This is a genomic window from Rhodococcus sp. Leaf233 (genome assembly GCF_001426165.1).
GTDB classification, from domain to species: Bacteria; Actinomycetota; Actinomycetes; order Mycobacteriales; family Mycobacteriaceae; genus Rhodococcoides; species Rhodococcoides fascians.
In genome coordinates this window covers 57,672-113,180 of sequence record NZ_LMRO01000003.1, presented here as the reverse complement: position 1 = coordinate 113,180, position 55,509 = coordinate 57,672, and the positions used below count along the sequence as shown (strand labels likewise).

63 protein-coding genes (2 of these 63 running past the window's edge) are annotated in these 55,509 nt (G+C 65.3%); 23 read left to right on the top strand and 40 right to left on the bottom strand.

Features of this window, described 5'->3' with window-relative positions; all coding sequences use genetic code 11:
• Positions 1-864 carry the 3' portion of a formamidase gene (gene fmdA / locus ASH04_RS06685; RefSeq protein ID WP_032367944.1) on the top strand. Its footprint begins 390 nt before the window's first position, so the window shows 864 of its 1,254 coding nt (coding positions 391-1,254); its start codon lies off the left edge, out of view; it ends in the stop codon at positions 862-864.
• Positions 865-898: 34 nt separating this feature from the next.
• On the opposite strand, the gene ASH04_RS06680 is transcribed toward fmdA, so the two are convergent.
• Both ASH04_RS06680 and ASH04_RS06675 read right to left on the bottom strand, forming a co-directional pair.
• Positions 899-1,423: a hypothetical protein gene (locus tag ASH04_RS06680; protein WP_156394494.1), complete on the bottom strand. Its 525-nt coding sequence runs from the start codon at positions 1,421-1,423 to the stop codon at positions 899-901.
• 62 nt (positions 1,424-1,485) lie between these two features.
• Entirely contained in the window at positions 1,486-2,070 is a 585-nt protein-coding gene (locus ASH04_RS06675) for a hypothetical protein (protein WP_057473121.1), read from the bottom strand.
• Positions 2,071-2,225: 155 nt separating this feature from the next.
• Here ASH04_RS06675 and ASH04_RS06670 point away from each other — a divergent pair, with 155 nt between their 5' ends.
• Entirely contained in the window at positions 2,226-2,786 is a 561-nt protein-coding gene (locus tag ASH04_RS06670) for a DUF222 domain-containing protein (RefSeq protein WP_235579952.1), read from the top strand.
• Positions 2,776-3,018, top strand: coding sequence for a PLDc N-terminal domain-containing protein (locus ASH04_RS27525; RefSeq protein ID WP_032366707.1), 243 nt, complete (start codon positions 2,776-2,778; stop codon positions 3,016-3,018). The genes ASH04_RS06670 and ASH04_RS27525 overlap by 11 nt, the downstream gene beginning before the upstream one ends.
• Here the strand turns inward: ASH04_RS27525 and ASH04_RS06660 are convergent.
• Positions 3,000-3,452: a GNAT family N-acetyltransferase gene (locus ASH04_RS06660; protein ID WP_057473119.1), complete on the bottom strand. Its 453-nt coding sequence runs from the start codon at positions 3,450-3,452 to the stop codon at positions 3,000-3,002. The genes ASH04_RS27525 and ASH04_RS06660 overlap by 19 nt on opposite strands.
• Positions 3,439-4,449 (bottom strand): aldo/keto reductase, encoded by a 1,011-nt coding sequence (locus tag ASH04_RS06655; protein WP_057473140.1) that lies wholly within the window; start codon positions 4,447-4,449, stop codon positions 3,439-3,441. The genes ASH04_RS06660 and ASH04_RS06655 overlap by 14 nt, the downstream gene beginning before the upstream one ends.
• Positions 4,450-4,513: 64 nt before the next feature.
• Between ASH04_RS06655 and ASH04_RS06650 the strand changes: the two genes are divergently transcribed.
• Complete coding sequence (locus ASH04_RS06650; protein WP_057473118.1) at positions 4,514-5,425, top strand: aminotransferase class IV; 912 nt, start codon at positions 4,514-4,516, stop codon at positions 5,423-5,425.
• Here ASH04_RS06650 and ASH04_RS06645 read toward each other — a convergent pair whose 3' ends face one another.
• Positions 5,426-6,574: a serine hydrolase domain-containing protein gene (locus tag ASH04_RS06645; protein ID WP_057473117.1), complete on the bottom strand. Its 1,149-nt coding sequence runs from the start codon at positions 6,572-6,574 to the stop codon at positions 5,426-5,428.
• Positions 6,575-6,639: 65 nt separating this feature from the next.
• Positions 6,640-7,200: a TetR/AcrR family transcriptional regulator gene (locus ASH04_RS06640; RefSeq protein WP_032366709.1), complete on the bottom strand. Its 561-nt coding sequence runs from the start codon at positions 7,198-7,200 to the stop codon at positions 6,640-6,642.
• Between the two features lie 103 nt (positions 7,201-7,303).
• Here ASH04_RS06640 and ASH04_RS06635 point away from each other — a divergent pair, with 103 nt between their 5' ends.
• The gene (locus ASH04_RS06635) at positions 7,304-8,143 is read left to right on the top strand and encodes an alpha/beta fold hydrolase (protein ID WP_032366710.1); all 840 of its coding nucleotides are present in this window, start codon (positions 7,304-7,306) and stop codon (positions 8,141-8,143) included.
• Positions 8,144-8,206: 63 nt separating this feature from the next.
• Here the strand turns inward: ASH04_RS06635 and rraA are convergent, their stop codons facing one another.
• Both rraA and ASH04_RS06625 read right to left on the bottom strand, forming a co-directional pair.
• Positions 8,207-8,686 carry a ribonuclease E activity regulator RraA gene (gene rraA, locus ASH04_RS06630; RefSeq protein ID WP_027494882.1) on the bottom strand — a complete coding sequence of 160 codons (480 nt, stop codon included), beginning with the start codon at positions 8,684-8,686 and terminating at the stop codon, positions 8,207-8,209.
• 24 nt (positions 8,687-8,710) lie between these two features.
• Positions 8,711-9,094, bottom strand: coding sequence for a DUF5313 family protein (locus ASH04_RS06625; protein ID WP_032366711.1), 384 nt, complete (start codon positions 9,092-9,094; stop codon positions 8,711-8,713).
• Between the two features lie 115 nt (positions 9,095-9,209).
• Between ASH04_RS06625 and ASH04_RS06620 the strand changes: the two genes are divergently transcribed.
• Positions 9,210-10,241 (top strand): amidohydrolase family protein, encoded by a 1,032-nt coding sequence (locus ASH04_RS06620; protein WP_235579951.1) that lies wholly within the window; start codon positions 9,210-9,212, stop codon positions 10,239-10,241.
• A gap of 192 nt (positions 10,242-10,433) precedes the next feature.
• Here ASH04_RS06620 and ASH04_RS06615 read toward each other — a convergent pair whose 3' ends face one another.
• Together ASH04_RS06615 and ASH04_RS06610 are read right to left on the bottom strand one after the other, a co-directional pair.
• Positions 10,434-11,186 (bottom strand): MerR family transcriptional regulator, encoded by a 753-nt coding sequence (locus tag ASH04_RS06615; protein WP_057473139.1) that lies wholly within the window; start codon positions 11,184-11,186, stop codon positions 10,434-10,436.
• A 109-nt stretch (positions 11,187-11,295) separates the two neighbouring features.
• On the bottom strand, positions 11,296-12,501 hold the full coding sequence (locus ASH04_RS06610) for a lipase family protein (protein WP_235579950.1): 1,206 nt from the start codon (positions 12,499-12,501) through the stop codon (positions 11,296-11,298).
• A gap of 156 nt (positions 12,502-12,657) precedes the next feature.
• Between ASH04_RS06610 and ASH04_RS06605 the strand changes: the two genes are divergently transcribed.
• Positions 12,658-14,211 carry a succinic semialdehyde dehydrogenase gene (locus ASH04_RS06605; RefSeq protein ID WP_032407178.1) on the top strand — a complete coding sequence of 518 codons (1,554 nt, stop codon included), beginning with the start codon at positions 12,658-12,660 and terminating at the stop codon, positions 14,209-14,211.
• Between the two features lie 75 nt (positions 14,212-14,286).
• Here ASH04_RS06605 and ASH04_RS06600 read toward each other — a convergent pair whose 3' ends face one another.
• Together ASH04_RS06600 and ASH04_RS06595 are read right to left on the bottom strand one after the other, a co-directional pair.
• Positions 14,287-16,332, bottom strand: a complete 2,046-nt coding sequence (locus ASH04_RS06600) for an MDR family MFS transporter (protein WP_057473115.1) — start codon at positions 16,330-16,332, stop codon at positions 14,287-14,289.
• Positions 16,333-16,335: 3 nt separating this feature from the next.
• Positions 16,336-16,821 carry a MarR family winged helix-turn-helix transcriptional regulator gene (locus ASH04_RS06595; RefSeq protein ID WP_032385330.1) on the bottom strand — a complete coding sequence of 162 codons (486 nt, stop codon included), beginning with the start codon at positions 16,819-16,821 and terminating at the stop codon, positions 16,336-16,338.
• A gap of 226 nt (positions 16,822-17,047) precedes the next feature.
• Here ASH04_RS06595 and ASH04_RS06590 point away from each other — a divergent pair, with 226 nt between their 5' ends.
• Positions 17,048-17,398 (top strand): VOC family protein, encoded by a 351-nt coding sequence (locus ASH04_RS06590; RefSeq protein WP_032366716.1) that lies wholly within the window; start codon positions 17,048-17,050, stop codon positions 17,396-17,398.
• A gap of 2 nt (positions 17,399-17,400) precedes the next feature.
• On the opposite strand, the gene ASH04_RS06585 is transcribed toward ASH04_RS06590, so the two are convergent.
• The 9 genes from ASH04_RS06585 to ASH04_RS06545 form a co-directional block, all read right to left on the bottom strand.
• A complete protein-coding gene (locus tag ASH04_RS06585) occupies positions 17,401-18,516 on the bottom strand; it encodes a TDT family transporter (protein WP_052054711.1) in 1,116 nt (371 codons plus the stop codon).
• 68 nt (positions 18,517-18,584) lie between these two features.
• Positions 18,585-19,493: a LysR family transcriptional regulator gene (locus ASH04_RS06580; protein ID WP_032388122.1), complete on the bottom strand. Its 909-nt coding sequence runs from the start codon at positions 19,491-19,493 to the stop codon at positions 18,585-18,587.
• A gap of 24 nt (positions 19,494-19,517) precedes the next feature.
• Positions 19,518-20,393 (bottom strand): GIY-YIG nuclease family protein, encoded by an 876-nt coding sequence (locus ASH04_RS06575; RefSeq protein WP_200937288.1) that lies wholly within the window; start codon positions 20,391-20,393, stop codon positions 19,518-19,520.
• On the bottom strand, positions 20,362-21,552 hold the full coding sequence (locus ASH04_RS06570) for a DNA cytosine methyltransferase (RefSeq protein WP_230595297.1): 1,191 nt from the start codon (positions 21,550-21,552) through the stop codon (positions 20,362-20,364). The genes ASH04_RS06575 and ASH04_RS06570 overlap by 32 nt, the downstream gene beginning before the upstream one ends.
• A 101-nt stretch (positions 21,553-21,653) precedes the next feature.
• Complete coding sequence (locus ASH04_RS06565) at positions 21,654-22,598, bottom strand: copper resistance D family protein (protein ID WP_235579949.1); 945 nt, start codon at positions 22,596-22,598, stop codon at positions 21,654-21,656.
• A gap of 16 nt (positions 22,599-22,614) precedes the next feature.
• On the bottom strand, positions 22,615-23,169 hold the full coding sequence (locus ASH04_RS06560) for a copper resistance CopC family protein (RefSeq protein ID WP_057473138.1): 555 nt from the start codon (positions 23,167-23,169) through the stop codon (positions 22,615-22,617).
• Between the two features lie 5 nt (positions 23,170-23,174).
• On the bottom strand, positions 23,175-23,837 hold the full coding sequence (locus ASH04_RS06555; RefSeq protein ID WP_032366718.1) for a YcnI family copper-binding membrane protein: 663 nt from the start codon (positions 23,835-23,837) through the stop codon (positions 23,175-23,177).
• Between the two features lie 51 nt (positions 23,838-23,888).
• The gene (locus tag ASH04_RS06550) at positions 23,889-24,422 is read right to left on the bottom strand and encodes a hypothetical protein (RefSeq protein WP_057473113.1); all 534 of its coding nucleotides are present in this window, start codon (positions 24,420-24,422) and stop codon (positions 23,889-23,891) included.
• Between the two features lie 16 nt (positions 24,423-24,438).
• Positions 24,439-25,089 (bottom strand): DUF6474 family protein, encoded by a 651-nt coding sequence (locus ASH04_RS06545; protein WP_027494864.1) that lies wholly within the window; start codon positions 25,087-25,089, stop codon positions 24,439-24,441.
• Between the two features lie 97 nt (positions 25,090-25,186).
• Between ASH04_RS06545 and ASH04_RS06540 the strand changes: the two genes are divergently transcribed.
• Positions 25,187-26,809, top strand: a complete 1,623-nt coding sequence (locus ASH04_RS06540; RefSeq protein WP_057473112.1) for a TM0106 family RecB-like putative nuclease — start codon at positions 25,187-25,189, stop codon at positions 26,807-26,809.
• 40 nt (positions 26,810-26,849) lie between these two features.
• Here ASH04_RS06540 and ASH04_RS06535 read toward each other — a convergent pair whose 3' ends face one another.
• The 5 genes from ASH04_RS06535 to ASH04_RS06515 all read right to left on the bottom strand — a co-directional run bounded on the left by ASH04_RS06535 (position 26,850) and on the right by ASH04_RS06515 (position 31,910).
• A complete protein-coding gene (locus ASH04_RS06535) occupies positions 26,850-27,617 on the bottom strand; it encodes an SDR family NAD(P)-dependent oxidoreductase (RefSeq protein WP_057473111.1) in 768 nt (255 codons plus the stop codon).
• A 623-nt stretch (positions 27,618-28,240) separates the two neighbouring features.
• Complete coding sequence (locus ASH04_RS06530) at positions 28,241-29,257, bottom strand: hypothetical protein (protein ID WP_057473110.1); 1,017 nt, start codon at positions 29,255-29,257, stop codon at positions 28,241-28,243.
• The gene (locus ASH04_RS27520; protein ID WP_442971188.1) at positions 29,254-29,622 is read right to left on the bottom strand and encodes an ATP-binding protein; all 369 of its coding nucleotides are present in this window, start codon (positions 29,620-29,622) and stop codon (positions 29,254-29,256) included. The genes ASH04_RS06530 and ASH04_RS27520 overlap by 4 nt, the downstream gene beginning before the upstream one ends.
• Positions 29,623-30,468: 846 nt before the next feature.
• Positions 30,469-31,176 carry a TMEM165/GDT1 family protein gene (locus ASH04_RS06520; protein WP_032388118.1) on the bottom strand — a complete coding sequence of 236 codons (708 nt, stop codon included), beginning with the start codon at positions 31,174-31,176 and terminating at the stop codon, positions 30,469-30,471.
• 206 nt (positions 31,177-31,382) lie between these two features.
• Positions 31,383-31,910 carry a hypothetical protein gene (locus tag ASH04_RS06515; RefSeq protein WP_027494858.1) on the bottom strand — a complete coding sequence of 176 codons (528 nt, stop codon included), beginning with the start codon at positions 31,908-31,910 and terminating at the stop codon, positions 31,383-31,385.
• 157 nt (positions 31,911-32,067) lie between these two features.
• Here ASH04_RS06515 and ASH04_RS06510 point away from each other — a divergent pair, with 157 nt between their 5' ends.
• On the top strand, positions 32,068-33,015 hold the full coding sequence (locus ASH04_RS06510) for an ABC transporter substrate-binding protein (RefSeq protein WP_057473109.1): 948 nt from the start codon (positions 32,068-32,070) through the stop codon (positions 33,013-33,015).
• 1 nt (position 33,016) lies between these two features.
• Entirely contained in the window at positions 33,017-33,937 is a 921-nt protein-coding gene (locus ASH04_RS06505) for a sucrase ferredoxin (RefSeq protein WP_057473108.1), read from the top strand.
• A 79-nt stretch (positions 33,938-34,016) separates the two neighbouring features.
• Here the strand turns inward: ASH04_RS06505 and ASH04_RS06500 are convergent, their stop codons facing one another.
• Positions 34,017-34,640 (bottom strand): superoxide dismutase, encoded by a 624-nt coding sequence (locus ASH04_RS06500; protein WP_019667073.1) that lies wholly within the window; start codon positions 34,638-34,640, stop codon positions 34,017-34,019.
• Positions 34,641-34,899: 259 nt separating this feature from the next.
• Between ASH04_RS06500 and ASH04_RS06495 the strand changes: the two genes are divergently transcribed.
• Positions 34,900-36,039, top strand: coding sequence for an acyltransferase family protein (locus ASH04_RS06495; protein WP_057473107.1), 1,140 nt, complete (start codon positions 34,900-34,902; stop codon positions 36,037-36,039).
• Between the two features lie 284 nt (positions 36,040-36,323).
• Here ASH04_RS06495 and ASH04_RS06490 read toward each other — a convergent pair whose 3' ends face one another.
• Positions 36,324-37,268, bottom strand: coding sequence for an LLM class F420-dependent oxidoreductase (locus ASH04_RS06490; RefSeq protein ID WP_057473106.1), 945 nt, complete (start codon positions 37,266-37,268; stop codon positions 36,324-36,326).
• Between the two features lie 278 nt (positions 37,269-37,546).
• Between ASH04_RS06490 and ASH04_RS06485 the strand changes: the two genes are divergently transcribed.
• From ASH04_RS06485 to ASH04_RS06470, 4 genes are read left to right on the top strand one after another with little or no spacing between them, the layout of a single operon-like run.
• A complete protein-coding gene (locus ASH04_RS06485; RefSeq protein WP_027494854.1) occupies positions 37,547-37,897 on the top strand; it encodes a rhodanese-like domain-containing protein in 351 nt (116 codons plus the stop codon).
• Entirely contained in the window at positions 37,898-39,061 is a 1,164-nt protein-coding gene (locus ASH04_RS06480) for a DUF4328 domain-containing protein (RefSeq protein ID WP_057473105.1), read from the top strand.
• Complete coding sequence (locus tag ASH04_RS06475; RefSeq protein ID WP_027494853.1) at positions 39,058-39,831, top strand: glycerophosphodiester phosphodiesterase; 774 nt, start codon at positions 39,058-39,060, stop codon at positions 39,829-39,831. The genes ASH04_RS06480 and ASH04_RS06475 overlap by 4 nt, the downstream gene beginning before the upstream one ends.
• 10 nt (positions 39,832-39,841) lie before the next feature.
• On the top strand, positions 39,842-40,753 hold the full coding sequence (locus tag ASH04_RS06470; protein ID WP_057473104.1) for a DUF5926 family protein: 912 nt from the start codon (positions 39,842-39,844) through the stop codon (positions 40,751-40,753).
• 157 nt (positions 40,754-40,910) lie between these two features.
• Here ASH04_RS06470 and ASH04_RS06465 read toward each other — a convergent pair whose 3' ends face one another.
• The 5 genes from ASH04_RS06465 to ASH04_RS06445 all read right to left on the bottom strand — a co-directional run bounded on the left by ASH04_RS06465 (position 40,911) and on the right by ASH04_RS06445 (position 45,309).
• The gene (locus ASH04_RS06465; protein WP_057473103.1) at positions 40,911-41,465 is read right to left on the bottom strand and encodes a ferritin; all 555 of its coding nucleotides are present in this window, start codon (positions 41,463-41,465) and stop codon (positions 40,911-40,913) included.
• A 112-nt stretch (positions 41,466-41,577) separates the two neighbouring features.
• Positions 41,578-42,123: a ferritin gene (locus ASH04_RS06460; RefSeq protein ID WP_057473101.1), complete on the bottom strand. Its 546-nt coding sequence runs from the start codon at positions 42,121-42,123 to the stop codon at positions 41,578-41,580.
• A gap of 30 nt (positions 42,124-42,153) precedes the next feature.
• On the bottom strand, positions 42,154-43,404 hold the full coding sequence (locus tag ASH04_RS06455; RefSeq protein ID WP_235579953.1) for an LCP family protein: 1,251 nt from the start codon (positions 43,402-43,404) through the stop codon (positions 42,154-42,156).
• Positions 43,405-43,693: 289 nt separating this feature from the next.
• Positions 43,694-44,503 carry a CPBP family intramembrane glutamic endopeptidase gene (locus ASH04_RS06450; RefSeq protein ID WP_032391166.1) on the bottom strand — a complete coding sequence of 270 codons (810 nt, stop codon included), beginning with the start codon at positions 44,501-44,503 and terminating at the stop codon, positions 43,694-43,696.
• A 35-nt stretch (positions 44,504-44,538) separates the two neighbouring features.
• Positions 44,539-45,309 carry a DUF2470 domain-containing protein gene (locus tag ASH04_RS06445; RefSeq protein WP_032383014.1) on the bottom strand — a complete coding sequence of 257 codons (771 nt, stop codon included), beginning with the start codon at positions 45,307-45,309 and terminating at the stop codon, positions 44,539-44,541.
• 124 nt (positions 45,310-45,433) lie between these two features.
• On the opposite strand from ASH04_RS06445, the gene ASH04_RS06440 reads away from it, so the two are divergent.
• The 3 genes from ASH04_RS06440 to ASH04_RS06430 are packed head-to-tail and all read left to right on the top strand — an operon-like array spanning position 45,434 to position 47,760.
• On the top strand, positions 45,434-46,156 hold the full coding sequence (locus ASH04_RS06440; RefSeq protein WP_057473099.1) for a hypothetical protein: 723 nt from the start codon (positions 45,434-45,436) through the stop codon (positions 46,154-46,156).
• Between the two features lie 9 nt (positions 46,157-46,165).
• Positions 46,166-47,098 carry a prephenate dehydratase gene (pheA, locus tag ASH04_RS06435; RefSeq protein WP_027494845.1) on the top strand — a complete coding sequence of 311 codons (933 nt, stop codon included), beginning with the start codon at positions 46,166-46,168 and terminating at the stop codon, positions 47,096-47,098.
• On the top strand, positions 47,095-47,760 hold the full coding sequence (locus ASH04_RS06430) for a histidine phosphatase family protein (RefSeq protein ID WP_032374193.1): 666 nt from the start codon (positions 47,095-47,097) through the stop codon (positions 47,758-47,760). The genes pheA and ASH04_RS06430 overlap by 4 nt, the downstream gene beginning before the upstream one ends.
• Here ASH04_RS06430 and ASH04_RS06425 read toward each other — a convergent pair.
• The 4 genes from ASH04_RS06425 to ASH04_RS06410 all read right to left on the bottom strand — a co-directional run bounded on the left by ASH04_RS06425 (position 47,753) and on the right by ASH04_RS06410 (position 50,818).
• Positions 47,753-48,616 (bottom strand): ESX secretion-associated protein EspG, encoded by an 864-nt coding sequence (locus ASH04_RS06425; protein WP_057473097.1) that lies wholly within the window; start codon positions 48,614-48,616, stop codon positions 47,753-47,755. The two genes, ASH04_RS06430 and ASH04_RS06425, sit on opposite strands and share 8 nt — an antisense overlap.
• Positions 48,613-49,785 carry a PPE domain-containing protein gene (locus ASH04_RS06420; protein ID WP_057473095.1) on the bottom strand — a complete coding sequence of 391 codons (1,173 nt, stop codon included), beginning with the start codon at positions 49,783-49,785 and terminating at the stop codon, positions 48,613-48,615. The genes ASH04_RS06425 and ASH04_RS06420 overlap by 4 nt, the downstream gene beginning before the upstream one ends.
• A 66-nt stretch (positions 49,786-49,851) precedes the next feature.
• Positions 49,852-50,163 (bottom strand): PE family protein, encoded by a 312-nt coding sequence (locus tag ASH04_RS06415; RefSeq protein ID WP_027494842.1) that lies wholly within the window; start codon positions 50,161-50,163, stop codon positions 49,852-49,854.
• A gap of 88 nt (positions 50,164-50,251) precedes the next feature.
• A complete protein-coding gene (locus tag ASH04_RS06410) occupies positions 50,252-50,818 on the bottom strand; it encodes a histidine phosphatase family protein (RefSeq protein ID WP_235579947.1) in 567 nt (188 codons plus the stop codon).
• Between the two features lie 249 nt (positions 50,819-51,067).
• Between ASH04_RS06410 and ASH04_RS06405 the strand changes: the two genes are divergently transcribed.
• Positions 51,068-51,262 (top strand): CbtB domain-containing protein, encoded by a 195-nt coding sequence (locus ASH04_RS06405; RefSeq protein ID WP_027494840.1) that lies wholly within the window; start codon positions 51,068-51,070, stop codon positions 51,260-51,262.
• Entirely contained in the window at positions 51,253-52,023 is a 771-nt protein-coding gene (locus tag ASH04_RS06400) for a CbtA family protein (protein ID WP_027494839.1), read from the top strand. Before ASH04_RS06405 ends, ASH04_RS06400 begins: the two co-directional genes overlap by 10 nt.
• Before the next feature lie 131 nt (positions 52,024-52,154).
• On the opposite strand, the gene ASH04_RS06395 is transcribed toward ASH04_RS06400, so the two are convergent.
• On the bottom strand, positions 52,155-52,487 hold the full coding sequence (locus ASH04_RS06395; RefSeq protein ID WP_027494838.1) for a metallopeptidase family protein: 333 nt from the start codon (positions 52,485-52,487) through the stop codon (positions 52,155-52,157).
• A gap of 13 nt (positions 52,488-52,500) precedes the next feature.
• The gene (locus tag ASH04_RS06390) at positions 52,501-53,583 is read right to left on the bottom strand and encodes a septum formation family protein (RefSeq protein ID WP_032366734.1); all 1,083 of its coding nucleotides are present in this window, start codon (positions 53,581-53,583) and stop codon (positions 52,501-52,503) included.
• 34 nt (positions 53,584-53,617) lie between these two features.
• Here ASH04_RS06390 and ASH04_RS06385 point away from each other — a divergent pair, with 34 nt between their 5' ends.
• Both ASH04_RS06385 and serS read left to right on the top strand, forming a co-directional pair.
• Positions 53,618-54,010, top strand: coding sequence for an ankyrin repeat domain-containing protein (locus ASH04_RS06385; protein ID WP_032366735.1), 393 nt, complete (start codon positions 53,618-53,620; stop codon positions 54,008-54,010).
• An 11-nt stretch (positions 54,011-54,021) separates the two neighbouring features.
• Positions 54,022-55,275 carry a serine--tRNA ligase gene (gene serS, locus ASH04_RS06380; RefSeq protein WP_057473093.1) on the top strand — a complete coding sequence of 418 codons (1,254 nt, stop codon included), beginning with the start codon at positions 54,022-54,024 and terminating at the stop codon, positions 55,273-55,275.
• A gap of 7 nt (positions 55,276-55,282) precedes the next feature.
• Here serS and ASH04_RS06375 read toward each other — a convergent pair whose 3' ends face one another.
• Positions 55,283-55,509 carry the 3' portion of a hypothetical protein gene (locus ASH04_RS06375; protein ID WP_156394493.1) on the bottom strand. The gene runs 664 nt beyond the window's last position, so the window shows 227 of its 891 coding nt (coding positions 665-891); its start codon lies off the right edge, out of view; it ends in the stop codon at positions 55,283-55,285.

Below are 55,509 nucleotides of genomic sequence, written 5' to 3'. Positions count from 1 at the left end.
CCCGACGCGTACAAGGCGATCTGGGACTTTTCCGGCCAGACCACCACATCTCGCCACGTTCCGCACGTGAAGTACACCGGAATCACCCATCCCGGCCTGATGGGGACCGCGCCGTCGGCTGCACTGCTGGCCAAGTGGAACGCCCGTGAAGGTGCGCTGATTGCCACGGATCCTCAGCGTGTTCCCCCGCTGGCTTTAGCACCCGAACTCGACGGGGCAATTTTGGGATCGTTGAGCGGCGACGAGTTCTCGCGTGTCGCAGGCGAAGCCGCACGTACGGCACCGCCACGAGAGAACGGTGGCAATCAAGACATCAAGAATCTCACCAAGGGCACTCGCGTCTTCTATCCGGTGTTCGTACCAGGGGCGAAGTTGTCGTTCGGAGACTTGCACTTCTCGCAGGGTGACGGCGAGATCACCTTCTGTGGTGCCATCGAAATGGGCGGTTTCATGGACCTGCACGTCGACCTGATCAAGGGCGGCATGGACACGTACGGGGTCAGTGAAAACGCGATCTTCATGCCCGGAAACACCGCACCCCAGTACTCGGAATGGATTGCCTTCTCGGGCATTTCGGTCACCGTCGACGGCGAGCAGAAGTATCTGGACTCCGACCTGTCCTACCAAAACGCCTGCATGCATGCGATCGACTACCTCACCAAATTCGGATACAGCCCCGAGCAGGCGTACCTGCTGCTGGGCTCGGCCCCGATCGAGGGACGCCTGTCCGGAGTGGTCGACATCCCCAACTCCTGTGCCACCGTGTACATCCCCACCGCAATCTTCGATTTCCCGATAGCGCCTTCGGCAAGCGGTCCGTTCCAAATCGACCCGGGAATGGGAGCGCCGAGGGCGCAGTTCTGACGTTGCGTCGGTTGTCGAGATTTGTTGGCGGGGGCTAATCGGTCTCGTCGTAGGCTGCAGTGATGATCTGGTCGACGCGGACCGGCGACGAATCGATATCTGTGAGCGCGAGAAGGTCCGCAACGGCATCCCTGCTGCCCCCGATATAGGCACAGGGGAAGTCGAAGTGCTGCGCTAAACGCCACGCGTGGTCGTTGGGCCAACACAGATTCGGTGACAACCCACCGAGGGTGTCCGTTGCACGTGAGACCGGCCCCCTCAGCAGGAAGTAGTCGTAGCCGGCGATGTTCGTGGTCGGTGCCGAATCGCGAATGTAGTCGAGTGCGGTGTTGCCTTCCCAGACGGCGAACCAGCAGTCATTGGGTGTTGTCGTATTTCGAGTGAGTACTTCGATGGTGGGCATCAGCTGAACATGCCAGGCTGCAACGGGTTTCGCCGGCGTTGTACGGTGTGGCATGCCGTTGCGAGCGGGATACGCGATGCTGGCATAGGCGTCGAACACAGTGGGGACCAGCGAGCCCACCGTGGTTGTGGCGACGCCGTCGAGGTTGTAGTCCACCCACTCTGCTTCCGAGACATCCTGCTGCAGATCAGTATTCGACCATTCTGTGCCACCGGTATTCAATGGCTGTACCAGGGTTGTGGGCTGGCAGGGTCGTCGATGACTGTGTCGACTCGACGGTAGGCGAGAACGTCCTTTATCGCGGACGAGCTCGCACCGATGGTGGCGAAGTGGGGATCGATGTCGTTGGCGATGCACCAGGCTCGGTCGGCGGGCCAGACGAACGAGGGGATCGGCAGACCCTCGCGATCAGGGGGATCGAGCGCCTGCTCCCAGTTCAGCAGGTCGAGCGCAGGTCCTCGGAACAGGAACGCTCCCCGTTCGGGAAGGTTGATTCGCGCGGCACCATGCACCTCGATACCTCCCCATCCCTCCCACACGCAGAAGTAACAGTCCGCAGGTGTCGTCGTGTGCTTCGCCAGCATCTCGACGACCATCGCCAATTGGTCTGTCTCCGAACGCTCGTCGTATGGAACGTCGGCCTCGCCCTCACGCTGATCCGCGTGCGTCGGATCCGGGATGAACCGGAGACACGCGTAGCTCTCGTACCCCAGTGGACCTCTGGTGGCGAGGTCCCACCAATCTCGATCAGCGTGGACGAGCCAGTCGGCGGCAGTGGGATCGCTGGATGGTCGCGCGGTCATGGTGCGCCCTTTCTGGGTCGATACCGGGCTTGCGCTAGTGCGACGTTACCGATCCATGAGGTGGACCGGGACTACCGGAGCTGGCCCTACGAAGTGGTGCCCGTCGTCACCGCGGCCTGAGGCGACATGTCGGTGGGTCGCGGTAGATTCTGTTCATGCTTTCGGGGGACGGCGGATCAGGGGTGGACGGCATCGACACGGTGCCGCCTGCCCCCGTCGTGTCCGACCCCGACTTGGCTGTGTTGGTCGAGGCGGTGGAGTCGGCGGTCGCCGAGTTGGCGGGGCAAGGGTCGGTGGCATGGTCGAATGCCGACCGGCGTGCGGTGGTCCAACGCATGGAAACTGTGTCGCGGTCTGTGACGGCGCATTCGTACACCTGGCTCAACGAGTTGATCACTCAGCACGGCCTCGATGTGTATCCGGGTTCGGTGCCGTGCTCGGTGGCGTGGATGCTGCGGATAACCCCACGAGCGGCCGGGGCGCGGGTGCGTCTGGCCGCGGAGTTGGGTGATCGCACCGCACTGTCCGGCGAAGTGCTGCCTCCGTTGTTGCCGCACACCGCTGCAGCAGTGCGGGCAGGGTTGCTCGATGCCCAGCACGTGCAGATGATCCGCGAATTCTTCAAGCATCTGCCGTCGACTGTGGATCCGCAAACCCGCGATCGCGCCGAACAGCAGTTGGTCGGTCTCGCCTCGACGGAAGACCATGGATGCTGACGGTAACCCGGCTCTGCCGTTATGGTTCGATCTCGCATGGATGGCTGGGATCGTGTTGTGGCTGCTACTCGTCGGTGTCGCATGGGTGTCGATTCTTCGGAGCAATCAGGCTCGTCGGGGATCCGCGTTCTGGTGGTGTCTGCTCGTGTTGCTGATGCCCATCTCAGGCGCACTGATATGGTTCGTCGCTCGCCCGCGTAAGCCCGATACAGATCAACGGTTGAGTTCGTAGCGGGCCAGCCACAGTCCCGGCAACACCTCTTGATTCTGGCTGTGCACGAAGCCGAGGGATTCGTACAGCTTTCGCGCCGGCGCATTGTCGCGTCCCGTTGCGACTCGCAGCCGTTGTCCTGCAATCGAATTCAGCATCGACTCGACCAACGCTCGTCCGATGCCTTGCCGATGTGCGTGTGGAGCCACCACCAGACGGTCGATCTCGGATCCGGACCACGCTGCGGCACCGAGGATTTCGTCCAGATCACGCGCGACGAGCCAGTGGACCTGTGCTGCACACAGATCGTCCACCGACTCGTGCAGTAGTGGGATGCGGTCGTCGCCGATGAGCTCGGCCTCGACAGCGTACGCACTCCTCTGTACGGCCAGGATTTTCTCGGCCGACAACCGATCCGTCGACGGATCGACCTGCGCTATCTCAATACCGGCCACCAGCGGGCTCAGGCAATGCGTCGAGTGCGGCGAGGTGCTCGGAGCTCAACGTGAGCGAGGCGGCACCGGCGTTCTCGTCGAGACGTGAAGTGCGGCGAGTGCCGGGAATCGGCACCACGTGCTCTCCCTGCGCCAGCACCCATGCCAGGGCCACCTGCGCAGGCGTCGCACCGAGCTCGTCGGCGATGGCCGCGATGGCGTCGACGATGACGAGGTTCGCATCGAGGTTGTCGTGACTGAAACGCGGCAGTCGAGAGCGGAAATCATCTGCAGCGGGTACGGTTCCGCGGAAGTTGCCCGTCAGAAACCCTCGGCCCAGCGGTGAGAACGGCACAAAGGCGGCACCGTTGTCCTTCGTCCATGTCAACGAGGTTGCCAGGTGGTCGCGTGTCCACAACGACAACTCCGACTGCACAGCAGATATCGGATGCACCCGCTGAGCCCGATCGAGCTGCTCGACCGTGAACTCCGAAACACCGAGTGCGCGAACCTTTCCGGCCTGCACGGCCTCGGCCATCGCGCCGATGCTGTCCTCGACGTCGACCTCGGGATCGGGACGGTGCAGGTAATACAGATCGATGTGGTCGACGCCCAACCGCCGGAGCGAGTCGTCGATGGCAGACCGCAGATGCTCGGGCTTGCCGTTGGGGCCGGAAATGACCGGCTCTCCGGCGTCGCCGATGTGGGAGGTCAATCCGCCCTTGGTCGCGAGCACCACCTCGTCGCGTCGACTGCCGATGGCTGCGCCGACGACTTCCTCGTTGGTGAACGGTCCGTACACATCGGCCGTGTCGATGAAGTTCACACCCAGGTCCAGGGCGTGCCCGATGACGCGATGGGGGGACTCTGTTTGGTCGTCTGCCTTGTATGCCCAGGTCATTCCCATGCAGCCCAAGCCGATGGCACCCACCTCGGGGCCGTCGTTCCAGAGTGTGCGGGCGGGAGTGGAGCCTGCGGAACGACCAAGGGGTGGCCAGGATACTGTGCGTTCGCTCATGTACTCGACCATAGAGAAGTAAAAGCGTTGTCGCTTGGACTCACCGGGCGACTAGCATCGCCGCATGGCACTCCCGCACTCGAAGGTGTATTTCGGCGATCGCTTGGTGGACGCGCAGGACGCGACACTCGGGGTCGCGACCTCGGCCGTCCTCTACGGCCTGAGTGTTTACACCGTGTTTCCGGTGCAGGTGAACGGAGATCGGCGCACCGCTTTCCGGTTGCTCGATCACTACCAGCGACTCGTCGAGTCCTGCAAGATCATCGGCATCGACACCTTCGCGACGCAGTGGAGTTTCGAACGGTTCGTGCAGGTGACGCAGCAGGTCGTGGCGGCCAACGCCCCGACCGACGAGGTGTACGTGCGGGCAACCGTCCACGTCGACGAGTCCATTCCCGGAACACGGGTCCGTGGCCTGCACACGACAGTGTCGATCTTCCTCTACGACGCCAATCCCATTGTGCCGCAGAACGGTATGCGATTGAAGACCAGTGTGTGGCGTCGCATTCCCGACTACGCCATTCCCTCCCGCGCCAAGGTGAACGGTGCGTACGTCAATTCCGTTCTGGCGAAACAGGATGCGATCGACAGCGGTTTCGACGACTGCATCTTCCTCGACATCAACGGGCACGTCTGCGAGCTCAGTGCCGCCAACATCTTCCTCGTGAGAAACGGAGTGCTCGTCACGCCTGACGTCACCAGCGACATTCTCGATGGCATCAACCGTCGAACACTCCTGACGTTGGCGCGCGAAGAAGGAATGACGGTTCAGGAGCGCACCGTCGACCTCACCGAGCTGTACATCGCCGACGAGGTCTTCGTGTGTGGCACGTCGGCCGGGGTTGCCCCGGTGTACGAAATCGACGGCCGCGCAATAGGAACTAAGGAGTCGGGCCCGGTGGCGCTCACTCTGCGGAAGCGTCACCAGGCTGCACTCACGAGCGACGAAGTACACGGCTGGGTGACGACCCTCTAACTACGCCGGGCAGGTCGATGCCAGTCCGGCGATCAGTGCTTCGGATGCGGGTTCTAGCAGTGGATCGGTGCCCGGGGTCGCCGCGGCTGTGGTCCAGGCCAGTGACACCTGACGGTTGCCGTCGGGACTCGAGAACTGAAAAGTGCGATATCCGAAGCCGTTGCCGCGCTGGCCGAACACCAGCTCACCGGACTCTGGATCGCAGGCATCGACTCCCAGCAGCAATCCGAGGCCGTAGCCGGAGGGGCTGACCACCTGCATGTCGTCGACCATGTTGCGAGGTAGCAGTGTGCCTTCGAACAGCGCTCTGAAGAAGGTGTTCAGATCGCCGACCGTGGACACCACAGCAGCACCCGAGGACCAGATACTCGCGTCGTAGTCGGTGACGTCGGTGTAGATCCCGTTCTCCAGCACGTAGCCGTGCAGTGCATCGCCGGCGATATCAGCGTCGGTGGGGTAAGTGGTGTCGGTCATCTGCAGAGGTTCGATGATCCTGTCCTGCAACGACTGTCCGACGGGCTTCCCATCGAGATCGGCCACGATCCGCCCGAGTAGAACGTAGTTGGTGTTCGAGTAGCTGAACTCCTGGCCCGGTTCACTTGTCCACGGCATGGCCGACGCCTTCGAGATCAGCTCATCATCGGTGACGGAATCATCGGCGCGAGAAGCGATCTGCTGCGCCGTATCGAGTCCGGTGAGGTAGTCGGGTATTCCGCTCGTATGGTCGAGCAGTTGTCGGACGGTGACGGACTTGGACAGCAGGCCCGGAAGGAGTTCGTCGACCCGCTGATCGAGCTGCAGTTTTCCCTCGTCGACGAGCTGCAGCACCACCGCCGCGACCATCGACTTGGTGACGCTTGCAATGCGCACCGGATCATCGGCAGCCGCCGGCTCGGTGCCATCACGCTCGACGAGTCCTGCCGCTCCCGACCAGGAATCCTCGCCGTCGCGCACCTGCGCGACGGCGGCGACGGACCCTGCATCGACCAGGGCGTCCAGAGCCGCCTGGACGTCGTCGGTCCTGCTGCTCCCACTCGACGTCGTCGTAGAGGTCGCTTGCACGGCTGAGGGCTCGTCGGACGACGTGCATCCACTGACCAGCAGGGCCGTCGAGACGGTGAGGGCGGCGAGGACTCGTAGCTTGCTCATGGATTCGACACTAACGTCCCGAATCGGACAATTTCAGTGTCAAATGTCAGTGATCGCGATGCCGGTCACTTCGCGCTCGAATTCAACAGAACCTCGGCCGCAGTCTTTGCTGCAGAGGCGGATTCGGCCAGTTCGGTGATGGCGGCGGTGGTTTGAGCGCCCTCGGCGAGCAGTGCGATTTGCAGACCGACGGTCGGCTCGCATCCGTCTTCGACGGCCAAGGCGGTGACGTACTCGATGAAACGTTTCTTGTGCTGATGCGCGGCGTCGGCGACCTCGGGCATGGTTGCGCCCAGTTCGCCGAAGGAGTTGATGAACGCGCACCCGCGAAAGTCGTCCTCTCGGAACCATCGATCCAGGAAGTCGAAGATGGACAACAGCTTTCCGCGCGGCGTGTCGTGTCGGTCCGCCTCGGCGCGGATCCCGTCGTTCCACTGGGCAGTGCGGCCACGGAGGACCTCGGCCACGATGGCCGTCTTGGACGGAAACAGTGTGTACATGCGTTTGAGGGAGATTCCCGCTGCGGTGCGCAGCTCATCCATGCCGACGGCCTGGATGCCGCGCGCATAGAACAGTTCGTCCGCGGCGTTCACCACCTGTGCCCGTCCGATTTCCGTACTGGTCATCGCTTACCCCTTGCCGAGAGAACCAACGTTCTCTACAGTAGTCCACACACGGAGAGAACGACCGTTCTCCCGCTCGATGCTCAGGACACAGGAAGGCAGGATCATGGCGTACATCAACGTCGGAACCGAGAACTCCACCCCCGTCGAGGTCTACTACGAGGATCACGGCTCAGGCCAGCCGGTCGTGCTCATCCACGGCTACCCGCTCGACGGCAACTCCTGGGAGCGCCAGTCGCGTGCGCTGCTCGATGCCGGCTACCGCGTCATCACGTACGACCGCCGTGGATTCGGGCAGTCGAGCAAGCCCACCGTCGGCTACGACTACGACACCTTCGCTGCAGACCTGGACAAGGTGCTCACCGAGCTCGACCTGAACGACGTCATCCTCGTCGGATTCTCCATGGGCACAGGAGAACTGGCTCGGTATGCCGCGAAGTACGGCACCGATCGCGTCGCCAAGTTCGCGTTTCTCGCCTCGCTCGAGCCGTTCCTGCTACAGACCGACGACAACCCCACCGGCGTTCCGCAGTCGGTGTTCGACGGCATCGAGACCGCAGCGCGCGAGGATCGTTTCACCTGGTTCGAGAACTTCTACAAGGACTTCTACAACCTCGACGAGAACCTCGGCAGCCGCATCAGCGAGGCCACCGTGCGCGCCAGCTGGAACACCGCCACCACCAGCGCGCCCGTCGCGGCCTATGCCGTCGTGCCCACTTGGCTCGAAGACTTCCGCGGAGACGTCGCAAAGGTCCGCGAATCGGGCAAGCCGACGCTGATCCTGCACGGCACGGCCGACAACATCCTGCCGATCGACTCCACCGGCCGCCCGTTCCACGAGGCGTTCCCGGAGGCAACGTACGTCGAGGTCGACGGCGCACCCCACGGGCTGCTGTGGACACACTTCCAGGAAGTGAACGACGCGCTTCTCGCGTTCGTGAAGTAGCACCGACGTCGTACAAGACGCAACAGAAAGGGACGGCACCGCGGCCGTCCCTTTCGCGTCGGATCAGACTGCGACCACTCCGTCGTGATCGCTGTAGACGATCTCGCCGGGGGTGAAGGTGACGCCGCCGAAGGTCACCGGCACGTTCTTCTCGCCCGATCCCGTCTGCGTGCTCTTGCGTGGGTTCGTCCCCAGTGCCTTGACGCCGATGTCAAGGGTGCGCAGAATCGCCGAGTCCCGCACAGCGCCGTTGACGATGACGCCTGCCCAGCCGTTGTCGACACCCCGCCCGGCGATGATGTCGCCGACGAGCGCGGTGTGGATGCTGGCGTCGCCGTCGACCACGAGAACGCCGCCGTTGCCGGGCTCGCTCAACGTCTGCTTGACCAGCAAGTTGTCCTGGAAGCAGCGGATGGTGGTGATGGGTCCGGCGAACTCGGTGTGCTTGCCGAACTGGATGAACTGGGTGTCGCAGCTGCGGATGTCGGGACCGATCTCGTCGGCCAGATCAGCGGTTGCTTTGAATTCCACAGGTGAAGTCATGCGCAGAAGACTAACGTCCGATCGTCAGCCGCGGCCGTGACGTCGCTCGTAGTCGTCCCGGGTGCGGTCGACACGGCTCTGCGCCTTGGCGTTGATCAACTGGGGATCGAGGCCGTGAATGAGTAATCGGTGCCGCCGATAGACGTTCATCAGCGCTATCGCGAAGTACACCAGCGGAATGAACAGCAACGCCATCATCGCCAGCGACATCCACAGTGGGCCGGGAATCAGCAGGAACAGCAGCAGCAACGGGATGACGGGAACCGTGAATCGAGCCAGGTAGCGCACCTGGGCCCCGTTGCCGACGAGGTCGTTTCGGACCCAATCCTGCATCGACGGGGGCAGGACCCGACCGAACGAGTACCCCAAAAATTGCGCAGGACTGGGCTTCGTACGTTCGGTCGTCATCGCGCCATGTTAGTCCTACATCAGTTGGTACAAGTCACCGTTGACTGCAGATAATCTCATATGTGACGATAGCGTCAGTTCGGACCGGGTGGTGTCGACGACAAGGACGTAGACCGTGATCGATCGCAGAACCTTGCTCGGCGCGCTCGGTGCAGCCACGCTCTCTGGAGTCGCTCTGTCCGCAGCGACCGCGTCGGCGTCACCGAAGCCTGCCGCCGGGGGAGTAGTGGACGTGCACTCGCACATGGTCCCCGACTTCTATCTGCGCGAAGCACTCGCGTCCGGCATCGTCTTTCCCGACGGCATGCCGAAGTGGCCGTCCTGGTCGGTGACCGAGCATCTGCAGATGATGGACCGGTGTGGGATCGACAGGGCGATCCTGTCCGTGTCGAGCCCTGGGGTGCACTTCGGCAACGACGGCCAGGCTTCCGATCTGGCCCGACGGGTCAATGACTTCGGAGTCGGAGTTGTCCAGGGTCAGCCACGCCTCGGATTCTTTGCGTCGCTGCCCCTTCCGAACGTCGTCGACTCGACGGTCGAGGCCATTCGGGCTCTCGATCAGCTCGGTGCCGACGGGGTCACCGTGATGTCGAACGCCGGCGGCATGTATCTGGGCAACGCGGTGCTGACGCCACTGCTCACCGCGCTCGATGCGCGTTCGGCGGTGGTCTTCGTGCATCCCACCTCGCCGCCGAACGCAGCTGCGGTAGCGCTCGGTAGGCCCGCTCCGATGGTCGAATTCCTCTTCGACACAGCGCGAACCGTCATCGACTTGATTCTGCTGGGCGTGGTCGATCGGTTCCCTCAGATCCGTTGGGTGTTCACTCATGGCGGTGGAGTGCTGCCGCTGTTGGCAGATCGGGTCGACTTCTTCCGGACGCAGGTCGGTCTCGGTACCCCGTCGACGCCGAATGTACTGCAGCGCTTGTGGTTCGACCTCGCCGGTACGCCGGTTCCGCGGCAGCTGCCGGCGTTGCTCTCGACGGTCGGACCCGATCGTCTGGTCTACGGCAGCGACTACTGCTTCACGCCGATCGCCGCTGTGCAAGAACAACTGCGATCACTCGACGCCGGTGCCGCGGACGGTGGACTGGAGAACTGGCGCGCCGTCACAGTAGACAATGCCCGCAGTCTCCTCGGTGTCTGATCCGTACGAGAGTTCGATGAAAAGACAAGCCATGCAACCTATCTCTGGCCACTGGGACTGGCAGATGAATGCCGCCTGCCGCTCGCGTCAACTCTGAAGAGCAGCGTTCGCCCGGACATCTACGCCCCGGGTCGGAATCCGCACCCCCTGCAGGAAGTGCGGATTCCGAAAAGGGGTGCGGATCGAGACGAGTCAGCCCTGACGAGCGGCGTTCGCGACGATGACGTCACGGAGATACTGCGCCAAACCGTCGGCGATATCGTTGTAGTGCTTGGCAAATCGCTCGTCGGCGATGTACATCTCCGCCAGGTTCACCTGCATCTCGTAACCGCAGTCGTAGTACCGCTCGATCGACGCGCGATGACGTTCGGCCAGTACCCCGGCTTCGGCGGAATCCGGCGACACACCCCGCTGCATCGCGTCAGCGAGATCGGCTTCCAGGAGGTCCGTCTCTTCCTTGACGGCCTTCCAATCGTCCTTGGTGAACGACGCCGTCCGCTGCTGAGACTGCTTCCACTCGTCGGTTTCGCCCCAGCGCTGCTCGGCCTCCTCGGCGTATTCCTCGCCGGGCCAGTTGTCGCCGAAGATCTCTCGCTGCTCCTCGGGAGTCAATTGCATACCCATCTTCTTCGCCTCCATCATCTTGTCCACGGCCGCAGCCATTGCGTGCAAATGATCGATCCGCTCGTTCAACAACTCTCGCTGCCGCCGCAGATGCGCCATGGCATCGACCGCCGGGTCGTCGAGCAACGCTGCAATGACGTCGAGTGGGAACCCGAGCTCGCGGTAGGTCAATACCTGATGCAGCCGTTCGACATCGGCCGACGAGTACGTCCGATAGCCCTTGGGTGTTCTGCCCGACGGCACCACCAACGCGATCTCGTCGTAGTGATGCAGCGTTCTGACGCTGACACCCACCAACTTCGAGACCGCGCCGACCTGCATGCCGACCTGGACGTCAACCGAACTGTTCGCGGACGAATCACTCACGAAGGACACTGTGCTGCCTCCCGTGGCGTGAGGGTCAAGACGAAAAACGATTCGTTATGGACCTTTAGCGAATCACACGTTCGCAGCCGGAGGTGGGTACTCCGGCCAGTCGTTGCGCCAGCCAGTCGTAGGCACCGGGACGGCCGTTGGTCTGGGCCAGTGAATGGTCGCCGGGCACCTCTTCCAGATGTACCGACGCTCCTGCTGCACACCACTGATCCTGCACGGCCTCGGCACCTTCTTTGGGAATGAGGAAGTCCTGCAGGCCCTGGTAGATGTACACCGGCGCGTCCGGCTTCGTCTGGCCCATGCGGTTTTCCTCGACGACGGCCGTGGTGATCGGATGCGCGAAGACGTCCGGGACGTTGGAGAGATTTCGCTGGTCCAACAGCAGTAGTCCGCTGTAGGACAACACATCTACGCATTGATCCTTCTGCGCCAGCGCCAGTCGCTTGCCGTTGTCGTTGGCGAGCTGCCGCATCTCCGGGTACTCCCGGGACAGTCCGATCGTCGCCGCAGTGAACAAGCCCGATCCGATCTGGCCGTTGAGCGACGTCTGCAGAATCTTGTAATCGGTCGGCGGGCCGCCGAACGCGACTCCGGCGATGTTCAGCTCGGGTGCGTACTCGGGGGCCAACTGGGCCGCCCAGCCCGAGGCGATCGCACCGCCGGAATATCCGGTGATGCCGATGGGTGCATCCACGCTCACGCCTGCAGTCCGGGAGGCACGCAGACCGTCGAGCACGGTGTGCCCCGACACGAGACCGGCCGAATACGCCTGACGCGGCCCCTGATAATCCGTCATCACCACGGTGTAACCGCGGCCGAGCAGGATCCGGACCTGATCGATCTCTTTGTTGTTGCCCCGCGGGAGGGTGTACGACGGCGCGCATTTGTTGCCGAGTGAATCCGTCGCCTCGTTGTATGCGATGACGGGGCGATCTCCACCCCCGGTCCACGGCGCAGTGGGAGTCAGCACCGTCGTCGCCGCTGCGATGGGACGATTCTTCGAATCGGTGGAGCGGAAGAGCAATTGGACGGACGAGGCCTCGGGCGTCACCGCGACATCGCGTCGAGCGAGGACAGTGCCGGGCACGAGATTCTCGTATCCCGCCGGCGGATCGAACCACGGATCGCCGAGTGACGTGGGGAGATACGCAGCCGGATCGCTCGGTGGAGCAATGAAATCTTGTACCGGATCTGCCTGCGCAGACCCCGCGAATGCCACCATCAGTGCTGCTGCTCCGGCCAGAACTAGTGCCTTGCGCATGGATTCCCCACCCTGTTGCTTCCGAACGCCCCGACGTCGGAGTAGACCACCGCCCATCGTGCCACAGGGCCAGGGAACATCGGCCCTGTGAACTGAGCCGAAGACCAGGTAGGTTGTCTGTTACTCCGAACACTACTCATCAGTAGGGATGCAAAAATGCCTGCTCCGTCCACTGCGACCTTTTCCCGGCTCGCTGATCTCATCGCCATTCCCGACGCGGACTCGCGTCCCACCAAGACGATCACCGAGGTGTTCACCGGTAAGGAGCTGGCGACCATTCCGGTCGGTACGGCTGTAGATGCTCTGGCTGCGATCGCGCGCGTCCGTACCGCTCAGGCGGCCTGGGCCAAGCGCCCGGTCTCCGAGCGCGCAGAGATCTTCCACCGCTACCGCGACCTGGTGCTCGCGCACCGCGACGAGCTCATGGACATGGCGCAGGCCGAGACGGGCAAGTCCCGCGCCGCCGCCCTCGAGGAAGTCCTCGACATCTCGATGACCTCGCGGCACTACGCACGCACGGCGGCCAAGCTGCTGGCCCCGAAGAAGGTCACCGGCATGCTTCCCGTGCTGACCAAGACTCGCGTTCGGTACCAGCCGAAGGGAGTCGTCGGAATCATCTCGCCGTGGAACTACCCGATGACTCTCGCGGTGTCCGACGCCATTCCGGCGCTGCTGGCCGGCAACGGCGTCGTGCTCAAGCCCGACAGCCAGACGCCGTACTGCGCATTGGCCTGCGTCGAGCTGCTCTACAAGGCCGGTCTGCCCCGCGACCTGTTCGCCGTGGTCCCCGGCCCCGGCTCGGTGGTGGGCACCGCGATCGTCGAGAACACCGAATACGTCATGTTCACCGGCTCCACGGCCACCGGTCAGCTCCTGGCCGAGCAGGCGGGGCGTCGACTCATCGGTTTCTCCGCCGAGCTCGGCGGCAAGAACGCCATGATCGTCGCGAAGGGCGCGAACCTGCGGGAAGTATCCGACGCGGCAGTGCGCGCCTGCTTCTCCAACTCCGGTCAGCTCTGCATCTCCATCGAGCGCATCTACGTCGAGAAGTCGATCGCCGCCGAGTTCACCGAGAAGTTCGGCCAGCGGGTACGCAACATGACCGTGGGTGCCGATTACGAGTTCGGCATCGAAATGGGCAGCCTCATCTCCGAGGACCAGATCAAGACGGTCTCGGCGCACGTCGACGACGCCAAGGTCAAGGGCGCGACGGTCGTCGCGGGCGGCAAGGCGCGTCCCGACATCGGCCCGCTGTTCTACGAGCCGACGTTGCTGACGAACGTCACCGAGGACATGGAGTGTGCGGCGACCGAGACCTTCGGGCCGCTGGTGTCGATCTACCCCGTCGCCGACGTCGACGAGGCCATTGCGAAGGCCAACGACACCGACTACGGATTGAACGCAAGTGTCTGGGCCAAGACGAAGGCTCAGGGCGAGGCCATTGCCGCACGTCTGCATGCGGGCACGGTGAACGTCGACGAGGGTTACGCGCCGACGTGGGGCACCACCGGTGCGCCGATGGGCGGAATGGGCGTCTCCGGAATGGGCCGTAGGCACGGAAACGAGGGACTGCTCAAGTACACCGAGCCGCAGACCATCGCGACGACCCGCCTGCTCAATCTCGGTGGACCGCGCGGACTTCCGCCGAAGCTGTGGGCAAAGATCATGCCTCCCTTCGTCAAAGCGCTGAAGTACATACCCGGCCGGTAGTAGTCGGTAGACGGACGAGAAAAGGCCCCGCACTCCCTTTCGGGTGTGCGGGGCCTTTCGCTGTTCTGTGGCAGATCAGTTGACGCTGTGGCCGTTCAGTCCGGCGTTGGCGTAGTGATTGTGGCTGTCGGGAATGTGGTTGTCTCCCAACACCCGAGCCACCTGCTGCTCGCTGAGTCCGAGTCGGCGGAGTCGCTCGCACACTGCATCGAAGTCGAGCATCTTGGCGTCGAGCTCCTGTTGCAGCTCGATCACCTCGGCGCGAATGGCCTCGGCCTCGTCGAGAGCGGTCAACGTGTCCTCGGGCTGGGGCAGCAGCAGCGTGAGCAGTCGATCACGGGCATCGGTGCTCAGTCCATCGAAGGGACGCTGACCCGGCTGAGCCTCGTGGCGACCTTCGTTGCGACGCTCGAAGCGCCGTTCGTTGCCGTACTGCGCTCCGACGTAATCCTGAGTCGCCCCGAAGGACGGGATCTCGGCGAGCTGTTCCCGACGCTCGGGCTGTGCCTGAGCATCAGCGCCGAGATCGGTCTTGTCCAGATCGGTAACGGGTCCCTGCGCCGGTGCCGACGCGATGTCGATCGTCTTGCGCAGCGGGCGATTCGGGATGAAGACCACTGCGATGAGCGTGACGATCGCAACGAAGCCGGCGATCATGAAGATGCGTCCGGTCGCGTCGCCGTATGCGGTGCGGATGACGCTGACGATCGGAGCAGGCAGTGCCGTGAGGTCGAGCGATCCGCCGCCTCCGGCCGAACCGTCCACACCGAGCTGCGCCAGACCGGCTGCCGACTTCTCGGCGACACGGGTTGCCAGCAGCGAACCGAGAACCGAGACGCCGATCGCTCCGCCGAAGGTTCGGAAGAAGGCAACCGTCGACGATGCTGCACCGACGTTCTGCACACTGACCGTGTTCTGCACTGCGAGAACGAGATTCTGCATCAGCATGCCGGTACCGAGACCGACGATGGTGATGAAGATGCCGACCGTCACCAGGCTGGTGGCGTGGTCGATGGTGCCCAGCAGCAGGAATCCGATGACCAGCAAGATGGAGCCGGTGACGATGAACGGCTTCCACTGACCGAACTTGGTGATCAGCTGACCGGAGCCCACGGAGGCGACGAGCATGCCGAATACCAGTGGGATGGACAGCAATCCAGCTTCGGTGGGGGTGTAGCCGCGAGCAGTCTGGAAGTACTGGCCGAGGAACGTGGTGGCTCCGAAGAGGCCGACGCCGACCGCGATGGACGCGATGATGGCCAGGCCGGTGGTGCGCTCGGTGACGATCTTGAGCGGGATGATCGGCGACTTGTGCCGAGCCTCGACGATGATCGTCAGGACGAGCAGCGCAACTCCGCCGCCGACGAGGTACGCGGTCTCACGAGAGATCCAGGCGTAGTAGTCGGCCTTGCCTGCGAACGAAACCCACACGAGGAGAACGGACACGCCTGCGGTCAGCAGAAGTGCGCCGAGCCAGTCGATGGAGACGTTGTCCTTGCGGACGGTCTTGATGTGCAGCGTCTTCTGCAGCAAGCCGAGGGCGATGACAGCCAACGGGACGCAGACGAAGAAGCACCAGCGCCACCCGAGGGGGCTATCGACGATGACGCCGCCGAGGATGGGGCCACCGGACATCGATACGGCCATGACGGCACCGGTGTAACCGGAGTAGCGGCCACGATCACGCGGGGAGACGATGGTTCCGATGATGGCGATGACGAGTGCCGTCAGGCCACCCATGCCGATGCCCTGCACCACACGTGCGGCGAGCAGCACCGGCACGTTGTGCGCGAAGCCGGCGATGAGCGAGCCCGCGACGAAGATCAGAATCGAACTCTGGACCAGGACCTTCTTGTTGAACAGGTCGGCGAGCTTGCCCCAGATGGGCGTCGACGCGGCGTTGGCCAACAGTGCGGTGGTGATGACCCAGGCGTACGCGGTCTGCGAACCCTTCAGGTCACCGATGATGGTCGGCAGTGCGGTCGAGACGATGGTGGTGCTCAGCAGCGCGGTGAACAGCGCGGCCAGCAGACCGGTGAGGGCTTCGAGGATCTGGCGATGCGTCATCGCATCGGGATCGGCGACTGCCTGATTCGGCGGATTCTCCGCGGATGTTGTCATTGGTTATCTCGCAATCAATTCAATGCGGGCCACGTCCTGGTGCTGGGCGTGGGCGTCTTCGGTGAACGTGTCGTTGAGCTTGCGGATGGAATCGAGGGCATCGAGCGCCTCGGTTTCGCTCCACTCGCTCAACATCTCTGCCAGGCGACGAGCTCGCCTGTCCCAAATCTGTTTCAGTCGAGCCTGGCCGTCGTCCGACACGCAGACCCGGGACGCTCGTCTGTCGTCCGGATCGGGATGCCGATCGATGTAGCCGAGTTCGACGAGGTCCGCGATCTGCCGGCTGAGGGCGGACTGGCTGACGCAGAGCCTGCTGGCGAGGTCGGTCTGTCTGCATTCACCCTCTGTCGCGAGGATGGCCAGAACTCCGGTCAGCGCCTGCGGCAACGGTGAATCCTCGACTCCGGTGGTCACGGCCCGCTTCAGCGTGCGCCCGAAGAGGAAAACCTCTTCGACGAGCGATTCCGCTGTCGTGGATTGAACTGCCATGAGTACTCCAACGCTGAGTTCGATTTACTTGCTGTCTGCAACCATATATATACATACATGCGCTAAGCAAACAATATTCCTGTCTGGTGGGTCACAGCGTCGTGGCGAGGTGGGGCCGAGGTGGGGGATCGGCTCCCCCGATCTGGATTCCAGCCTGCGATCGGCGGCACAAATCCGAAACTGGGGAGCCGATCCCGGGCCCAGGGGAGGGCGATACAGTCCGAACATGGACGTTGTGCGCGCGATGCCCCTGCTCACGGTCACCGATCTCGATGCGGCGCTGGACGCGTATGTCCAGGTCACCGGCATGGAGGTGGTGATGAACCACGGTTGGATCGCCACACTTGCGTCACCGGGGGACAGCAACGCGCAACTGAGTCTGATCACCGTCGACCCCACCGGCCCGGTGAATCCGTCGGCGTCTCTCGAAGTGGACGACGTCGACGCGGCTTACCGCGCCGCGGTAGATGCGAATTTCGAGATCGTGTACGAGATCACCAACGAGGAGTGGGGCGTGCGCCGATTCTTCTTCCGAGACGCAGGCGGCAATGTGGTGAACGTGCTCGCGCACATGTGAGATCAGCTGGGCTGCAGCAGGTTTCCTCGCCACACGCCTCGGAGGGTTCGAGTAGCGACGGTGATCCAGGCCGTCACGAGCACGACGTACAGCAGTACGGCAAGGGCACGGACCGCGCCGAAATCGAGGGCATTGCCCATCGCGGTCGCTCCGGTGACGCAGGTGCCGATCGGGAACGTGAACGACCACCACGTCAGTGAAAAGCTCATCTTCCTCCGTGCCGCATGGACGGTCAGCGCAGTGGCCAGTGCGAACATCAGCGCGCCGAACCCGCCCATGATCAGTCCGTAGCCGATCCCGACGACGTGCAGCCCGACGGCGATCGACGACTGCGCACCGGTGAACACCATCGCTGCATCGTTGCCCAGCAGATTGGCCGCCGTGACCGACTGGCCGATCAAACCCAGCGTGATCCAGACCGTCGGAGCCGCGTCGACGGACGGCAGACCGCCGTGCAGCAGGCGTCCGTAGATCAACGTCATGGTGAGCATTCCGACGATCAGCGACAGCCCGAACATCGCGTAGCACGCGCACAGCAGCGCCAACCGCCACTGGCCGTCGGGCAGGTGAGGGAGCAGCAACGCTCCGGTCGACGCGGACACCATCGGCGGGACGACGGGCATGAGCCACGCGGGTAGTGCCGTGACCTGCTCCCGGTGAGCGGATGTGATCATTCGGAAGGGGACGGCGACGCTGGTGAGCAGGCCGGTGACCGTGCCGGCGACCCACAGGACTGCGAACAGTGCGGTCGCCGCCGTGGGACCGATGAGGTCTCCGCCGAGCAGGCCGGCCCCGGCACCGACGGTGAGCAGGGCCATGGGCGGTGCGCCGTAGAACTGCATCATCACCGGGTGCTGCGCGTAGTCGACTGCGCGTGCGCGGTAACCGATCCAATGCCGCACGAACGCCGCGCCGATCACTGCGAGTGCTGCGGCAGCGAGTACCCATACGACGACGGCGACGACGTGCAACGCAGGAAGGTCGACGGGCAGTGTGGCGGCCGCGGTGGCGACGATGCCGGTTCCCATGACGGCGGCGAACCAGTTGGGGGTGATGTGCTCGACGGTCCGCCTGCGCGACAGCCGGGGTGCATACGAGACGGACTCGAGGACGGTCATGACTTCACTGTGCGCGACGCGGCCCATGTCCGGTAGGCAGCAATTCGCCATCCAGTCATAACCGGAGATTATGGCTGGATGGACCCTGCGACCGTCAGAAGTTCTGCGGCCGGGCCACTGGGCTCACGGCCCGATCGCCAGATGGCGCGCAAGTCTCTGTGCAGGGACAGATCGGGGAGCGGCACTCCGATCAGACTGCCCGCCGCCAGCTCCGTCGCGACGGCCAGTGAACTGAGGACGGCACCGCCGATCCCCGCCGCCACAGCGGACTTGATAGCCGTCGTCGACGACACTTCCAGTAGAGGAGTCGTGGGCGGGCCGAAACCTGCTGCAGCAACCGCACTCTCGTACACCGACCTGGTTCCCGACCCGGCCTCGCGGGTGACCAGCGCCGTCTCGACTACCTGCGCGGTCGACGGTGCAGTCCGTGCCCACGGATGTCCGGGTGCCACGACGAGAACCAGTTCGTCGGTTGCGACGGTGCGGTACGTGAGTTCGGCCTGGACACTGGGGTTTTCGATGAACCCCAGGTCTGCGTCTCCGGCCAGCACCGTCGCGGCGACCACCGCCGAATTGCCCGAGCTCAGCGTGGGCACGATCTGGGGCAGTTTTGTATGCAGCGTGACCAGCCAGCGTGGCAGAAGATACTCTGCGACAGTCTGACTGGCCGCGATCTGCAGGTGACCGATGCGCTCGGCGTGCAGCGTGGCGATCGCCGTCGCCAAGTCCTCTGCCGACCGGACGACCGGCGCTGCCCAGCTCGCGACGAGCTCGCCGAACTCCGTCAGCACCGTTCCGCGTGCGCCTCGCTTCAACAACGGCGCTCCGACGCGACGCTCCAGCGCGCGAATGCGAGAACTTGCCGCGGGCTGCGACATGCCGTGGGCGTGTCCGGCACGGCCGATGCTGCCGAGCTCTGCCACCGACAGCAACAGATCGATGCTGGTGAGATCGGCAACGTGAGGGGGAAGCGGCACAGGTCGAGCCTACGGCGACGGGAGTCAGTAGTCGCTGAACAGGTCCAGTTCGGCGTCGGGCTCGGGTAGGTCCTCTGGGTCTCCGGGGTCGTCCGGATCCTCGGGATCGCTACGTTCGTGCAGCACCGAACCCACCAGGGCGGTGACGTCGATGGCCGCGGGATCGGGAATGGGGTGACCCTCGACGAAGGCGAGTCGCTCCGCAGACAAATACGCCAGACGCACCGCCTGCACCACCAGGACGCGTCGCAGACCCTCGGACACCTCACCGCGCTCGCGAGTGACCGCAGCCAATCGGGAGATGGTCTCCGCGCGTCGCGCGATCCGAATGTCGGGGTGCCCGCGCTCTATTCGGGTCTGCTCGGAGATCAGTGACCGCCGCAGTGACGCGGGCAGAGTGATGGGCTCGGAGACCGGCGGGATCTTCTCGTTCAGGATCGCCTTGTGCCGCGACTTGTCGATGGCCTCGAGGTACGCCGTGTACTCGTGGGCGTTCAAATCTCGTTCGGCTGCGCGGAATCGTTCTGCGCCGTCTGACTTCTTGAGGTCCTCGTACTGCCAGAGCGGCCAGATCTCGATCTCCGCGACCTCGAACACGTCCAGCACGCGCATCGCGACGGCGTCGGTCCGCTGATTGGTCAGATGCCGCTGTACCCGAACGCTGAGCTTCTCCTTGGTCTGCCCCACGTAGATCGGCTCGCCGTCGTAGTCGTAGAACGCATACACGCCCCACTTGGCCGCCGACCAGACGCGTCCTCGATCGTCCTTCTCGCTCAGCACTTCTCGCAGTGCAGCTCGAAATGACTGCACATCGTCCGCAGGCAGACTGCTCTTGCGCGGCGCGACCGCCGACGCCCGCAGCGAGGACTTACCGTGACTGGACATGCGCAGCAGTCGCATTCGGCGCGATGGAACCGAGTGTCCCGTTCACCAGGGGCATCAGGTAGTGCTCCGCCAGCCACGCGACCACCGGAACGCACACCGCATCACCGAAACCGAAAAGTGCCTGGTTGTTCCGCAGACCGCCGAGCGTGTAGTCGCCGGCGCCCATCAAGCGGGCGTACTCGAGAGGCGTCATCCAGCGCACCTGCAACCGGCCGTGGCCGATCTTGACCACCGCCTGCTTCGACGACCCGCCGCGCGCAGTACGCAGGCAGCCGGAGATGTCGTCGGGGCGAGCCTCCCACACCGCGACGCCGTTGCGGGTACGACGGTAGGCGGTACGGTAACTGACCTTGCGCGCCTTCTTCAGAATCTCGATGCGCTGCAACTGAATCGGAGACAACGAGCGTACGAACGCCTCGGTGCGGTCTGCATCCCACCAGCGCTCGTCGCGGTAATCCATCCGCTCGACCAGATCGCCGAGACCACTGGTCAACGGGATCGGCGGGCTGGGCAGCGGAGCCCGATGCGTCGACAGCGTCGAATCGCCGTAGACCGCCTGCAACCAATCCGGACGCAGTTCACTGTTGGGATCGCGGGCATCCTCCGGCGGATGTTGCGCACCGATCAGGAACAAACGAGGACGGGACTGCGGGACGAACCGTCGAGCATCGATGGTGAGGACGTCCACCGAATAGCCGAGTTCGTTGAGCTCACGGACCGCGGCCGCCAGATCGTCGCCCCCATGACTGGTGGCCAGACCGACGACGTTCTCCAGCGCGACCACCTCGGGACGACCGTCACCCATTTCGTCCAACACCCGAGTGAAGTGCCGAAATGTCGAGGAGTTCTTGCCCGCGAGACCGGCCCGGCCCCCGGCCAACGACAGATCCGTGCACGGAAACGACGCCCATGCCAACGACAGACCGTCCGGCAGATCGTCGCCGCGCGTGCCGGCAACATCCCCGAGCTGAAAATGGGCCGCGTCGTCACCGAAGTGTTGGCGATACATGTGGTGCTTGTCGCGCTCGATGTCGTTGGCCCAGCACACCTCGAAACCGGCCTGCTCCAAGCCCATTCGCACCAAACCGATACCGGCGAAGAACTCGGCGACCGTGGGAATCCGATCGCGCGCGGACACCGAGGAACCACCCGGCACCACAGTCAACTTCGGCATGCACTCAGGCTAGTACAGAGCCCCGACAGACTCGCTTTCCTGGTCATTCCGCTGGCTGCACTCCGGCTTTTCCTGGTCATTCCGCTGGCTGCACTCCGGCCTTACGCCGTGGTCGCCAACGCCGCCGCCAGTCCGAACGCCACCGTCAGCAGACAGACATGAGCGGCAGCTCGCCGCACCGAGTAGTCCGCCGTGGAGCGGTGCGCAGTGGCGGTCGGCAACCACGTGCGGCGGATCCGAGATGCCAGGGCCACCAGGATCACGGTCATCACGACTTTGGCGAGAACGATTCGGCCGTAACCAGTCTCGATCGCAGCCGCCGGGCTCTCCAACTTCAGTACCGCGTCGAATACGCCCGTCAGGGTCACCCCGACGACGCACCACAGTGCGATCCGGGAATAGGCCGGCAAAAGCGTCGCCCACGCTGTCTTGGTCCGCAGACTCAGCGCCATCGCGCCGAGCACACCGAGCCACACCGAGGCGCACACCACATGCACGGCAACGGCAATGGACCCGAATGCGAATTGCGACATGTGTCCGGTGATCGGTCGCGCGACCAGGGCCAGCGCCGCCAGTGTGACCACGGGAACCGGGGACCAGGATGCGTCTCGTCGATATCCGAGAACGCCCATGGCGCACAGAACGAGCGCGAGGAGCACCGTCGTCGCGCCGAGTCGACCGACGGAGATCGACGCGACGAAGGCCGCAAATGCACTCGGCGACAGCGCCGTCACTGCTCGGCCCTCGGCCTCGGCTGCGGCCGCTGCCAACAGGACGAACTCGGCCACCGCCCACAGACCCGACAGGAACCCGATCGACCGCCACATCACCAGCGAGTCGAGGGCGGGGCGTCGAGATGCGGAATTACCGTCCAGGACAGCGAGAATTCCGAACCCCAACACCACCGAACCCGACGCGACAGCGATGACGCGGAGCCACGACGACCCGCTGGGAAAGGTGGGGTACGCCAGTGCGAACGCTGCCGCGACCCCCACCACCGCCGAGGCTGCGGCGGCGAGCACGAGCCGAACGCTCCTCTCGCTCACCGCAGCCACGTCGGATCTACTTCTCGCTCTTCGGCTTACGCTGGTCTTTCGGCTTACGCAGTGCGAATGCCAATGCTCCGCCGAAGGCGAGGACCGCAACCACGACCAGCGCGATGGGACCGTAACCGCCGAGGAACCCGTCCTCGGATTCTTCCGAGGTGCCCGACGCATCGGCCGGTGCCCCGGGTGTTCCGGACCCTTCCTGCGTCAGCGTGAACGTGGCCGTGCCACTCACCGGATGACCGTCTGCCGAGGTGATCCGGTAGGCGAGGGTGTACTCGCCGGCAGGGCCCAGATCGCCGACATCGACGACCACGCTCTGGCCCTCGATGCGAGCATCGCCTTTCGACCAGATGTTGCCGTCGGGGCCGACGACGTTCAGCGTTGCGAATTGCGACTGCGGCACCTCGTTGAAAGTCACCGATGCCGTCGCCGGAGATGCGTCGAGCGAGGAGCCGTCGGCCGGGCTGTACCCGGTGACCTGCGAATGAGCCGAGGCCATCGGAGCCGCGATCAGCAGTGCCAGCAAGGCCACCGCCGATACGACCACGGCTTTGGCGGACACGGTCAGCGCCCTCACGAGCGTCGGCTCCGTACGGTTGCACCGATTCCGAGGCCGGCGCCGACGGCACCGAGAACGAGCCCGGCACCGGCAATCCACCGGGCGGTGGTGTCCGAGGAGGACGTGGACGTCTGCTCGGCTGCGTCCGTCGTCTCGGCGTGGGCTCCGCCGTGTGCGTCACCGCTCGACGCTGCGAGGGTCAGTGTGGGAGCGGGCAATTCGGGCTCGCTGCCGTCCTCGGTCATCGGCTCGTTCCACTGCACGACCTCACCGTCGGTGTAGGTCTGGGTGGCCGGGAACGACACGGTTTCCTGCTCGGGCAGCGGCCCCGCGGAGAGCAGGAACTGCTGGAACTGGCCCGGACCGACCTCGGCACCGGGATTCGCCGTCCAGGTCACCGACACGGCGAGATCGGCGGAGTCCTTCTCGACGGTGGACGTCCACCCCGGAATGGGCTGGGTGCGAGCAGAATTGAGGCCGGGCAAGGTGACCTTGACCGAGTTGGTCGATGCGGTGTCGGACTCGGTGGGGACGCGGAACGTCAGGACCGAGTAGCCGCCCTGCGCGGCGTCGGGCGCGGAGACGACCACATGGGCGGAGGCTGCGCCTGCGCCGATCAGCAGTGCGCCGACGGTGGCACCGGATACGAACAAGGCACGCGGAATGGAACTCTTCATGAGTGTTGGGTCATTTCTGTACGGAGGTGGAAAGAGGATGTCGGATCAGAGTTACGAGCTGATCGACATCGGAGGCCCACGACGAGAAATGGCCCAGTCCAGGGCAATACCGTGCACCGACGGCATCGCGACGGAGAACCGGACGCGACCGACAGCAGAACCGTCGGGCAGGGGAGCGAGGAGCGCGAGAACGGCACGAACAATCGATGTGATCGGGCCGTAGAGACGTTCGGCTGCGGCGATCAACAGCGCGGCGACCAGCGACGCGGCCGCGTGAAAGCCGATCATCGCGGCGCTGGGCAGCAGCGAATGGCTGTGTGACGAGCCCGACATGCCGGCCATGTCGCTCAGGCTCAGTGCGGTATGAGCGAGGAGTTGGCCACCCATCAGGGCGGGCAACAGAACAGTCGAGCGACGCGGAACGGCAGTCATGGCACCGACGCCGAGGCTGACCACGATCAGCAGAGCCAGGCCCGATCTGCTGAGATAGCCGCCGCCCGCCATTCCGTGCGCAGCAACCGCCAGCGCGGCGGTGACCGTACCGACAGCTCCGCCGCGAAGCGGTGCAGCAGAGCCGTCGGTCATCGGATGGTCGGTGAGATCAGCGCACGCCGAGGCGAGCGAGCACGTCCGCTTCGATGCCGTCGAGCTCAGCGGAAATGGCGGCGTGGGCAGTCTTGCGGCGTGCCGGCGGCATCTGCTCGGCGGCGCGGACAGCGGTGGTCAGATCGTCGAGACGCTCGCTGATCGCGGCACCGAAACTCTTGGTCTCCGGATCCGAATGACGCGATCCGATGGTGCTCAGCGACTTCTCGGCACCGGCGATCCGGGCACTGAGCTTGCCGCCGTGGCCCGAGTACTCGCTCAGCTGATCGGGTGCGACACCCAGCTGCTGCGCCTTGCGGTTGTCGAGCTGCCCGCGAACGACGGTGGCAGCGCGGTAGGCGATCGGAGCCAGCACCGGCAGCAGAAGCCGAGCAATACCGAGATACTTACGAATCTGAGCCACGTTCAGCGTGCCGGCCGCAGCCGCCTTCTGCTGAGCCCGCAACGCCGAGACCTGCGCCTTCTCGACATTCTTCTGCGACTTCGCCTCCACCGCGCTGAGCTTGCGCTGCGCCTTGGCGATCGACTTCAGCTGCTTGCGCTCGTTCTTCGCGCCGAGCTTCGCCTCCAGAGTGGCCTTGTGCTTGAGGGCCTTCGCCTCCGCCTTGCGAGTGGCACGACCTTTGCGCTTACGGAACAGACCCATCGACAAGGCTCCTGACATGTGCTGCTAGGCGGTAACGGTGCGTTCCACACAGCCTAATAGGCAGCTGTTCTTCTTCGGCTGTCGGAGGGCTCACCTAATGTCTAGCGGTGTGAACGGTCAACGAGATGCGGCAGCGTCGCACGCACCTGTGCTGCTCGACGCCGGATCGTTGACGCGATGTCGGCACCGGCTCTATCTCGACACCGCCTACGGGGCGCTCCTGCGCGGTGAACCCGAGAATCCCGGGGTGCGGCAACGCCGAGAGGCGGCCCAGGCGCATCGCCAGAACATTCGCGCGCAGTTGGCAGCGGCCGACCCCATGCAGTGGACCGAGATCGACGAGCCCACGGCCCGTGCTGCGGCCGATGCGACCGTCGCGGCCTGCAGCGCAGGCGTCGAACGTATCTGGAACGCAGTTCTGCCACTCGAACGCGATACCGGCCGCCGCGGACGGAGCGAGCTTCTCGTGCGTGACGCGTCGGGCGGCTACATTCCGGTGATCGTCGTCAATCACAAGGTCACCGACCCCGGGCGCGGTGCGCGCACCACACCGCTCACGCATTGGGCTCCCGCCGTCGACGAGACCCGCAAGGTGCGCAGCCAGTTGCGCGATCAGCTCCGCCTCGCGCACCTGTACCGCATGCTCGCCCACGAGGGCTTGGCCACGGCCACCCCGGTCGGAGGCGCAGTGGGTTATCGCGGAGAGTGCGTGTTGGTACACGACCTGACTGCCGCGCTCGACGAATACGATATTCGCTTCGCGGACCGGCTTGCTGTCGCGAGCGGTGACGCGGTGACCGTTCCCTCGCAGATCAGCGAATGCCGTTCGTGTGCTTGGTGGTTCGACTGCAAGCCACAGTTGGTGGCGGCCCGCGACGTCTCACTCGTCGCATCGGGATCCCGAGCGGACGTACTGCGCAGCGTGGGAGTGCGGACGATCGACGAGCTGGCGCAATGGACCGGTCCGGCTCCCGAGGAGTGGCCCTTCGGCAACTTCGAAGACGCGGTGTCCGCGGCGTTGGCTTGGCGTGCCGACGTGCCGCTGCTGCGTCGATCGGAGACCGTGACGGTCCACCGCGCCGACGTGGAGGTGGACGTCGACATGGAGAGCTATCAGGAGCACGGTGCGTACCTGTGGGGCACGCTCCTCACCGAGGCAGGCGGACCGCCGCCGGAGTATCGCGGCTTTGTCACGTGGGATCCGCTGCCCACCGTCGACGAAGGACGCTCGTTCGCGGTGTTCTGGAATTGGTTGATGGACACGCGAGCCGATGCCGCGGCTCGCGGGAAAACCTTTGCAGCGTATTGCTATTCGCGACAAGCCGAGGACAAATGGCTACTCGACTCGGCCCGACGCTTCGCCGACGTCCCCGGAGTGCCCACCGAGGCGCAGATACGCGAATTCATCGACAGCGAGCAGTGGGTGGATATCTATCAGGCCGTCAGCGACCAGTTCATCTGCCCGAACGGCAAGGGGCTGAAGAAGATTGCCCCGGTGGCCGGATTCTCCTGGCGCGACGAGGAAGCCGGCGGCGAGGCGTCGATGGGCTGGTACCGCGAGGCTGTCGGATACGACGCCGATCCCGATCACACCCAGCGAGAACGGCTACTCGTCTACAACGAGGACGATGTGCTCGCCACCAAAGTGTTGCGCGAGTGGATGTCCGACCGCGCCGAGCACGAGATCCCGACCGTGGCGGACCTGCGCGCTCGCGTGTGACCCCGCGCCCGAGAAGTCGGGGCCACACGCGAAAGGACTTCTAGCGCGGTGCCATCCGGATCGCGCCGTCCATGCGGATCGTTTCGCCGTTGAGGTAGTCGTGCTCGGCGATCATCTGCACCAGCTGGGCGTACTCGCTGGGCTGCGCGAGACGCGACGGGAAGGGCACGGACGCCTCGAGGCCCTGACGGTATTCCTCGGTGACACCGGCGAGCATCGGGGTGTCGACGATGCCGGGGGCGATGGTGTTCACGCGAATGCCGACCTGGGCCAGGTCGCGGGCCGCAGTGATGGTCATCGCGTGCACGCCGCCCTTGGAGGCGGTGTAGGCGATCTGGCCGATCTGACCCTCGAATGCGGCGACCGATGCGGTGTTGATGACAACGCCGCGCTGGCCGGCGTCGTCGACGGTGGACTGCGACTGAATGCGGTTGGCGGCCAGCCGCATCACGTTGAACGTGCCGAGCAGGTTGATGGTGATGACCGTGCGGAACAGCTCGAGATCGTGCGGTCCCTTCTTGGACAGGATGCGACCCGCCCAGCCCACGCCTGCACAGTTGACGACGATGCGCAGCGGCACACCGGACTCGACGATGGTGTCCAGTGCGGCCTCGACCTCGGCCTCACTGGTGACGTCGGCGGGAATCAAGGTCACCCCGTCCGGGACGCCGTCTCCGGCGCGCTCGATGGACTGCGGCAGATCGAGACCGAACACCGTGACGCCCGCGCCTGCCAGACGTGCTGCGGTTGCTGCTCCGAGGCCCGACGCGCCACCGGTGACGAGTGCTGCTGTTCCTGAAATCTCCACGTCGTACGATCCCCTTCGTTAGCGGTGTCGGGTCGCGGCACAGGCAGCGACCACGCTGTGTTCTGCACCATAACCGGCGGGGGACCTCACCCCACTCCCAGGCACCCCGCTCTCCCGCACCCGACTCTCCCGCACCGAGGGGTCGGTCGGCCTACCGCCCTTCGAGTGACGGTGATACTCCCTACGGATTCGTGAGTCCATGCTCGTTGTCACTTCTGCGCTCGTCATCACTTCTGCGGCGAAATGTACGAAGCCCGGTCAGGATTGCGGCCGCAGCAAACAAACAAGTAGCCACCCAGGACCAGATCGAAAACTCACCGTCCTGAGTTCGACTCACGGAAACATCGGTCCACAGCAGCGTCAGTGCCGACCAGAAGAAGACCCACCTTGTTCCGATCGGAAAATTCATCGCCAACTCCTTGCATCCCGACGGGAGCCCGTGCCCCGGTGACACTGAATCGTGGTCGTTCCATCACATGCAGCCAACGTTATCGCCTCGGCCGGCTGCGACGGGCCGGCCTCGACGAAACCGCATCCGGCCAGGAGTAGTAGGACGGCGGCCGATGAGGGTCGGCTCCGGCCCCACACCAGGCAGGACGGAACCTCACTCCCGTGCCCGCCGATCAGGGCAGAATGCGGCCGGAGTCGTCGTACTCGACTCGCTGGGCACCGTCACCGAAGTCGTCGAGCAGAATCGTCGCCGCGGCCGGTCGGCCCGGAGGCAGCAAGCGAACCGTCACCGATCCCGTCACGGCACCGTCCAGACTGCTCGACGCCCCCGCCGCGATGTCGTTGCGGACCTTCTCGCTCAATGCTGTGGGGCTTCGGTCGTCGAGCATCGTGACCTCGACGCCACGGGCGCGAGCCGAGCGTGCCGCTCTGGCCAACTCGGGCAGTACGAGCCCGCGGGCCCGCAGGGTGTCGCGGAGCTCGGCTTCGAGGAGTCGGCACGCCAGGACTTCCTCGTCGGTGAGGTCGGGGCCGTCCGCGATGCGCTGCAGGAGCGGGCGCGCGAGCGTATCGAGGCTGGCCAGGCGCGCGTCGCGTTCTTCGAGTACCGCCGCAGCGGCGGCCTGGGCGGCGATGCGGATGGTGGATTGTTCACGGAGCTCGAAGATCGCTGCACCGAGGGGTCGGATGGTGAAGGCGAAGAACGTCGCCATCAACAACGGAGCAATATTGATGGCGCTGAACGACAACCCGAACAGTGCGCCTTGACCCGTCCAGGCTGCCCAACCGACGACGACAGACATCGTGAGCGCGAGTCCGAACCACGCGGCCGGCGTGCGGCCACGGACACACATGAACGTGTAGATCACGACGGACATACCCAGAGGCCAGGACTGCAGACTGCCGGTCAGCGGCACCGGCACCACGGCGAAGACGAACGACGCGGCCACCGGCCCGGACACTGTGAGCAACGCCGTGGACCGTGGGCTCAGCGGATCCCCCGGCGCTCTGAGCAGCAGGATGACCGCGGCCGAGAACACCAGCACCGAGACGAACGGCGGCCACACCGCGGACATACCCTTCAGCGTCGCCGACGCACACACGGCGCACGCGAGGATGTAGAAGCCGGCGACGGCGTACGCGGCCCCCGACTTCATCGACAGCAGGTCGCGAACATCCTCGCCGTTCATCGCGCCCAGCTCAATCGCACAGTGGTTCCGCGGCGGGAGGTGTCGATCTCGGCCGAACCACCGTCGAGCTGACGCATCCGCCCCTCGATGCTGACGGCGACGCCGAGTCGGTGCGGAGGCACCGAGCGTCGATCGAAGCCGATACCGTTGTCTCGCACGATGACTCGCAGTGCCGACGGGGCCAGCTCGACCGTCACCGATCTGGTCGACGCCTGAGCGTGAACGACGCTGTTGCGCAGTGCTTCTGCTAGTGCGCCCGCGATCGACCGGACCGCATCGGCAGGGTAGTTCGCCGAGGAATCGGCGGGGTCCTCGCGGGCCCTGAAATCGATCGACTCGTCGACCGTCGATGCGGAGGCCCGCATCAGAGCGATCGTGTCGTCGACGGTGAAATCGTGTGTCGCAGTGTCGGTGTGCAGTCCGTCCAGATGGGCCAATGCCGAACGTGCTTGACGGGCCAGGCTGGCAGTGCGGCCCTGGCGAGCGACCGCCAGCAGTGACGACATGACCTCGTCGTGGATGAGGGCGTCGAACCGTTCCCGTTCGACTTCGCGTGCATTCGCCGCAGCCGCCCGTGCGGCATCGCCGTGGGTGGCGCTGATGGTGGCGTCGAGAATGCGACCGGTACGCAGTGCGGCCAGAGTCGCGGCGACGAACACCGTGCAGAACATCAGACCGAAGAATATTTCGGCGATGATGTTGCTGCGAGGAAACGGCTCTCGCACAGCTTGATTGATCAGTTGCACGATCACCACCGAGACGGCCGTGTGCACGAATGCCGGGATGGGTCGCCACACGGTCGCGGCCGCGAGTGAGGCCAGGCCGGGGAATGCGGACAGGAACATTCCGCTCCGATCGAAGGTGGTCCCGTCCCAGGCCACCCACCACAGCAGGGCCATGACCGGGAATGCCAACGCTGCGATCGAACCCGCAACCTGGCTGACCCTGATGCTCGGGTGAAAGGTGAAGGCTCCGAACGCGAGACCGGTACCGAACACGACGATCACGGCGGCCGGGGTCCACCACCCGGGGACCGTGACGCTGCTGCGCGCGATGTCAGGAACGAGCAGCAGTAGATACGCCGCGTAGCCGGTACCGACGAACCGGCCGAAGATCCTGATGAGCCGATCGGTCGAACGGTGTGCCGCGTCGCTACCCGTCGCCTGCAGGTTGTCGTTCATTCACTCCTCCGCGAGGAGTGTAAACCAAGGTCAGACGTCTTCGGTGGTGCTGCGCTTCTCCACTTCCTGCGGAGCGTCGCTGCGGGAGCGTCGGACGAACGCAGCGGCAACGACGAGGGCCGAGATCGCCACCACGACTGCGGCCGCCACGTACGGAGCCGACGTACCCGGCATCAGTCCCTCGAAGAACAGGACCGCGCCGAAGACGAAGAACAGAATGGCCGCACCGTACTGAATCATCCGTTCCGGCAAATGCTTTCCGAGAACGGCACCCAGCACGATAGCGAGGGCGTCGGCGGCGACCATGCCTACTGTCGAGCCGATCCACACTCCGACCCAGTCGTTGTCGGCGGCCAGAGTGACGGTGGCCAGCATCGTCTTGTCGCCCAGTTCGGCGAGGAAGAACGCGGACGCGATGGCCAGGAAGGCCGACTTGGTGACTCGCGACGCCTTGGCACCCTCGTCGTCGGACAGCGAATCTCCGCGCAGGGTCCACAGACCGAACACGACGAACGCGAGCCCGCCGACGATCGAGATGGCTTCGGTGGGGATGGACACACCGAGGAAATGGCCGACGGCGACCGAGACCAGATGCACGACGGTCGTGGCCACCGTGATGCCGCCGATGACGACGTACCACTTGTAGCGCAAGGCGAACGTCATGGCCATCAGCTGGGATTTGTCACCCAGCTCGGCCACGAAAATGACAGCGAAACTCAACAGTAGAGCGGACAGCACAGCAGACTCCTCGGTCGTCGAACGGACCGAAGGTCTCGCCCACCGGAAGTACCGGTTCAGGTGCCGGGTCGTGGAAAACGACCAGTATGTCGACACGTTGATTGGGGGCTACTCCCCTTCGCTGCAGACGACTTTAAGTGCCGTTTCTCCAATTGTCCAATGCGCCAATAAGTTTGGGGACCCGAAAAATCGTGTACGGGGAGCGGTCAGGATGCGAGGAGCATCGCCAAAACTGCGGTGTCGGGATCGCTGATCGGATCGAGGCCGACCCGACTGATCATCGACGTCACGGTGCCGTCGGATTCTGCCTCCACCCACGCGGCCCGGTGATCGAGGCCCAGATGCGGAAGACCGGGCAGCAGAACGCAACCCGAGGCCGCGCCCGCACATTCCGGCAGAGAAGGCGTCGTCTCCGACGGTGGATGCAGCATCAGCAACGCGGCCGGCTGATGGTCCGAGAACCGCCCGGGAGCCAACGCGAAATCGCCGATCACCGGTCCCTCGGCCAACACCAGGCCGACCGTCCCCGGCTCCGGATCCTCGGGCAGCTCCTCCCGCACCCCGAACACCGTCGACGTCGCCAACAGACCCGGCATCGACGCGACCCGGACGGCCAGCGCCAGGAATTGAGCCCACTCCTTGGTGGTGTCCGGCCAACGACCGGAGATCACGAACCCGCGCAGTAGACCGGCGGCGTGAAAAGGCGAGACACCGATGAGATCTCGATCGTCCATTGCGCATCCCTCCCAGACAGGTACGAGGCAGAAGCCGGGTACACGACGTTGGGTAAGGAGAAGAATGACCCGAAAACGGCTGGCACACAAGATGGGGAGAGTGCCAGCCGAAAACGTAGCCGGCCCACGGCGGCTCGCCAGCCGATACGCTGCTGCGGTGAAAAACAGAGGATCCGCCCGGCGAACCGTCGTCTCGTTGCTGTCCATGGCGCTACTGCTGACTGTCGCCGCATGCAGTCGGGAAGAATCGACCCCGGGCGAGACCGGCGGCGAGGTTCGCACCGTGCAGCATGCGTTCGATGAGACGAGTGTTCCCGTCGATCCACAGCGCGTGGCCGTGCTCGACGGCGACCGCACGTTGGAAGCCGTCGTCGCGTTGGGCATCCAACCCGTCGCGGCAGTGAAGCCGCCGCTCACCGGTGACTACGCACCCGTCGTCCGGGATCGGCTCACCACCGAACCGATCGACATCGGATCCGTCGACGCCGACGTCGACATCGAGGCTCTGACGGCTGCCGCACCGGACCTGATCGTCATGCGAACGACGGGTGAGGACAACCGAGCGCTGTACGACCGGGTCGCCCCGATCGCGCCGACCGTCGTCGTGGAATACACCCCGGCCTCGTGGCAGAACACCTTGCAGCAGCTGGCGGGAATCTTCGATCGGCAGGAGATCGCCGACGGTTTGCTGGCGGACTATCGACAGGCGGTCGACGAATCCGAGTCACGCTCACCTCGGGAAAACAGCACGTTGACCGTCGCGCGAGTGCGCACCGACTCGTTGCGGTACATGACGCAGGACGGATCGTTTCCTTACGCCGTCCTGGCCGATCTCGGCTACCGCGCGCCCGCACAGCAGGATCGCGGATCAGACGCGGTGCAGACCGTCGACGTCAGCCCGGAACTGATCGACGTGCTGGCGGCCGACGACATCCTTCTGCTCACCGATGCCGGGACGGAGGACGCCGTGGCGCAACTGCGACAGAACCCGCTGTTCACCGGTCTCGGAGCTCGGGTGACCGAGCTGCCGTCCAAGAATTTTCTCTTCGGCAACGTGCTGACTGCCCAGGCCCTGGTCGAGACCGCGACCGAAATCGGGGGCTGACGTGCCGGCATCCGAACGCTGGGTCGGCTGCGCTGCAGTGGCGCGCGAGAACGACGAACCGCTTCGCGGGACAGCTGCACGCGCACACGGCTGGGTGTTGATCGAGCACCGAGGCCCGTGGGGGCGTGAACCGTGGGGGCCGGACGGGCCGCTGGGTCGAATCGGCACCGAACTCTCGCGTCGCTGCAAGGCCGTCGGGATACGCCCGCAACTGGTGCGAGAAACGCACGGCAGGCGTGAACCCACCGAGACGCGACAGGTGTTTCTCGCGCACTCGGGTCGCCGCGGCCCGTGGCTGGAGAAATACACGGTCGATACCGTCGAGCAGATTCTCGAACTACCGCTCGAAGCCGCCGCGGCGGGCACCCCACCTGGGATCGGGACTCGCGTCGACCAGCGGCTCTACCTCGTCTGCACGCACGGAAAAAAGGATCCGTGCTGCGCGGTGCTCGGTCGGCCGGTGGCGGCGGCCCTCGCCGGACCCAGCGGGCGGGTATGGGAATCGACGCACCTGGGCGGCGATCGATACGCAGCGGGCATGGTGGCCCTGCCCGACGGCAGCTACTACGGCAACCTCGAACCGACCAACGCGCAGGCCGTCGTGGACGACCACGACCGCGGGCACCTCACGCTGCGCCACTACCGAGGCCGCTGCACCGACGACACCGTCGCCCAGATCGCCGAACACGCAGTACGAACCGAATACGGGCTCACCGGCATCGACGACGTCCACCCGTCCGATGTCACGTCGTCCGATGTCGCGTCGGATGTTGTGGTGGTGACGACGTCGGGAAGCGTGCAGGTACACGTGACACCCGATCCCGAGCCCCCGCGCCGAACGACCTGCCGTTCCGAGGACGTCGCGAGACCGGACCACGGCGTCGCAACCATCGGGTCGGTGCCCGCCGCCGGGAGGGCGTGACCTTCGAAATGCGACAGGGCCACCGCGTCGAACGCGGTGGCCCTGTATGCGATTGCGCGTCGTGCGGCAATCTCGAAACCTACGGGAAGATCAGGCCCGGGGTCTTCGACGTGGCGGCCTCGAAACGAGCCTGGACGTCGGCCCAGTTGACGACGTTCCAGAACGCCTTCACGTAATCGGCCTTGACGTTCTTGTACTGCAGGTAGAAGGCGTGCTCCCACATGTCGACCTGCAGCAGCGGAATGATGCCCAGCGGCACGTTGGCCTGCTGATCGTAGAGCTGGAAGGTGAGGAGCTTCTTGCCCAGCGAGTCGTAGCCGAGCACTGCCCAGCCGGAGCCCTGCAGGCCGTTGGCAGCAGCGGTGAACTGTGCGCGGAACTTGTCGAACGAACCGAACTGGTCGTCGATCGCGGCACCGAGTTCGCCTTCGGGCTTGTCGCCACCGTTGGGCGACAGGTTCTTCCACCAGATGGAGTGGTTGACGTGGCCACCGAGGTGGAACGCGAGGTTCTTCTCCAGCAGGAAGATGCTGCCGTGATCCTCGGCCTCGCGGGCTGCAGCCAGCTTCTCGAGCGCGGTGTTGGCACCGGCGACGTAGGTGGCGTGGTGCTTGGAGTGGTGGAGCTCGTTGATCTCGCCCGAGATGTGCGGCTCGAGGGCGGAGTAATCGAAATCAAGGTCGGGCAAGGTGTACTCGGACACGTGGTTCCCTTCTCTAACGACGCCGTGCCCATCGCGTGATGCGGGCACGTTCGTCCTACTGCGGATCTTTCGTAGGGTTCAACCCAATCTCATTCCTACCCCTTGTGCAACCGTTGTAACCGAGATGCTCTTCTCGGAATAAATCCACGTGAACAAGACAGTCGAATTCCTGGGCTGCGAAAACCTGCGATTGTCACGAAATAGTTGCGTAACAGCGCCGAATTGGTCCACACCATGAACGGAACCTAAACTCGAGGGTGTGAAAGGGGACCGTCCGAACCGAAATTCGGTCGACGAGTCCGCCGCCGCACCGCCCGTGACCGCGCCCCGCGTCCAGATGAACGGTGCCGATCTCCTGCGCGTCATCGCCGTCTGCGCCGTCCTCTACTCGCACATCTCGTTCTACCTACTCGACGACGTCGGCGGCGACTGGTGGATGCTCGACATCGTCAACCTCGTCCTCATCGACGACATCGGCCTCAACCTCCACCTCTCCTTCGTGGGCGTGAGCATGTTCATGCTGCTCACCGGACTGCTCATCACCCGATCCGCTATGCGGCAATCGCGTCGGGACTTCATGGTCGCGCGCCTCGCCCGACTCGTGCCCGCCCTCTGGTTCGCCATCGCCCTGGCCGTCGTACTCGTCAAACTCGGCGTCAACGGCATGTTCAGCGGACAACCCGGAATCAGCAACGGAGAGGCCGTACTCAGCTTCTTCCTCGGCGGCTTCTTCCTCCGACCCGAGGTCGCCGTACTGGGCGTCACCTGGACACTCGTCGTGCAAATCGTGTTCTACCTCTACTGCGTCGCAATGCGCTCGGCGCTCCGAGCAAGCCCGATCACCGTGCCCCTCATCGGAGCTGCACTCTGCACACTGGTGATCCTCTGGAACCTTTACCTGCCGCAGCCGTACACCATCCCGTTCCTCACCAAAGTCGCCGGAGTACTGCCCACCCTGTTCCTCGGCCAGATCTTCTACCTCGGCTGGGCGAAACTCGTCACCTGGCGCTGGATCGTCATCGGCGTCGTCGCACAGATCGAAGTGATCCGCCTCGCCATCGACGTCCACACCTTCTGGATGGGCGAGACCTACCTGTGGTCACTGCTCGTCGTCACCGGCACCGTGCTGCTCCTGGCTCGATACGACGGACCCATCACCCGCTGGCCCATCATCGGCTGGATCGGCACCCGCAGCTACGCCATCTACCTGATCCACACACTTGTGCTCTACCGCATCTACGCAGCCGTGGAACCGCACTTCGGACCCACCGCCGCCGTCCTGGCCTTCCTGACCGGCACCGCCGCACTCGCCGAAATCATCTACCGCTGGATCGAACTGCCCGCAGCACGACACATCAGCACGCGATACCGACAACTACGCACCCGATCTGCCGCTTGACCCAGCCCGCTGGGTAGCCACCCCCGCTGGGTAGTTCACCCCCGCTGGGTAGTCAATGTGACATTTGGTGGCCTTTTCGGGGGTGAATGTCACGTTGAGTGGACTGGAGTGGCACGACTGGGCTCGATCTCCCGCCGACCCGACTTCTCCGGTCGACCGACATCACCCGGGTGTCGGCCTCGCCGGCTACTCGCCCCTGCTGGGTAGTCAATGTGACATTTGGTGGCCTTTTCGGGGGTCAATGTCACGTTGAGTGGACTGGGGCGGATGGGAGGCGGGGGAGATCAGAGCTGCGGGATGACCTCGGAGGCGACCAGTTCGAGGTGATCGAGATCGGTGAGGTCGAGGGTCTGCAGGTACACGCGAGTCGCGCCGATGGCCCCGAAGCGGCCGATTTTGTCGACCAGTTCGGCGGGGCTTCCCGCGGCCCCGTTCTCGCGGAGTTCGGATACGTCGCGGCCGATGGCGGCCGCGCGTCGGGCGATGTCCTCTTCGGTGCGGCCGCAGCACAGGACGAGTGCGTTGGAGTAGACGATGGAGTCGGGGTCACGGTCGGCGGCGGTGCAGGCGGCGCGGACGCGTCCGAACTGCGTTTCGGTGTCGGCCAGTGAGGCGAAGGGGATGTTGAATTCATCCGCGTATTTCGCGGCCAGGGCCGGGGTGCGCTTCTTGCCTCCGCCGCCGATGAGGATGGGTGGACGCGGCGATTGGACGGGCTTGGGGAGGGCGGGTGAATCGGTGACGGGGTAGTGGGTTCCTGCGTGCGAGAACGTCTCGCCGGTCGGTGTTTCCCACAACCCGGTGATGACGGCGAGGGACTCTTCCAGTCGGTCGAAGCGCTCGCCGAGCGCCGGGAACGGCAGGCCGTATGCCTTGTGCTCGTCCTCGAACCAGCCGGCACCCAACCCCAGGTCGACGCGGCCACCGCTCATGGCGTCGACCTGCGCGACGCTGATGGCGAGTGGGCCGGGGTAGCGGAAGGTGGCGGAGGTGACCAGCGTGCCGAGCCGGATGGTCGACGTCTCACGGGCCAGGCCGGCCAGGGTGATCCACGCGTCGGTGGGGCCGGGCAACCCGTCGCCGCTCATTGCGAGGTAATGGTCGGATCGGAAGAAGGCACCGTAGCCGAATTCCTCCGCGGCTGTGGCGACCCGGAGGAGGTCGTCGTAGGTGGCGCCCTGTTGCGGTTCGGTGAAGACGCGTAGCTCGACCGAGGAGTGAGAAGTCATGTTTGCCAGGGTAATCAGCTTGGATAAACGACCGCAGACAACAGCTGTGTCAAATCACGATCGATCCACAGCCTTCGTTGGTACTCGATACACCGGCAATCAGTTGTGAGGCCGTGACCTGTGGATAGAAACCGGCACGGGCCCCGATTCTGTGCATCAACCTGTGGATATTGTGGATAACTTTCGTGAGGCAAAGTGACGTAGGTCATAGCTGGGGCCGTCCATCGTCAGGCGGGCACGAGTGGCAGTCGCGATCGCACCCGTGACAAGATCGAGAGGTGTCTCACCCCGAGCAGTCGCCCGCCGTCACCGTAGACCGCCTTCCGGTGCCGTTCCCGGAAGCGGCAGTGCTGCTCGACGTCCGGGAAGACGACGAGTGGCAGGCCGGACATGCACCCGGTGCCGTGCACATCCCGATGGGCGACATTCCGTCCAGAGCAGGCGAAATCGACAACCAATCCGAGATCTACGTCGTCTGCAAAGCCGGCGGGCGCTCGGCTCGGGTCGTCGAATACCTCAATCGCGTGGGCTACGAGGCCATCAACGTCGAGGGCGGGATGCTCGACTGGCATGCCGCCGGTAGGCCGATCCAGCGCGACGACGATTCGGACGAAGCGAGAATCATCTAGATGTCGGCACCGCAGGGGCGCGCACAGGCGTTCCAGGTCTGCGCCCGCTGCAGCACTCGCTGGGCGGTCGGCGCACGGCCGGGTACGTGGTGCCCCCGCTGCCACGGCGTGCTGCTCTCGCCGGTGTCCGCTCGGGCACCGGCACAGGGCCGCCGCAATTTTCGTTGGGTTGCGCGGCCTGCGTCGTCGAAGAGCAAAGCCGTCGGTCCCGCCCGGGTCGCGGCACCGACCCCCACTCCGCGGTACGACTCGACGCCCACGTGGGGGCTGCGTGACACCCCACGCGACCCCGCAGCACACACGCCCGTCGGCCGCGTCGAGCAATACGCAGCCAACGCGCAGACGTTCGTCTGGATCACGGCGCTGCTGCTCGGGCTGGCGGCGTTCGCCGAGCTGTTTCGCTACGGAATTCTGCTGTACAACCGCACCCGACTGCTGTCGCCGATCACGCTGGCAATTTCCGATGCGCTGGTCTATTTCGCACAGGTCGGCGCGCTCATCGTCGGTCTGCTCGCGCTGATCACGACGTCCTGCTGGCTGATACGGCAACGCCGGCTGGCCTACGCATCAGTCGGTGCGACCGAGCCGCGGTCGGTGCGATGGATGCTGCTGCTCTCGATGCTGCCTCTGGTTCGGATCGTCATGCCCGGGGTGTACCTGACGGAGATCGTGCGCCTCCGAGCCGAATCCGACGGCGACGTGTACCGCGAGCTCACCTTGATCCGGATCTGGTGGGCCGTCTGGGCGACGAGCAACGCGCTGGTCGTCGTGCAGGTGCTGTGGAGTCTGCGCAACACACTGCAAGCCCGCGCCGACGGCGTTCTGCTCGCCGCCGTCGTGGCGCTCGTGGCCGCAGTTTCCGCGGTGCTGACCCTGGCCGTCATGCGCCGACTCGAGGGCCGCACCCTGCGCGGTTCGGCGCTGTCTCGTCCTACCCGATGGGTCATCGCACCCAGCATCGAGCGAAAGACCACGCAGTCCGAGGCCACGCAGACCGAGGCCACGCAGTCCGAGACCAAGCAGGCCGAGGCCGAGACCGAGCAGAACGAGACCGATACTGAGCAGACCGAGACCGATACTGAGCAGACCGAGACCGAGCAGACCGACGCAGCTCGTGCGGACTCCGGGGCCGAGAAGGACGACCGGGCGGTGACGGTCTCGTGAGCCCGGACCGACGCGGCCCTTTGGTCGTCGCGCACCGAGGAGCATCTGCGGCGAAGAAGGAACACACGCTCGCCGCCTACGATCTCGCGTTGCGGGAGGGAGCGGACGGCGTCGAATGCGACGTCCGGCTCACGAAGGACGGCCGCATCGTGTGTGTGCACGACCGCCGCGTCGACCGAACCTCGAACGGCACCGGAATCGTCAGCGAGATGACCTTCGACGAGCTCGCCCGGTTGAACTACGGCGATGCTGACGAACCCGCCGAACTTCTGACGCTGCACGACCTGATCGCGCTGATTCTGGATTGGACCAGCAAGCCGGTCAAGCTCTTCATCGAAACCAAGCATCCGGTGCGCTACGGCTCGCTGATCGAGGCCTCGGTGCTGGCCGAGCTGCACCACTTCGGCATCGGCGCGCCAGCCTCGGCGGATCATTCGCGGGCGGTAATCATGTCTTTCGCGCCCTCGGCCGTGTGGCGAGTGCGCCGCTCGGCACCGATGCTTCCGACGGTCCTTCTCGGTGACAGCTCGCACTATTTGGGCGGCGGAGCAGCGACGACCGTCGGTGCCACCGCGGTCGGTCCGTCGATCCGGGCGTTGCGTGAGCACCCGACCCTCGTCGATCGAGCAGCCGCGTCGGGCCGTGCCAGTTACGTGTGGACGGTCGACGAGAAAGAGGACGTGGACCTGTGCCGCGAACTCGGTGTCGGGTGGATCGCGACCAACCATCCCGGACGAACGCGCGCCTGGCTGGAATCGAAGAACGTGTAGGTTTTCTGGCGTGGGTAAGAGCAAAAGAAACAGCGGACCGAAGCAGGACAGCAACCGGGCGGCCAAGCTCGCACAGCGTGAGGCCGAGCGGGCCAGCCTCGAGTCGGGGACGACGCGGCCGTTCGAGGGCCTGGCCGCAGAATGCGACCTGGTAGCGCTGCGCGAATTCGTGCCGTCGGCCACCGCCACCGCGCCGATCATCTCCGGCGGCCGCACCGTCACTCTGGCAACGGTATTGCCGGGAGCCGTCGCCGCTCTGGTACGTGAAGAGGCAGGCACTGTAGAAGGATTCGTCGGCCTGCAGGTGCAGTTGCAATCGAAAGACGTTGCCGCAGATATCAGTAGCGCGTTGGGCTGGGTCGCCGCCGCCCCCGCAGGTGAGTCGCTCGAAGCCTCGAAGGTGGACGAGAACACCCCCGCATTGACCGATGTCCTCGACCCGTCCGCACTCCTCGAGATCACCGTGCATCAGGATTTCAATTGGTGGATCCCGGAAAGCGCCACTCCCGCAGCCGATGTGGCCGCAACCGTGGAGCGCGCGAATCAGGCGATCATGCCCTCGGCGCGGATCGAGGCGGACGGTGTCGTTGCAGCATGGTGGGTCGATGCCGGCGACAAGGCGCACATCCGGTGGGTTCGCCCGGAGAGCGAGGACGACGTCATGCTCGCCCTCGCACGGTTGCACGCTGCCGGAGACCTGAATCTCGGTGAGGGCTCGCGGTATGCAGGCTCGTTCCGTACGCACGGGTTGCTGGTGCCGGTGTTCGATCTCGATCCGGAGATGCATCCCACCGAATGGGCTGCTCCGACAAAGGAATTCGGGGAGAAGCTGAACGAGGCTCTTGCCGTCGACGCCCCGCTCACGGGAGCGCAGCTGCGTTCGCGGGACGGCCTTCGTGGCCGTCAGGTCACCCTGCGCTGAGCAGTCGAGCCCAACCGAGAGGTGCGGCGGCCCGAAAGTCGGTGCACCGAAACGCACGTCGGGTGGCCGTCGGACAAGGGGCTGCTTGTCCGACGACCACCCGTATGAGCGCGAGATCTCTCGCGTTACTCGTCGATGCGTGTCGCGTGGAGCGAAATTACAGCGATCCGCCGGCGACGGTGGGTGCGCCTGCATCGGCGACGACGCTGTTGTTCATCTCGCGGGCAACGAACTGCTCGAGGTCGAACAGGTTGTGGCCGGCGCGGTCTGCGATGTTGAGCAAGGTCTTCATGCTGGCAACTTCCTCGACCTGCTCCTTGAGGAACCACTGCATGAACTGCTCGCCGAGGTAGTCGCCCTCTTCGCGGGCGGTGCTCGCCAGAGCGATGATCTGCTCGGTGACCGTCTCTTCCTGTGCCAGTGCGAGGGCGATGGCCTCACGCGGGTCCGTGAACACGGACTTCGACGCGTCGACACCGGTCAGTTCGACGGTGATGTCGCGATCGAGGAAGTACTGGACGATCATCATCGCGTGGTTACGCTCTTCGACGGACTGCGCGTAGAAGTGCTTGGCCAGCTGCGGCAGGTCGACATTCGCGAAGTAGACGGCGGTGGCGATGTACTGCTGCGAGGCATTGAACTCGTTGCGGATCTGGTCGCGAAGAAGTGCGTGGAACTTGGTGTGGTTCGTTTCTTTGATGTCTGCGCTCATGGTGAGGACAATATGCCTGGTCAGAGGGCATTGTCATCCAAGTCGAGCCTTATTGAGGCGAACGTAGCCTAATACAGTGAATCCTAAATGTCCCCTCTGAGCAGGGCGTTAGTTACGCGCTTCCGGCCTCTTTGGGTGCATTGGTGGCGCGGGTCACCGAGCCGAGCTCGCGAGCCACGTACTGCTCGATGTCGAACAGATCCGAATCTGCTCGCCGCACGATGTTGAGCAGGCTCTGCATCGCAGCTACTTCCTCGACCTGTTCGGTGAGGAACCAGTGCATGAATTGCTCCCCGATGTAATCGCCCTCGGCTCTGGCCGCCTGTGCGAGCGCGGTGACCCGATCGGTGACCGCCACCTCCTGCGCCAACGCCAACTCCACCGGTTCGGCGACCGAATCGAACGCGGTCACCACGTCGTCGATGCCCGACGCGTCCACCTCGAGTCGGTTGTCGATGAGGAACCGAATCATCATCATGGCGTGCCGACGCTCTTCGGCCGACTGGGCGTAGAAGCGGTGCGCCAACTGCGGAAGATCGTTGCGGTCGAACCAGATCGCGATGGCGACGTACTGCTGCGAGGCGGTGAACTCGTACCGAACCTGGGCGCGCAGTAAATCGTGAAACGAGGTGGTGGGCTCATGCGACGGCAATGTCATGATCCACAACGTACCGGCCGCACGCCCCCGTCAGGGGCCGCCGGTCAGCAGATCTGCCGGAATTTCCCGATCCTGAGCGATGGCGTCGAAGAATGCCGGTGCCCTGGTGTCGTCCCACACGAGGACGTTGCCGACATCGGAGTCCTGGAAGCCGCCGACCGGCACGGTCGTCGTCACCGGCCCACCGCGCATCGTCCAGGCCAACCCGGCCAGGTTCCAGATGTGGTCTCCGTCGTCGACACTCAACGACGACGCGGTATCGGACACCAACGGCCACAGTTTCAAAGGATTGAGGAAAGTGGAAGCGCTGGTTGCCTTGTCGAGCAGAGCGGACATGAAGGCCCGCTGGTTGTTCATCCGGTCGAGGTCGGCCAATGCGGTCGCGCGGGATCGCACGAAGCCGAGTGCCTCGGAACCGTCGAGATCCTGACAGCCCGCGGGAATGTTGATGCCCGCCAACGGATCGTCGATCGCGTTCTGCACACACACGTTGACCCCGCCGACGGCGTCGACGATTCCGGCGAAACCACCGAAGCCGATCTCGGCGTAGTGATCGATGTGTACTCCCGTCGCACCCTCGACCGTCTGCACCAGCAGGGACGGCCCGCCGAATGCGAACGCCGCGTTGAGCTTGTCCTCGCCGTTGCCGGGAATCGGCACGTACGAATCGCGGGGCAGGCTGACCATCGTCGTCGCCCCGCCGCCCTCGGGGATGTGGATCATGATGATGGTGTCGGTGCGGCTGGGGCCTACTTCTCCGCCGGTCGCGAGAGATGCTTCCTGCTCCGGCGTCAGGCCGGCTCGTGAATCCGATCCGACGAGAAGCCAATTGGTGCCCGGGGTGTCGCCGATCCTGCCGGGGTACGAGGTCAGGGCGTCGACTCGCGTGAGCGAACTGTCGACGTAGTAGACGATGCCGCCGATGCCCAGAACGAGGACGAGCAGGACGATCAGGAAGCGACGGCCCCAGCGCCGACGCTTGCGCGGCTTCGCAACCTTGGGAGGACGTGAATCACGTTGTGGCCGAGCTGGTTCCGGTCGGCGTAAGGCGCGCTGCGGAGAAGCCGGTGGCTGCCTGCGCTCGTCGACGTACGGTTCCGGCTGTTGGCGCGGTGCGTACCCGGTGCGCCCGGCCTCGTCCTCGGCAGCGCGGGAGTACTGGCGCGTCGAGTTCGGTGGAACGGAACCGGCAGGGCCGGGTTCGGGTGCCTGCGACCACGCCTGTTGCGGTGGCACCGGGGCGCCGTGGCGGGGAGCGGCCGGGCGGCCGTCGCGTCTGATGAATTCGGTGCCCTCGGGTGCGGGCCCCGGACGGCGAGGGGTCCCTCGCTCCGCGGGAGGTTCCGGGTTGTACCGACGGGGGTTCGGAACCGGCGGCGGACCGGGTCGGTACTGACGTGGTGGCGGCGGTGGCTGTCCAGGGGCCCCACCGGCGCGCCGAGGCGGGGGAGGGGGCTGCTGGCCGGGTGGTCGACGCGGTGGCGGCGGCTGGCTCGGCGGCGGGGTACGCCGATTCGGCGCGCCGTGCCGTCCGTAGCGATCGTCGTCGTTCACGAATCGACTGTACCCATCAGGGCAACCACGCCAGGTGTTCGCGCAGCAGGGCGTAACCGACGAACGCGACGATGTCGATGAGTGCGTGCGCGATCAGCAGTGGCCACAGTCTCCCGGTGCGCTGCCAGTATCGGCCGAACACCAGGCCCATCAGGAAGTTGCCGACGCCGCCGCCCACCCCCTGATAGAAGTGATAGCTCCCGCGCAGCAGCGAGGAGCACAGCAAGGACTTGTTCTCGCTCAAGCCGAGTCGGCGCAGTCGAGAGATCAGGTAGGCGACGACGATGATCTCCTCGGCACCGGAGTTGGCCAGCGCATACAGAATCAGGGCGGGCACTCGCCACCAGTGGTCGTCGAGCGCGCTGGGTACGACGTTCAGATTGAATCCCAGGGCGTTGCCGACCAGGTAGAGCGCGAGACCCGGCAGCCCGATGAGTGCCGCCAGCCCGACGCCGTGGCCGAGATCGATCTTCAGGCGCGGTTTCGCCAGTCCGATCGCACGCGGTGCCAGATCTGCTCGCCACAGCAGGTACAGCCCCAATGCTCCCCATGCGCACAGGCGCAGGATGCTCAGCAGCTGGAACAGCAGGTCGATGACGCTGAAGCTCGATCGCGAGGAGTTCAGGGCGACCGTCTGATCGGACAGCGCTGCGGTCTGCAGGGCATCCTCGACCAGCGAGAGAATGCTGCTCATGCCACTGAGGCCGAACGTCGCCAGCAGCACGATCGCGATCTCGACCTTGATGGTCGTGCGTTCGCGAGCATCGGGCGGTGGAGCGGCGCTCTCCGGCGGCGGTGGCGTCAACCAGTTCCTGAAGTCGATCACGGCACGAGTGTGCCCTGTTGTGCCTCGCGGCGGCGTCAGCCCCGGGCGCGCAGACCGTTGAGGAACGGGCAACCGGCGAGGACCCGGAGGGCCCGGCTCAGGGAGATCGTGTCGTCGACGGGCGCGGCGAAGCCCAACCGGACGTCGTTGTCGCCGCACTCGCCCTCGATACGCAGACGAATGCCGTAGCGGTCGATGCCCAGCGGACGCACGCGTCCCTGCCGCAGCGACGGTGGGAGGCGTCGGGACAGTTGTGCGAGGAGGTCGGGATGATCGGAGTCGAGGTGCTCGAGCCAGCTCGTTTCCATCTCCCAGAACGGATCGGGCTCGGCTGCCAGCAGCGAGTCGACGTCGACCGGCTCGGCTCCGGTGCTGTCCGCCACCACTGCGGAGCCGACGATCAGACGTACCAGGGAGGTGGTGTGGCCGACGTCGAGCAGGGCCGCGTGGGGATGCTCGGCGGCCACCGCGCCGGCCATCGGGCGCATCAGCGATTCCGGCACCGGGCGCAATTCTCCGCGCAGCCACACCAGTGACCGCACCGGTTCGCGCAGTGCGAGAGGTGCGTGATCGGTGAGTTCGACGACGGCAGGAACGCCGGCGCGGGAGGACTGCCACCTGATCGCGTCGTCGATGGAATCGGTGGGGACGGCCAGAATCATCTCGCCGTTGGGTCGCAGGTGGTGCAGGGACGTCACGACGGGGTCGCTGCCGTCGATCACGAGAGCTGCGCCCTCGGCGCGCATGCAGGCGCTGCGTACGCGCTCGGCGGTGGACGGTCCGGTGGTGGTTGTTGCGCCGAGCATGGGCTCCTCCGATGCGATCGGTACAGTTGAATGGCCAGTAGGTGAGGCATACCTAAGTAACGTGCCCCTAAGTTAGCCGGATGTGGCGGGTATCGCAAGGGCAAGCTGGGACTACCGTGAAGACGTGCCGATTCCGTTGACCCTCGGTGTGCCGCACCGACCAGATCCGAACGCGCTCGTCGCCGGACTGCTGCAGCCGTTCTGCGCCGATGCCCCTGCCGTGCAGGCCGCTCCACGCGCCGCCGAGTACGGCCCGCCCGTCGTGCTGGCCTCGACCCTGCTGACGCTGCCGCCCACCGAGAACCTCGGGCGCATCGTCGTGCGACTCGACATCGACCCGGACGAGCTCCGGGCCTCGAGCGCAGGCAACTACGAGGCCGTCAGATTCGAGGTCGACGCAGTCTCCGAGCATCTTGCCGACGCGCTCGGGTTGCGACTGCCCTCGCCCCTCGTCGTCTTCCCGGTGTTCGACGCGATCGACGTGGCCGAGACCGCGGAAACCATCGTTGCCGCTCATCGGACCCCCGGCATCGGTGTCGGCGACACAGCGAGGCGTATCGCCGACGTGCTCGCCGTCGTCTCGCATGCCGATGTCGGTCTCGTTGCCCGCGCCGACACCGGAGACGACGTGATCGCGATCCTCGCCGCGACGGTGGCGTCGCTGCGTGGAGACGACATCGCGTCGGCTCTGGCCGCGCCGAATGTCGACGCTCTGCGCAAGCTCATACCCGAGGCCGCCGAGGCCGTGCGGGAGGTACTGCTGGGGGTCGAGATCGCCGACGCCGTCGCCGCCCACGCCCGTCTGGTCGACGTCGGTTTGATCGCTTCGGGGACGTCGACAACGTAACCTCGAGACGTGCCTCGCATCGCTTACTTCGGCCCATCGGGAACGTTCACGGAGATGGCGCTGGCGCAGTTCGAAACGCTCGGCGCATTCGACGGGGTCGGCCTGAGCGGGGACGTCCAGAGGGTGTCGGCCGCGAGCCCGCCCGCGGCGCTCGAGGCCGTTCGATCCGGTGCCGCCGACGCCGCAGTGGTTCCCATCGAAAGTTCCATCGAGGGGGCCGTGCCGCCGACGCTCGACGCATTGTCCGAAGGACGGCGACTGCAGATCGTCGCCGAGACGGAGATCGAGGTCGCCTTCACCATCGTCGGCGGACCCGGTGTCACTCTCGACTCGGCCCGCACGATCAGCGCGTACCCGATCGCCCTCAGCCAGGTCCGGCAGTGGTTGCAGGCCACGATGCCCGACGCCGTCGTGCAGTCTGCGACCTCGAATGCCGGTGCAGCAGAAGATGTTGCCGCCGGCGTGGTCGACGCCGCCGTCTCGACACGGTTGGCCGGGGAGCGATTGTCTCTGCCGACGCTGGCCGACGGCATCATCGACGTCGAGGGTGCGCGCACCCGCTTCGTGCTGGTGACTCCGCCGCAGCCGGTGCCCGCCCGCACCGGTGCCGACCGCACCTCGGTGGTGCTGAAGCCGCCGAACGACCCGGGTACGCTGCCGGCAGCGTTGGCGGAGTTCGGAATTCGCAACATCGATCTGACGTTCATCGAATCACGGCCTACCCGTTCGCAATTGGGCACTTACATGTTCTTCGTCGATTGCGCCGGGCATGTGGACGATCCCCTCGTCGCCGAGGCGCTGACCGCGTTCCACCGGAAGATGCCGCTACGTTTCCTCGGATCATGGCCCACGGCAACGACATCGGGAGGTTCGGTGCCGCAACCGATCGACGAGCACGTGCAGTGGTTGTCCGAAATCCGTTCCGGTCGGGGTGATCTGTGATGGGCAAGCTCATTCTCGTCCGGCACGGGCAGACCGTCTCCAACGTCGCGAAGAAGCTGGACACAGCGCCGCCGGGAGCCGAACTCACCGAGCTCGGGCACCGGCAAGCCGAGGCGTACGCGCAGACACGGCTGGGTAATCCTCCCGCCGTGTTGGTCTCGTCGATTGCTCTGCGCGCCAAGCAGACTGCGGGCTACGTCGAGCGCGGCACCGGAGTGCCCCTCGTCGTGACCGACGGTATCCAGGAGACGTCCGCCGGAGAGCTGGAAGATCGAGACGATCCCGAGGCGCACCGACTGTTCACCGAAATCTTCTACCGGTGGCATACCGGAGATCTGGATGCAGCCGCGCCGGGCGGCGAGAGCGGGCGCGCAGTGTTGGCGCGCTACGTCCCGGTGCTCGACGAGCTGCGTGGACAGTACCTGGGTGACGACACCGCCGGAGACGTCGTCGTCGTGAGCCACGGGGCCGCAATTCGACTGGTCGCGGCGGCCCTCACCGGTGTCGACGGCACCTTCGCCGCCGACAACCATCTCGACAACACCCAGACAATCGAGCTGTTGCCGCTACCCGACGGTGGCTGGGCATGCGCCAAGTGGGGCACGTTCCTGCCGCCGTTCGAGGGCAAGGGCAGCGACAAGGCAGACAACCCGATCAGCTGATCGCGGGATTGCCGATCGCTGGGTTCGTGGTCGCTGGGTTGGTGGTCGCTGGGTCCTTGGCCGACGAGATCAGCTCTGTCAGAGCCGCTGTCACCCGGTGATCCGACGCGCCGGTCAACGAGCTCCACGAACGACCGTCCGCGGCGACAGCGGAGGTGGCGACGATCCGTCCGGCGCGGGTGTCGAACAGGGCCACCGGACGCCCGGCCCCGCGTCGAGTCCCGTGCCTGCGGGTCACGGCCGTGATCTCGGTCCTGCCCGCGCACGTGGCCATCGCCGCGGCCAGAGTGAGGGCCCGGTCGTCGGCGATTCCGATGCTGCGCAGACGGGAAGCGGTGCCCCCCACGTCGGACGGTGCCGCGTCCAGTGCCTCGGCCAGCAGGTCGGTGGGCGCGTTGATGCTGCCGGGATCGAACGGCGGTGCCGATCCCAGCGACGAGACGAGATCGCGAGCCGGATCCCCGGCGATGACGCGCAGGGTGACGATGTTCTCTCGCCGTTCCGCCGACACCGCGATGGTGTCGTCGGATGCGATGCAGATCCGAGTCACGGGAACGGTGTCGCCCTCGAACTGTCGAGCCGAGACGTACCAGCGGGGTTGTTCCAGGACCCGCAGCCAGTGGCGAACGTCCTCGTGGACCGCGGTGCCGTCCCACAGTCCTGCCGCCGCAAGGGCCTGACGGCCGCGGTCGACAGCACGGTCGCGGGCTTTCGCGTCGTCGAAGCGCGGGAAGACGTCGAGCACGACGGGTAGTTCGGCAATCGAGAGTTCGTCGACCAGGAAATCCATCTCGTCGACACCGAGTGCGGCACTCGGCAGTGTGTGGCCCACCGGCACGGTTCCCAAGTCGATCACCGGCCGTTCTCACTGATGTTGTCGAGGGCTGGGTCTGCTCCGATGACCGACGGTGCCACCGTGCGGCCGTCGGCGAAATGCTCGAACTGTTTGAGGTATTCCGGGGTGTCGTGTTCGTCGTCGTCCTGCGCCCGTGTGCCCGATGCGGGCGCAGCACCGGCACCGGTTCCGCGCTGAGCGAGACCACCCTCGGCTGCGGTCGGTGCGCCGACCGTAGTGGCAGGACTGCTCTGGACTGCACCCGTGAGTGCCGATCCCCCGAGGGGACTCGACGCCGAACCGGGCATTCCCAGCCCGCCGCCGATGCTGCCGCTGCTTCCGCCCAGTCCGCCGTATGCCACCGGACGGGTGGACGCCGGCCCGACGGCGAGAGATGCCGAACCACCGGGTGCGAAGGAGTGGCCGATGCCGGATCCGGGTCCACTCGGCGGCGGCGTCGAGACCAGGTTCGATGCCGCGGTGGCCACCGTGGACACGCCTGTTCCGGCGATCGAGGTGGCGGCACTGCCGAGCTGCCCGGCTGCGGCTGCGACGCCTGGGTTCTGCGTCGCGGCCATCAGACCGCCGACCGCAGCCTGAACGGGGGACGTCATCAGCGCACCGTTGGCGAATTTGCCGAGACCACTGCCGGACTCGGACACGATGGCGGGCGCATGATCGAACGTCGTCTTCGCGATCAGGTGCGAGGAGACCAGCTCGAATCCCTCCATGACCATGGCTGCGCGGATGTCGAGCAATCGATCTGCGACCTCGGCTGCCTCGTAACTTCCGTTCAGTGCACCGCCGGTCGACGCAGCCGTCACCTTGGCAGCTTGCACGGCACCGATCTCGACGAGCGACGGCATGGTGGCCAGTGCGACGCCGTAGGAGGTTCCTGCGGCGGGGGCTTCGATCGACAGTGCCGCCGCCTTCAGTGCGGTGGCTCCGGTCCACGTGGCGAACCGGGCGAGGGCTGCCTGCGCGAGGAGGGCCGACTCACCCTCCCAGCCCGCGGTCAGGGCTGTCGTGATCGCGGCGATGCTCACCGAGGCCTCGGTGAAGGCCGCGGCCACCGAACCCCAGGCCCCGCCTGCGACATGTAGAGGCACCGGTCCGGGCCCCAACAGTCGCGTCGAATTTCCTGTCGCAGTTCGTGGTAGCCAGACCACACCTGTCACACCGAGCGTCATTGTCCAGCCCCCATGATGTTCGAGCCCCCGTGTCGTTTTCGAAACCGCTGCCGGTCGATGAGTGCGTCAGATGCCGGCGAGCCCCGGCAGGCCCCCGGCGGTGTCGTCGTCGGTCGCCAGGTAGTCCGCGGCCTGCTTGCGCAGTTCCTCGGCGGCCCGGTGTAGCTCCGAAATGCCTTGTGCTGCAGCAGGGCCGAAGGTATCGGCCGCGGTGGCGAAGAAGCGATCGGTCAAGAGCGACACCTCGTCGGTGCCCGGCGGTAGCGGCCGAACAGGAAGCGCCGTCGCAGTGACGGCGGCCTGCAATCGGGCAGCGACCGCATCGAGTTCCGAGGCAGCGAGCTGCAGAGCCACCGGATCGACTTTGATGACGGTCATGAGCACGCTCCCTGCGATCGACGAACTGGGCTGTCGGTAGGTAGGACGCCGCCGTGCCCGGATCGGTTCCATCGATGCCGGAAAGAATTCAGAGAGACTTCTGCGCCACCGAATCCATCGTCCACAGCGACCCTCGGCGATGGATCGAGGTGCGCGTCAACGGTGCGACGTCGACCCGCCAGAACGAGCTGACCGGTGCCGCCAGCACCAGCACGACCGCGGCCCTGATCACCGCGGGTGCGGTCACGGCCAGCGTGCGGCCCGGCGTCGAACCGACCTCGTCGAGCCACGTCCGGACGCGAGCGAACAACGCCTCCAGAGATTCACCGCCCGGCGGTGTGAATGCCGGGTCGCCGAGCCAGGCCATCGCGTCGGCGTCGGGCAGATCGGTCATCTCGAGACCGGACCACCGGCCGTACGCGACGTCGGCCAACGCGGGTTCGACGGCGACGTCGCTGCCGAAGATGTCGGCAGTGGATCGGGACCGCAGCTCCGGGCCGCACACCACTCGGTCGGCACGCGGAAAGTCGGTCACCTCGGCGAGTGCGCGCACACCCGCCTCGTCGAGTGGCTCGTCGGCAGGAAAGCGGCCCGAGCGCATCGCATCGGTCCTTGCGTGGCTCACCAACGTCAGGCGGGTCGTAGGCGCAGTCACCGCGTCATTGTGGCATCGGACTGTGTTCTCTCGAGGACAGTGATTGACAGAGAGTCGAACGCGGTGCCACAGTGCGCAGGTAAGACGCGATGTACGCAGGTAATCCGGTGAAAATCCGGAACGGTTGCGCCACTGTGATCGACGTCGGGCAGATGTCCGAATTCGAGAGCCAGAAAACTCGTACATCGCATGGCTGTCCCTTCATCTCCGAAGGGACTACGGGACGCACAATCCCAGGAGGACACCCCCATGGCAATACTTCATGCACCCAGCAACACGACGGAATCGGCGGCCCTCGCCGTCATCGTTGCCGCGACGATACTGCTCGCATTCGTTGTGCTCTACCTCGTCGGATTCGACCAGGGCGCGATCTCGCGTAGTGGCATGTACATGCACGAACTGATGCACGACGGCCGCCACCTGCTGGGCCTGCCATGCCACTGACCGGGACGTTCGTTCAACTGCTGGTGCGAGGTCTGCTCGCCGGTCTCGTCGCGGGACTGCTCGCCGGCGGAGTTGCCTTCGTCATCGGTGAGCCGCACGTCGATTCGGCCATCTCCATCGAAGAAGCGGCAGGCGAGGCACACCACGCCGACTCCGATGCGACTGCTGCGCATTCGCACGGCGACGAGGACGCCCTCGTCAGTCGCGACGGGCAACGCGTCGGACTCTTCCTCGCCACTGGACTCGCCGGGCTCGCACTCGGCGCGATCTTCGCATCGGTACTGCACTATGCCCGACGGTTCAGCTCGCTTCCGGGCTCGATCCTCGCGCTCCTCGGAGCCGGGGCCGGATGGCTGGCAATCGAAGCGGTGCCGTTCTTCAAGTATCCGGCAAACCCACCGGCCGTCGGGGACCCGGAGACGATCACCCAGCGCACCTGGCTGTGGTTGGCGTCGGTGATTCTCGGTCTGCTGGCCGTGGGCGTCGCGATCTATGTGGCGAAGGCGGTGGCGTCGCAGTCGTCGGTGGCGGTTCGCGTCGGTGCTCCGACGGTGGCGTTCCTCGTGATCGTCGCTGTGGGCTACGCATTGCTGCCGGGTGTGAACGAAGTGGGTTCGGACTTTCCGGCAACCCTGCTGTGGGAATTCCGACTCTCGTCACTGGCCACGCAGGCAACCCTGTGGCTGGCTCTGGGACTGGGATTCGCGTTCCTGACCGACCGCGCGGTGCGGCCGGTTCGTCGAGAGGCTGTCTCGGCTTAACCCTGTTTTGCCCGCCCCCCCCAGGTTGGGATCAATGCGCCTCTGTTGCAGTCTGACCGACTGAAACCCACATTGATCCCAACCGGGGGTGGCATTACGGGGGTGGGGGTGGCGATCGGGGGCGAGCGCGATCAGCCGAATCCCAGTTGATGCAGGCGTTCGTCGTCGATGCCGAAGTGATGGCCGATTTCGTGCGCGACGGTGATGGCGATTTCGCGTCGAGCCTCGTGTTCGTCGTCGACCATGTCGAGGATCGGTTTGCGGTAGATCGTGATGACGTCGGGCAAGTGTCCGCTGTATTCGTAGCGTTCGGTCAACGCGATTCCCTCGTACAACCCGAGGATGTCCTCGGTGGGGTGCTCCTCCTCGACGAGGACGACCACGTTGTTCATGAAGTCGGTGAGTTCTCGCGGCAGTGTGTCGAGAGCGTCGGACACCGCTTCCTCGAAGTCGACGCGGGTCATATGGGTGGGGATGTCAGCCTCCGGTGGTGATCGGAGCAGCACCGGGCAGCGGAGTCGGGAGGGCGCGGCCGTCGGGGGCTGCGGGCGGCGGCACGGGTGCGGCACCGTTGATGAGGATGTCGCCCTTCGCGCTGCCGACGATGGTCGCGAATCCACCGGAGTCGAGTTCCTTGCCCACCGAGCAGGTCACCTGACGGCTACCGGCGAGCCAGCTCGAGACGTCGATGGTGTCCCAGAACAACGTCAGGGTCTTGTCTCGCAGCGCGTTCTCCGAGCCGAGGTATCCGTTGACGGCGTCGGTGCAGGTCTTCTCCAGGTACGCGTCCTGGTCGCCTTCCGACGGGTGCCCGCCGGGGAACTGCTGCGTGAGGTTGATCACCGAGGCCACCTCGAACGCGTGGGGAGTCGAGCATTCCACCGGGTCGGCAGGCACGTTCTGGTTGATTCCGATGCACGTGCCCGTCGGCCACACCTTGGACTGGTCCTGGTCGAGGATCGAGCCGGTCATCTCGAGCAGCGCACCGGTGTTCGACGGCATCTGCACACCGCACCGCAGCGTGCGCTCGCCCTTGGCCCATCCGGCCTGGCTGGGGAACATCAGGCCGACGCCGTAGCGGCCGTTCGGGTCGAACTTGGCACCGACGTAGCCGTCGACGGCGGCGGTGCAGTGCTCGTCGCGCAGTTCACCGAAGCGCAGCGCTCCCGGGTACGGCGCGCCGGGGCCGAATTCGATACCGGGGTAGACGCTCATGTCGATGTCGCGGGCTACCTCGAAGCGGTGGGCGTCGGCGCACGGCACTTCGCTGAGGTCCTGACGATCGGTTTCGGGATCGTCGGTGGGCGTCCACTGCAGGCATACGCCCGGGTCGGCGGCACCGAAGGACTTCGCGGACACCGGACCTGCGGTGGCGGGGCCGCTGGCCGTCGAATGCGTGGTGATCTTCTCGGGAGTCGAGAATCCGCCGGACAGGAACACTGTTGCCCCCGCGGCCAGGACTGCACCGACGGCCACCATGGCGAGGCCGCGTCGAGCAGTGGTGGCCGAGAGAGTTCTCCGACTCTCGCTCGTCGTGGGGTCTGGTTCTGTAGCGGACATCGCCCTCCATCATGCCCGAGTATGTTCGGTCGACATGAGCGACCCAACGGGTGACGACGACCTCAGTGAGCTGGCCGGTCGACTGTTCGCAATGGCACGTACCGGTGACGCCGTCGGTCTGGCGAGTTACGTCGACGCCGGAGTTCCGGTGAATCTGCACAACGAGTCGGGGGACACCCTGCTCATGTTGGCCGCCTATCACGGTCACGCCGATGCGGTACGGGTGCTGGTCGAACGCGGTGCCGATGTGAACAAGGCCAACGACAAGGGTCAGAGCCCACTCGCGGGCGCTGTGTTCAAAGGCGAGGACGAGGTGGTGCGGCTGCTCGTCGACGGCGGAGCCGACCCACACGGCGGCCACCCGTCGGCGATCGACGCAGCCACGATGTTCGGACGCGAGGACTACCTGGGCTTGCTCGGCAAGTAAGGTTTGCTCTCGTGATCGACCTGAAATTGCTTCGCGAGAACCCCGACGCAGTGCGCGCCTCGCAGCGCACCCGAGGCGAGGACCCCGCTCTCGTCGACGCTCTTCTGGACGCCGACGCCTCCCGCCGCGCCGCTGTGTTGGCCGGGGATCAGTTGCGTGCCGAGCAGAAGGCGCTGGGCAAGAAGGTCGGCAAGGCTTCGGCCGAGGACCGTCCCGCGCTGCTGGCCGGGGCATCGGAACTGGCCGCGAAGGTCAAGGCGGCACAGGCAGCCGAGGCCGAGGCCGACGCAGCTCTCGACACGGCTCACCGGGCGATCTCCAACATCGTCGAGGAGGGAACGCCCGCGGGCGGCGAGGACGACTTCGTGCTGCTCGAGACCGTCGGCGACGTCCCTGAGTTCGACTTCGAGCCCAAGGATCACCTGGAACTCGGCGAGTCGCTGAACCTGATCGACATGGAACGCGGAGCCAAGGTGTCGGGCTCACGCTTCTACTTCATGACCGGCTACGGCGCGTTGCTGCAGCAGGGGCTGCTTCAGCTCGCCGCGCAGAAGGCCGTCAAGAACGGGTTCACCATGATGATCCCGCCGGTTCTCGTGCGGCCGGAGATCATGTCGGGAACCGGCTTCCTCGGAGCACACGCAGACGAGATCTACCGCCTCGAAGCCGACGACCTGTATCTCGTCGGAACCTCCGAAGTTGCTCTCGCGGGCTACCACTCGGGCGAGATCATCGACCTCGCCGACGGCCCCAAGCGCTACGCCGGTTGGTCGTCGTGCTTCCGTCGTGAAGCGGGCAGCTACGGCAAGGACACGCGCGGCATCATCCGCGTCCATCAGTTCGACAAGATCGAGATGTTCTCGTATATCAAGCCCGAGGACGCGGAGGCCGAGCACCGGAAGCTGCTGCAGTACGAGAAGGAAATGCTCGCCGCAGTCGAATTGCCCTACCGCGTCATCGACACCGCAGGCGGAGACCTCGGGTCCTCGGCCGCGCGCAAGTTCGACTGCGAAGCATGGGTCCCCACGCAGAAGGCATACCGCGAGCTCACCTCGACCTCGAACTGCACGACCTTCCAGGCCCGACGCCTCGGCGTGCGATACCGCGACGAGAACGGCAAGCCGCAGACCGCCGCCACCCTGAACGGCACCCTCGCCACCACGCGGTGGATCGTGGCGATCCTCGAAAACCACCAGCAGGCCGACGGCACCGTCCGGGTTCCGGAAGCCCTCGTGCCCTTCGTCGGGACCGATGTCCTGAAGTAGTTCAGGATCAGGCGATGTCGCCGATGCAGTAGCCCTCGCCGCCGATCGCCAGCAGGAACGTGCGGTTCTGGTACACCCCCGAGGCGTCGATGATGTCTGCATTGACCTGCGTGTAGACGCCGTTCTGAGCCGTCACGAACACGCTGTCGGGATCGAACGAAGTGATGCTCGGCAGAATTGCCGGGTTCTCGGCCAGAGGTGGGGCAGTAGGAGACCCGGTGCCGTTCGGATCCC

Bases quoted from the DNA above. Each gene is read 5' to 3' on its own strand.
- ASH04_RS06600 (WP_057473115.1), bottom strand. From the start codon at position 16,332: ATGACAACATCCGCGGAGAATCCGCCGAATCAGGCAGTCGCCGATCCC.
- ASH04_RS27520 (WP_442971188.1), bottom strand. From the start codon at position 29,622: ATGCGGGCCTCCGCATCGACGGTCGACGAGTCGATCGATTTCAGGGCC.
- ASH04_RS06460 (WP_057473101.1), bottom strand. From the start codon at position 42,123: ATGACATTGCCGTCGCATGAGCCCACCACCTCGTTTCACGATTTACTG.
- ASH04_RS06540 (WP_057473112.1), top strand. From the start codon at position 25,187: ATGTCTAGCGGTGTGAACGGTCAACGAGATGCGGCAGCGTCGCACGCA.
- ASH04_RS06595 (WP_032385330.1), bottom strand. From the start codon at position 16,821: ATGGCAGTTCAATCCACGACAGCGGAATCGCTCGTCGAAGAGGTTTTC.
- ASH04_RS06385 (WP_032366735.1), top strand. From the start codon at position 53,618: ATGAGCGACCCAACGGGTGACGACGACCTCAGTGAGCTGGCCGGTCGA.
- ASH04_RS06610 (WP_235579950.1), bottom strand. From the start codon at position 12,501: ATGCGCAAGGCACTAGTTCTGGCCGGAGCAGCAGCACTGATGGTGGCA.
- ASH04_RS27525 (WP_032366707.1), top strand. From the start codon at position 2,776: ATGGATGCTGACGGTAACCCGGCTCTGCCGTTATGGTTCGATCTCGCA.
- ASH04_RS06645 (WP_057473117.1), bottom strand. From the start codon at position 6,574: ATGAGCAAGCTACGAGTCCTCGCCGCCCTCACCGTCTCGACGGCCCTG.
- ASH04_RS06545 (WP_027494864.1), bottom strand. From the start codon at position 25,089: ATGGGTCTGTTCCGTAAGCGCAAAGGTCGTGCCACTCGCAAGGCGGAG.
- ASH04_RS06420 (WP_057473095.1), bottom strand. From the start codon at position 49,785: ATGACGCTCGGTGTGACAGGTGTGGTCTGGCTACCACGAACTGCGACA.
- ASH04_RS06640 (WP_032366709.1), bottom strand. From the start codon at position 7,200: ATGACCAGTACGGAAATCGGACGGGCACAGGTGGTGAACGCCGCGGAC.
- ASH04_RS06555 (WP_032366718.1), bottom strand. From the start codon at position 23,837: ATGAAGAGTTCCATTCCGCGTGCCTTGTTCGTATCCGGTGCCACCGTC.
- ASH04_RS06530 (WP_057473110.1), bottom strand. From the start codon at position 29,257: ATGAACGGCGAGGATGTTCGCGACCTGCTGTCGATGAAGTCGGGGGCC.
- ASH04_RS06585 (WP_052054711.1), bottom strand. From the start codon at position 18,516: ATGACCGTCCTCGAGTCCGTCTCGTATGCACCCCGGCTGTCGCGCAGG.
- ASH04_RS06575 (WP_200937288.1), bottom strand. From the start codon at position 20,393: ATGCGACTGCTGCGCATGTCCAGTCACGGTAAGTCCTCGCTGCGGGCG.
- ASH04_RS06635 (WP_032366710.1), top strand. From the start codon at position 7,304: ATGGCGTACATCAACGTCGGAACCGAGAACTCCACCCCCGTCGAGGTC.
- ASH04_RS06670 (WP_235579952.1), top strand. From the start codon at position 2,226: ATGCTTTCGGGGGACGGCGGATCAGGGGTGGACGGCATCGACACGGTG.
- ASH04_RS06570 (WP_230595297.1), bottom strand. From the start codon at position 21,552: ATGCCGAAGTTGACTGTGGTGCCGGGTGGTTCCTCGGTGTCCGCGCGC.
- rraA (WP_027494882.1), bottom strand. From the start codon at position 8,686: ATGACTTCACCTGTGGAATTCAAAGCAACCGCTGATCTGGCCGACGAG.
- ASH04_RS06615 (WP_057473139.1), bottom strand. From the start codon at position 11,186: ATGCAGGTCGGCGCGGTCTCGAAGTTGGTGGGTGTCAGCGTCAGAACG.
- ASH04_RS06515 (WP_027494858.1), bottom strand. From the start codon at position 31,910: ATGGACGATCGAGATCTCATCGGTGTCTCGCCTTTTCACGCCGCCGGT.
- ASH04_RS06400 (WP_027494839.1), top strand. From the start codon at position 51,253: ATGCCACTGACCGGGACGTTCGTTCAACTGCTGGTGCGAGGTCTGCTC.
- ASH04_RS06405 (WP_027494840.1), top strand. From the start codon at position 51,068: ATGGCAATACTTCATGCACCCAGCAACACGACGGAATCGGCGGCCCTC.
- ASH04_RS06415 (WP_027494842.1), bottom strand. From the start codon at position 50,163: ATGACCGTCATCAAAGTCGATCCGGTGGCTCTGCAGCTCGCTGCCTCG.
- ASH04_RS06480 (WP_057473105.1), top strand. From the start codon at position 37,898: ATGTCGGCACCGCAGGGGCGCGCACAGGCGTTCCAGGTCTGCGCCCGC.
- ASH04_RS06605 (WP_032407178.1), top strand. From the start codon at position 12,658: ATGCCTGCTCCGTCCACTGCGACCTTTTCCCGGCTCGCTGATCTCATC.
- ASH04_RS06550 (WP_057473113.1), bottom strand. From the start codon at position 24,422: ATGACCGACGGCTCTGCTGCACCGCTTCGCGGCGGAGCTGTCGGTACG.
- ASH04_RS06650 (WP_057473118.1), top strand. From the start codon at position 4,514: ATGGCACTCCCGCACTCGAAGGTGTATTTCGGCGATCGCTTGGTGGAC.
- ASH04_RS06490 (WP_057473106.1), bottom strand. From the start codon at position 37,268: ATGACTTCTCACTCCTCGGTCGAGCTACGCGTCTTCACCGAACCGCAA.
- ASH04_RS06590 (WP_032366716.1), top strand. From the start codon at position 17,048: ATGGACGTTGTGCGCGCGATGCCCCTGCTCACGGTCACCGATCTCGAT.
- ASH04_RS06675 (WP_057473121.1), bottom strand. From the start codon at position 2,070: ATGACCGCGCGACCATCCAGCGATCCCACTGCCGCCGACTGGCTCGTC.
- ASH04_RS06625 (WP_032366711.1), bottom strand. From the start codon at position 9,094: ATGACGACCGAACGTACGAAGCCCAGTCCTGCGCAATTTTTGGGGTAC.
- ASH04_RS06390 (WP_032366734.1), bottom strand. From the start codon at position 53,583: ATGTCCGCTACAGAACCAGACCCCACGACGAGCGAGAGTCGGAGAACT.
- ASH04_RS06445 (WP_032383014.1), bottom strand. From the start codon at position 45,309: ATGCTCGGCGCAACAACCACCACCGGACCGTCCACCGCCGAGCGCGTA.
- ASH04_RS06655 (WP_057473140.1), bottom strand. From the start codon at position 4,449: ATGAGCGAACGCACAGTATCCTGGCCACCCCTTGGTCGTTCCGCAGGC.
- ASH04_RS06395 (WP_027494838.1), bottom strand. From the start codon at position 52,487: ATGACCCGCGTCGACTTCGAGGAAGCGGTGTCCGACGCTCTCGACACA.
- ASH04_RS06465 (WP_057473103.1), bottom strand. From the start codon at position 41,465: ATGAGCGCAGACATCAAAGAAACGAACCACACCAAGTTCCACGCACTT.